The sequence below is a fragment of the Salinimicrobium oceani genome (genome assembly GCF_012037645.1).
Window position 1 is genome coordinate 736948 of record NZ_JAAVJR010000001.1, and the last position, 49356, is coordinate 786303.

Sequence of the window (49356 nt, forward strand, 5' to 3'; positions counted from 1 at the left end):
GCACCGGTCAATATACTTTCGTCATCGCTAAACTCAAAGCCTGTTGCAGTGTAAGCATATACAGGATCGGCAGCACCGTAAATCTTGCTCTGTCCAGCAGTTGCTACAACTTCAAGTGTTTTTGCAGTAATGGCAAAATCAGCCGAAGTGAAATCGATGGAGTAGTTTGTGCCAGCCGAAAGGTTTCCAACGCCAATAGCATAAGGACTTCCGGCAACGGTTTCTCCAGCTGCGCGGTCAAGCGCACCGGTCAATATACTTTCGTCATCGCTAAACTCAAAGCCTGTTGCAGTGTAAGCATATACAGGATCGGCAGCACCGTAAATCTTGCTCTGTCCAGCAGTTGCTACAACTTCAAGTGTTTTTGCAGTGATGGCAAAATCAGCTGAAACATACGTCACCGTATAGTTATCCTCCTTATTGGTAGCACCTTCCACAATGGTCAGCGTTCCTGTTTTAATCGCATAGTCACCTACTACTTCTCCTCCGTCTCTATCAAGTGCCCCATCAAAAGAATCATCTGGAGCCAGGCCGTCACCGCTAACTGTATAGGCAAACGCAGCCGGGTCATCTTCACCGTAAACTTTTGTTTGACCGGCATTGGCAGTGATGGTAATTGGTCGTTGATTAATAATTAAATCGCCACTCCCACTACTACCTGAATGAGTAGCATCCCCGGAAAAAGTCGCACTAATTCCACTAGCATAGGAAGCTGCATCTATTCCTGATAAGCTAACATTGCTCACAGTAGCTATTCCAGATCGATCAGTCACCGCAGTTCCCACTCCATTACCATTTAAGGAAAAAGAAATTGTTTTTCCAGAAACACCTGTACTATTAGAAGTTAATGTAGCCGAAAGATTAGTTGAACCTCCATAAGTACCTGTAGCAGGTGCTACAGAAAGACTAGCGGGACTTATAGTATTCACAACTACACTTACTGTACCCGCTTCACTGGTACATCCACCAACAGTAGCAGTTACTGAATAAGTACCTGCAGCAGCTGAAGAAACATTAGATATTGAGGGATTTTGATCGCTTGATAAAAATCCATTTGGACCCGTCCATGAATATGAAGCACCAGGTACAGTAGAAGCAAACAAATCTAATGTTTCACCAGCCAAAATTGGAGCATTACTGGATGCTTCTGGTGCTTCTGGTGACGGCAATACAAAAATCGACGCGGTCGACTGTTGTCTGATAGATCCGGGTGATGAACTAGTTGGACATGATCCATTTATCGTACTAGCTATTCCAGAAAGAGAATAAGTATTAGATTCTGACGGGGTAACATTGACAGAAAACCTTATTTCATCTTGATTTTTTGTACGATCAGGATTTAAAGAATTTAAACAAATGTCTTTACCGGAAAGAGAGATGACCCAGTTTCCTTGTTGAGTTGCATTCACAATTGCAGGATTGGAGAGAGAAAATGAGTTGGGAAAAGAAATTCTGTATGAATTATTATTTCCTCCACCGGAATTTACCTGTTTAACTAAAAATTGCAGATTTTTTGTCTGTCCAAGACATATTTCATGATTTATATTAATTATCCAAGAACCGTCCGTAAAAGTATGCTCCCCCTGATATTTAGACGTCAATCCATCAACAGTTACAGTAAAAGTCACCCCCAGGTGATCCTCAGTAATTGGATATTCAATTCTCCAAGTGCCGTCATCATTCACTCTAGTACCATGATAACCATGGTGATGGAGGTGTGTAGGTTCCTCTTCAATATGTATATCTACAATTGAATCCAAAGTCCAGCCGGTTCCGGAAATGATAGCAGTCTCTCCAGGGGAATAATCCTCCTTGTCAGAGGTTACAGTAGGATTTGGCATCCCTTCCTTAGCATAGCCCAAAGAATCGGCAACAAAATTCGTCTGCCCCACCACCGTTGTTGCCGGCAGCGTAAGCATCATCAGCAACAGCACAAACCGTGTTGCTCCGGTAAATTTGAGTAAAAATTCACGCATATCTATAAGTATTAAAAATGAACACAACTAATAAGATATCCAGGTAGGGAGGATGGATAGCCTGCAGGGGGAATAAAGCGGAAGCTTATTAAATGTTTAACATAAATGTTAAAAACTTATACTTCCGCAGAAGCTAAATAAGGTCATTAGCTGCAGTTGAAAAAGAAGATTCTGAAATAATCTTCCAAAATGAATATTAAGTCGATAAAGTACTCAATACTCTGAAAATAAATGCCTAGGATTTGAAACTTTAAGAAGTAAACTTACAAGAAAATCACTGTAAAAAGTACTTTTTCACACCTCTGAAATGCTAAAACCAGCAGCAGCAGCCGATGAGGATTTTATAATAGTTTTAGAATTCGCTTTCTTTATAGAATCAAGAGTCAAGAGTCAAGAGACAAGACTTTTTACAGTTGCCTGTTGACTTTTTCCTGCTTGCTCACCGAAGCTTTAGCGGAGGAGGGTTCCACTTGTCTGTTTTCCTGTTACGAGGTGCGGGTTTAAAATGTTGCAGGTTTCAGGTTGCAGGCAAGGTGAAGTTCCCTGATTAGTGTTGACAGATCACTAACCACTAATTTCTACTGACAACTAATGACTGTGCACTCCTTACTGAAGAGTTTTGCTCACTCATTTCAATTTATCACGCAAAGCGCGCCGAGGAAACGCAAATGGCGCAGAGAAATAATTTTACTGATCACCCATCACGGACCAATGACCACTACTTCTAACCTCATACTTCTAAAATCTACCTTCGCTAGTCGATCATCGACAGCTGTATCCGCTTCCTCGCCTCATCTACCTCCATCACGGTTACCTGTACGTGTTGATGTAATTTGACCACCGCATTCACATCGCTCACGAACTCGTTCTTTAGCTTTGAGATGTGAACAAGTCCGCTTTCCTTGATGCCAATGTCGACAAAACATCCGAAGTTGGTAATGTTGTTCACGATTCCGGGCAGCTTCATTCCGGCTTTCAGATCTTTAATGGAGGTTACTTTAGGATCGAACTCAAAAACTTTAGCCGACTTCCTGGGATCTACTCCTGGTTTTTTCAGCTCGTTCAAAATGTCCTTAATAGTAGGTAATCCTGTCCCTTCAAAAATGTAGTTTTCGGGAGTAATTTTGGAAATGAGCTCCTGGTTCCCCACCAGTTCCTTCAGCGGCACTTTTAGATCTTTGGCCATTCTTTCCACAAGGGAATAGCTTTCAGGATGGACGGCCGAGTTGTCCAGCGGATTTTCAGAAGCTGGTACTCGTAAGAATCCGGCAGCCTGCTCAAAGGCCTTGGCTCCCAGACGGGGCACCTTCAGCAGCTCCTTTCTTGAGCTGAATTCACCTTTCTCACTTCTGTAGCTAACAATATTTCCGGCTAAAGCAGGGCCAATACCCGACACATAGCTCAGCAATGCTGCACTGGCGGTATTAAGGTTCACTCCTATTCCATTCACACAGCTCTCCACCACCCTGTCCAGTTCGGCCTTAAGCTTTGATTGATCCACATCGTGCTGGTACTGGCCAACTCCGATGGATTTTGGATCGATCTTGACAAGCTCGGCTAATGGATCTGCTAGTCGGCGGCCAATAGAAACAGCGCCTCTAACCGTTACATCGTAATTCGGAAATTCTTCCCGCGCGATCTTCGAAGCCGAATAAACAGAAGCTCCCGCCTCGTTCACCACAAACACCTGCACATCCCTGTCAAAGCGGATATTCTTAATAAGGAATTCAGTTTCCCTGGAGGCTGTTCCATTGCCAATTGCAATGGCTTCAATATGATAAGCATTGACCAAAGATTTTACCTTTTTTGAGGCCATTGCGATCTCCTTTTGCGGCGGATGCGGATAGATCGTCTCATTGTGCTGCAAATCTCCTTTTTCATCGAGACACACCAGTTTGCAGCCCGAGCGGAAGCCGGGATCCAGAGCAAGGATCCTCTTGTTCCCCAGGGGAGGCGCAAGCAACAGTTGTTTGAGGTTATCGGCAAAAACCTGGATCGCACTTTCATCGGCTTTCTCTTTTGCGGCGGCGATGGCCTCGTTGGAAAGTGCGGGGAAAAGCAGTCTTTTATGAGCATCTTCAATGGCGGCCTCTATGTACGGTATACTGGAACTCTGCTCTTTCTTTATAATCACACCCGAAGTGAGTTCAAAAGCCTTTTCCTTATCAACTTCCACCTTGACCCTTACGAAACCTTCATTCTGGGCGCGCAGCATGGCCAGGAGGCGATGACTTGCAATATGCTGTAGTTTCTCTTCCCAGTCAAAATAGATCGTGTACTTCTGGGCAGCTTCCTCTTCGGCTGCTTTTTTCACTACGCTGGAGGTAACTACTGCCCGCAGTTTATAAAGCCGGCGCAGCTTAGTTCGCACCGCCTGGTTCTCATTGATCCATTCGGCAACAATGTCCTTTGCTCCTTCAAGCGCCCTTTCGGCAGTAGGCACTTCGGGAGTGGTAAATTTTTCTGCAGCCGATGTGATATTTGATGAATTCTGTGCCATCAGCATTTTTGCAAGCGGCTCCAGGCCCTGGTCTCTTGCAACATCGGCCTTTGTCTTTCTCTTTTTCTTGTATGGCAAGTAAAGATCCTCAAGCTTTACCAGGTCTTGAACAGCCGTGATCGCTGCCTGCAGCTGGGGCGTAAGCGCATCCTGGTCAGAAATCGCTTTAAGGATCGTCTGTTTTCGCTTCTCAAGTCCCTCATATTCTGCCTTGAATTTTACAATTGCAGCGATCTGTACCTCATCAAGATTTCCCGTTGCTTCTTTACGATATCTTGAAATAAAAGGAATAGTGGCATCTTCATTTAATAAAGAAAGGGTATTGGTGACGCTTTTTTGAGGCAGGCTGCTGCGAGAAGTAATGAAATCTAAAATTGCCATTTTTGAGACTGAAGTTAAACTTCCAAAGATAAACCTCTCAAAGCTTATTGCATAAAAAAAGCCTTCCGAAACCAGTTCGAAAGGCTATATATTAATTCCGAGTGATCTAATTATACCAGCACCACATCATCCACGCGGTTGTACTGGCCGTGCCCTGCCAGGATCTTTCCGTAAAACCTGAGGTCGGCATCACTGTTCCTGAAGGTTTTTCCTAATTTGGAAACCGCTTCTTCAAGGCTAAACTTGTGAACGGTAATTTGAGGATAAAGATCCCTGTTCTCTTGATCTTCAACACCTACTTCTATAGTATTGGTGTTCTTGTCATAGCAAACAAAAGTGGCCTGAAAATTATGCTTGATCAAATCTCCCAAAGCCTTTGGCAATTCATCACAATTTCTGCATTCTTCGATCTGGTACGGTAACAGCCTCTTAAGCTGAGTCTGAATTTGATTTCTACTTTGATATGAGGTCATAACTTTCTGTTTTTCAATTTTTGTTTAAAAATAAACAGGTTCATCATGTGACAAATACACTTTAATTTAGGTTTAACTTAAATAACTGCAATTTTCTAAGCTGCTGTTAATTTTCTAAAAGAAAATTCTGACTTCTGAAAATAAGAAATCCGATGAATTGTAAGAGAACAGCTTTCTTTTTCCTTTTGTACTGCTTCTGAAGTTTGTACCTTGAAAACAAAAATTTCCAAATGCCATCGCTTACCAAGAAGCAGTTCAAAAACGACTTTGTCAATACCTTTGATGGAGACGACAGTGGAGATCGCACTCCTCGTCAAACTCCCGGAATGTTGTACAGTAAAGCGACGCCTACCCCGGTAGCAGCACCACAGCTGCTCGCGTGGTCACAGGAACTGGGGCAGGATCTTGAACTTGAAACGCCTTCCCGGGAGGATGTAAAAGTACTTGCAGGAAATCTGGTTACTCCAGGCATGGAACCTTATGCTGCCTGTTATGCAGGGCATCAGTTCGGGAACTGGGCGGGGCAGTTGGGCGATGGCCGCGCTATAACGCTGGGAGAACTGAGCTCCAAAAATGGCATTTTTGAGCTGCAGTTAAAAGGTGCCGGTCCTACTGCCTATTCAAGACATGCCGATGGGCGTGCCGTTCTGCGATCTTCTGTGCGGGAATATTTGATGAGCGAGGCAATGCATCATCTGGGCGTTCCTACCACCCGGGCGCTGGCCCTTGTTTCTACCGGCGATAAGGTACTTCGGGATATGTTCTACAATGGCAATCCAGGGTATGAACCCGGTGCCATCGTTACGCGTGTAGCTCCTACTTTTCTTCGCTTCGGAAATTTTGAACTTCTTGCTGCCCAACGGGAAAAGGACAAATTACAACAGCTTATCTCCTGGACCATTGATCGATATTACCCGCATCTTAATGGAGAAGATCGTATCCTGGACTGGTTCAGGGAAGTGGTGTCAAAAACCGCATTTTTGATGAGCGAGTGGCAGCGCGTAGGTTTTGTACATGGAGTTATGAATACAGATAATATGTCCATTCTTGGCCTTAGCATTGATTACGGCCCCTTTTCCTTTCTTGATAATTATGACTATAAGTTCACTCCTAATACTACAGACCTTCCCGGCCGCAGGTACGCCTTTGGAAATCAACCCTCCATAGGCTACTGGAACCTGGGGCGGCTCGCCAATGCCATTTCTTTGCTTTTCGAGGATACAAGTCCGTTGGAAACTGCTCTGGAATCTTATGAAAAAACGTTTTGGGACTATTACTACGGAATGATGGGTGGAAAACTCGGCCTTGATACAGTAGGAAAAGAAGAAAAGGAACTTATCTCTCGTTTTGAAAAAGTGCTTTCTGAACTACAGCCAGATATGACGCTCTTCTATCGATCTTTAGCCGATCTTCCTGCTGAAGTTACTTCGGAAGAGATCATGGATCATTTTCAGGATGTGTTTTATAAAAAAATGGATGCCAGCGCCTCTGAAGCTTTTATCAGCCTGATCTCTGACTATTCAAAAATGAGAAAAAACAGCAGTCTTTCCAGCGATGCCGCCAGGGAGATGATGAACAGGCATAATCCCAGGATCATTCTTAGAAACTACCTTTTACACGAGGCCATAGAACAACTGGAAAACGGCAATGACAGTCATTTCAGGAAACTTCAGGAGGCGCTGAAGCAGCCATATGCGGCAACAGGATTTGAAGAGCTGGTTCAGAAGAGACCAGACTGGGCAGAAACAAAGGCAGGTTGCTCCATGCTTTCCTGCAGTTCCTAAATCTTAAAGTTTTTAACCAGAGAAATTCAGGGCGCCACGGGCATCCTCTTTCCTTTCAGACTAAATTTCAGAGTTTTAACAGCCGGATCTTTGTAGGAATTCAGAAAATTTTTAAATTGAATAAAATTTCAGTTGTATAAAAATTGGCAAAACTTTATTGGCAACCCTTAAAAGAAAGTAAAGATGAGCACCGAGAAAAGAAATTCTTCAAAAAAGGAAAAAGCTACCGATTTCGAGATCTGGTCAGACCACTTTATGGTGGTGGCATTTTTTATATTCATGGTATCATTGAGCCTCATGCTTAGCTAAAAATAAAGCTGCAGCTTCTCTGCTGCCATTAAAGCCTGCTTCCCTTCCTTTTCGAACAGCATCATTTTTCGCTGTCACCTCTTATTTGTATTCAGTCATGAGGTGCGTCTGCATTGTGCTGATTTTGAAGCATGGACGTGAAAATTTCCTCCCAATCGACTTTTTACCAAATTTCAAACTCTGAAATCGACTCTTAATTCGGATAAAACCATCCGCTTTCTGACTTTTACGTCAAAACTACTGTTAAACTTACCCGGCGCTCCTGTTGGGTGTTTTCAGACGAAAGACCTCTAAAAATGGATGAATGGCAGGTTTTGGCTCCTTCTCCTCGAAATGCAGCAAATAATTGATTCTCAGTTTTATAAATAAAAATTAAAACAGGGCCTTCTCCCGTTAAAACTTCGCCAATAGGGGTTTTCCCCCATTTACATCACTGTATTTAGCCTCTATTTTTGTTCCTGTTGTTCTTGATCTTTTGATCAAAACTTCACTGCAGATAAACACATCTGCTTTTCCCTGATCAGGATCGTATTTATTAACCATTCATTTTAATTAAAAACAAACATTATGAAGAATTTCAAAACTCTGATGGGCACCTTTGTCCTCTTCGCATTTTTATTCACCTCCTGTAGTAAGGAAGAAAACGTCCCCGCAAACGACACAGAAAAAGCAACATTATCATTTGGAGCTATAGTAAATGATCTTGTAAACAACAGTAACAAGAGCAGCAATAAAGACCATCTGGGCGATTTCCCGGTATGTTCTGATGCTCAGCCTGCTTACGTAATGATCGCACTTTCCCAGGATGGAAATGATGTAGTGGGTAGTATGGAAGCTCCTTTTAGAGTAGATCTTGTACAAGGGCAGATCTTTACCGAAGAAACTCCCGAACTCGAATTAGAACCAGGAGATTATTCTCTTGATCACTTTATGGTCTATGATGCTGCCGGTAATGTGATCTGGATCGCACCAACAGGTGGACCCATGGCAGAATATGTTGACAATCCGCTGCCAATGGACATTAGCCTGGGCGCAGGGGTGAAGAAATATGTTGATGTTTCTGTTCTTTGCTTTGACGACCGCGATGTAAACGAATATGGATACCTGTTCTTTGATATTGACACTAATGAAGCTATTGAGTTCTGTATCTTCGGAAACTTCTGTGACGAAACCGGAAGACACTATACCGCAGAATACAGTGTTGATGTTTGGACTTACTCAAACGGTACTGCAGGAGAGCAGTTGTATAATAACGTAATGAACAGCGTAGAGATGGATGCCAATGGTGATCTTGCCTCTGCTCCAGTGTGTTTTGCACTTCCCGATACAGAAGGTATGGATGAATACTATTTCGAGATCACACTACTTGACGGAGAAGGATACAATGCTTCTGAAAGAATTGTACGCGCCGGAGTTATTACTGATGAAGAAGTAAGAATGTTCTTTGACGGGGATGATAACTTAGATTACTACCACTTTAGAACTGGATGTGATAATGACGATAACGTACCGGTATTCCAGGATCCTGAAGAAGATGCAAATTTCTATAAGGCAGTGATCACTGAGCTTAATGATTCTAATGCAAAAGGACTTGCTTACTTAAAACTTGAAGACAACAGACTATATACTACTGTATTGGCTTCAGGTACAGAAGCAAATATGGTTCACCCGCAACATATCCACGGATTTGAAGACGACAGAAATTCAGTTTGTCCTCCTGCCGATGCAGATACAGATGGGGATGGCCTGATCTCTCTTGAAGAAGGCGGACCATTCTATGGCGGAGTATTACTTTCTTTAGTTGAAGAAGATGGAGACTTCCCTACTGCAAATACCTGGGGTGTTTATACCTATAGCCAGAGCTTTATGTTAGGCGAAGGAGACCTAGTTACTGCAGAAGAAATTGATCCTCTTCAAAACCGCGCAATAGTATTGCATGGAATGACGGTTGATGGTTCTTATGTTGCCACTTTGCCAATCGCATGTGGACAAGTTCAAATGATCGAACCTTTTACCTGGTAAGAGATGAGTTCTACTGCTTCTGAAGTAAAGCTTCAGAGGAAGTTTAAGAAGAAGAGAGGTTGCTTATTAAGCAGCCTCTCTTTTTTATTGGTATTGAAAATCCTTGTTATTTGGAAACCTGGCTGAATTAAGCTGATCTAAAAAAGAAGCCTTACAACTTCAATTTTTCTCTATAATTGGACGAGATATGAATGGCGAAAAAGTCTTTCTCCGGTTAAAACTTTTTATGTAAATTGCGCCACTTTAAAGGCCGCGTAGTTCAACTGGATAGAATATCAGATTTCGGCTCTGAGGGTTGGGGGTTCGAATCCTCCCGCGGTCACTTAAAGCATAAGATCCACACGTGAGTGTGGATTTTTGTGTTTTACGGAAAAGCTGAGCTGGCTCAAGGCTTTGAAGAATTCAAAATTTGAGATCCAAAATTCAAAATTTTCTTACCTCGGGAATTTTGAATATTAAATTTTGAATCCTAAGGGGCGGACTTTCTATTTGCAGGAGTAAATTAGGTGAGGAACACCGCAGGTAATCCTCCCGCGGTCACTTAAAGCAGAAGATCCACACGTGAGTGTGGATTTTTGTGTTTTACGGAAAAGCCGAGCTGGCTCGAAGCTTTGGAGGGGAATGAAAAAGCGCAACGGCGATAGCCGGGGCGGACTTTCTATTTGCAGGAGTAAATTCGGTGAGGAACTCCGAAGGTAATCCTCCCGCGGTCACTTAAAGCAGAAGATCCACACGTGAGTGTGGATTTTTGTGTTTTACGGAAAAGCCGAGCTTGCTCAAGGCTTTGAAGAATTCAAAATTTGAGATCCAAAATTCAAAATTTTCTTACTTCTAGGAATCTTGAATTTTAAATTTTGAATCCTAAGGGGCGGACTTTCTATTTGCAGGAGTAAATTCGGTGAGGAACATCGCAGGGTAATCCTCCCGCGGTCACTTAAAGCAGGAAACCCTTTTTTTTTGAGAAGCCATCCTTCGTCAGGCTGAACTTGTTTCAGCTTCCTTTTTTTAAAATTCCATGGGTTAGGATCCTGAAATAAATTCAGGATGACGGGTTACCGGATTTTGATCCTGAAATAAATTCAGGATGACGAGTTACCTTTTTTGATCCTGAAATGAATTCAAGGATGACGAGTTACGGGACTATGATCCTGAAATAAATTCAGGATGACGGGTTCGGGGTTTTATCCTGAAATGAATTCAGGATGAGGGGTTACCTTTTTTGATCCTGAAATGAATTCAGGATGACGGATTCCAGGTTTGATCTTGATATGAATTCAAGATGACGGGTGACGGGGTTTGATCCTGAAATGAATTCAGGATGACGGGTTACGGGGTTTGATCCTGAAATAAATTCAGGATGACGAATTACGGGTTTGATCCTGAAATAAATTCAGGATGACGGGTTACGGGTTTGATCCTGAAATGAATTCAGGATGACCTGTTGCCAATTCTGATCCTGAAATAAATTCAGGATGACGGGTGACGGGGTTTGATCCTGAAATGAATTCAGGATGACGGGTTACGGGCTGTTATATTTTCCATCAAATATTTCTATCTTGTTACACATTTTAATCAATTTAATTAAAAAATTATGGGCTCTACCAAAACCTCTGCTATTACCAGGAATAACGTGCGAATACTAGGAAAAGGAACTCAGCCCATTCTCTTTTCTCATGGTTATGGTTGTGACCAAACCATGTGGAGACATGTCTACCCTGCTTTCCTTGAAGATTATAAGGTTGTCTTATTCGACCATACCGGGGCAGGAAAATCTGATGAGTCTGAATACAGCTACGACAAGTATAATGTCCTGGATGGTTATGCTGAAGATATGCTGGAAATTTGCGCAGAATTAGGTCTGCAAAATGTCATTATTGTGGCACATTCCGTGAGCTCAATGATTGCCGCCCTGGCTACTATCAAAAAACCGGAAATATTTTCTGCACTAATTATGGTTGGACCCTCCCCAAGATATATTGATGATAAAGATTACAGAGGTGGGTTCAATGAAAAGGATATTGAAGAGCTTATGGAGGCATTAGAAAGTAATTATCTAGGCTGGGCAGCCAGTATAGCTCCGCAGATCATGGGGAATCCTGAAAATCCTGAATTAGGAGAAGAATTGACCAATAGCTTTTGCCAGTCAAATCCTGAAATTGCTAAGCATTTTGCGCGGGTGACTTTTCTTTCAGACAATCGCAAGGATCTACCCGCTGTTAAAGTTCCTACTTTGATCATGCAATGTTCTCAAGATATTATTGCGCCAATAGAAGTTGGGAAATATGTGCACAGGCAAATTCCCGGCAGTACCATGAAGATCTTAGAAGCCACCGGCCATTGTCCTAACCTGAGTGCCCCGGAAGAAACCATTGAGGTAATTAAAGATTATCTTCGCGAAATTCTATAACCATAAAAGAAGCAGAAGTATTGGATTTTCCGGAAGAGTCGGCTGAAGATTTATATAATAACGCCCCGTTTGGGTATGTTTCCTTTCTTCCTGATGGTCAAATAGTGAAGGTGAACAGAACATTTCTGGAGTGGTTCGGACTTTCGGAAGAGGAGGTGGTTTTTAAAAGAAGCATACAAAGCTTCTTTAAGATAGGCGGAAAAATCTACTTCGAAACTCATTTCTTTCCCTTACTCAAAATGCAGGGTTATATCAAGGAGGTTCAATTTGATCTGGTTCAGGATCAAGGTAAAATCCTGCCTGCCCTCATCACCGTCAATAAGCTTGAAAGAGCCAGTTCGAAGACCGTAGTGTACCGGGCCTCTATTGTCGATATTTCTGATAGGAAAAAGTACGAGCAGGTTTTGATAGAACAAAGGAAAAAAGCAGAACAGAATGCCCGTGCAAAAGCTGAATTTCTTTCCACCATCAGCCACGAAATAAGAACTCCTTTGAATGCCATAGTTGGAGTAGGAAATTTGCTGCAGAGCACCCCTTTAGATGAAAAACAAAAGGAATATGCAAGACTGCTGCAATTATCTTCCCACAGTCTCCTGGAATTAGTAAATAATCTGCTTGACCTGAGTAAACTTGAATCAAACAAGACCAGTGTTCAAAGCAAGGAGTTCAATATAAAGGAGCTTCTGGAAGTTTTGTACAACACCTATGCGGTAAAGGCAAAAGAGAAGAGTATTCAACTCGAGACGGCCTTTCCGGAAGAATTACCTGCCTATTTAAACGGTGATCCCATAAAACTGAAACAGGTGCTTACCAATCTCATTGGAAATGCCATCAAATTCACGCGACAAGGGAAGGTGCTTTTAAAGATCAAGGTAAAAAACAGAGATGAAAATTCAATCGTTCTGGATTTTGAAGTGGAGGACACCGGGATTGGAATACCTTCAGATAACCTGGAGAAGATCTTTCAGGAATTTTCCCAGGCGAGCTATGAGGTGAACCTGGAGTTTGGAGGCACCGGATTAGGACTAACCATAAGTCAAAAGCTTCTTCAACTTCAGGGCAGTGAACTTAAGGTAGCAAGTGAAGAGGGAAAAGGTTCCAGGTTTAGTTTTGAGCTTGGATTTGAGATCCCTGCGGTACAACAAAAAAGCTCCAGCCCTTCCACCTTGAAAAAAGACCTTAAGGAATTATCTGGCAAGGTACTGGTGGTAGATGATAATAAAACAAACCTTTACATTATTTCCAAATATCTGGAAGACTGGAAGATTCCGTTTAGTACAGCAAGTTCGGGAGCTAAGGCAATAGCTAAGGCAGAAGAAGAATTCTTTGATGTCATTCTTATGGACCTGCATATGCCACAGATCAACGGATATGAGACATCTGAAGAAATTCTGGCACAAAAAAAAGACAAAACCCCTACCATTATTGCGCTTTCGGCTTCAGGAAGAGGAGATCTGGATGTAAAGTTGAAAAGAGCTGGAATGAGTGCCTATGTTTCCAAACCCTTTCATCCATTGGAACTACAGGAAACCCTGTTGAAATTTCTTCCGAAGAGCTCAAATGGAATAGCCGAGACGGTAACAGAAATTGACGAGCCTGAAGCAGCATTTACATCAGCTAGTGATAGTGAGCGCTCATTTGATCTGTCACGTTTAAACAAGGTAGCAAAGAACAATGCAGAGATATTGAATAAATTGCTTGGCAGCTTCACTAAAAGCATGGAACTATACAAAGACGAATTCTCCATTGCTGCAGAAAAACGTGACGCTGAAAAAATTGCCGATCTTATCCATAAAAATAAAACCACCGTTCATTACCTGCAAGCCGAAAAATTATCTGCTCACATCGATGCATTTCAGGAACAACTCACTAAACCGACTGCTCAAAGGGAGGCTTTAGAACAAAAGAGAAAAACGATCTCAAAAGAATTTGAAACGATCCTTGCAGGATTAAGAGATTCAAAATAGATCTTCCTGTTGTGTCAAAAATGTATTTCTAGACGAGCTTTCATCCTTGTCACGAACTGGAGCAACAATTACTGCTTCAGGAAAAGGCATATCGCAAAATTCATCAGCATTCCATAGAAATAGAAAAGGCCACCTTACGGCAGCCTCTTCCTCCAATTTTCACTGGGGCACTTTACTCTTTTACAAATCTTCCGTCATAAACAGCGCCATCTGCTGTATGAAGTTTCAGAACATAAACCCCGTTGATAAGACCATCTACAGAGATCTGCTCCTCATGTCCTCCTGCAGGGTAGCTGCTCATTTTTAGAAGTTTTCCATTGTAGTTATAGATCGCCAGTTTCCTGATGAGCTTATCTGCAATGTGAACGTTAAGCACGCTTACAACAGGATTAGGAAACATCTCAAATGCTGCAGTCGAATTGTCCTGTGTACCTGTTTCCTGTTGCAGGGTAACCTGCTCCTGTGTATTTGCAGCGGTACCCGTTACAGTAACTTCTTCAAAGCTGGCGACTGTCGAAGTTCCTGTGGTGGCTGAAGTTGCGGCGATTCCCACGTACAGCGTTTCTGAAAGGTTCATTTTCGAACTACCCACTAGTCTCCAGTTGCCGTTCCCGCCGGAAACATAGGAGGAAACATCTTTTCCTTTTCTCACGATCCTGATGTATTCAGGAATGGCGGCCGAGTTTCCACTAGTCATACTAGCCCTGGCGCCCGTGGTTTTCCTATATCTGAAGGTGGAAGTATGGCCAGAAAGCAAACTTCCTGCATTAATACTGGTAAGCGCGAATTCAGCATCTGGATCCAGGCTTTCCCTTATCATTACAGCCGCCTGTGCATTGACGTTGGTGTTTTCCAATCCTGTAACCCTGGCAATAACTTCTGTGTCTCCTGAAATTTTTTGATAGGTAAAATAAAAGTTATCTCCTCTTCCGGAAAGGTCATTTCCCTGGGCAGTAAGTTCAAAATTACCTTCGGAATAGCACAAGGTTCCCGGAATGTTCACTGTGCCAACATCTACAGTCTTCCATGGTTCTGGAACGGCCTCACAGTATTCAAAGTCGGTAACCACACTTAAACTTCCGGAGCCACTGAAGGTTCCGGTATAGGCATGGTATTTATCTTCTGCATTTACATCGGTAAGCACGCCGTTAAGCTGGAAATTCCCCAGATTTTCGTTGGCATCATCGATATTGCTGCTATTCACTTTGATGGGGACCAGATCTGTAGGAACAGCAAATGCTGAAAGCTCTTCATCTGTAAAATAGAGCGTAAGATCATAGGTAGCATCTGCATTAGAGGTGGTAATATTAAAGACTTTTGAAGGCCTTTCTGAAGCAATTCCGGAGAAAGTAACAGCAGCTGTACCGGCTTCAGTAACAGAAAGCGTCACACAACCCAGGTCGGCTGAAGCATTTTCGATTTTCCCTATAAGAGCTTTGTCTGTGTTGCTTAAGAAATAAACTGTGTTCCCAACATTCACTGCAGCTGTTGCCTGCTCATTTGCCTGGGTCTCAATTCCCGCAGGTAATGCGGTTACCTTAACATTGTCTATGGCAAAACTGAACTGGCTACCGGCATTGGTATCGTTGAACCATCTCCAGCCAAGGTAAAAGGACTTTCCATCTAAGGCTTCAAAAATGGCATTATAGCTACCGCTTGCAGTCTCAGTTCCCAATACACCTCCGCCTACAAATTTTTCTACAGGAGTGTAAGTTGTACCATCCAGGGAATAGATGAATTCGCCATAATCAAAGATCACTGCAGGGTCAACGGCATCTGTTTCTCCTCCTGCTTCCCAGTCAAAACTTACCGTTACCTGTGTGGCACCAGCAGCATTGAGAAGTGGAGATCTGAGAATGGTATGAGAGGGAGAGTTTTGATCATAGAAGGGTGTTTCCAAAAGACCATCTGTGATATAAGCTCTTCCGGCCGCAGAAAGATTTCCATTGGCACGCCATTCGTTCACCCCGTCTGCAAGAGAGACCGTAGTCCAGCCAGGAGAAAATCCGGTGCTGGAAAAATCTTCAGCTAATAGTTCAAAAGGTTCAGAACCTGTGCGCGGCACAAAATCATCATCAGCAATGGCATATTCCTGTTTTATCAATTCCCCATTATAGATAAAGGACAGCACGATGGTCTCACTTCCTTCTATCACGGCATCATCATAAACACTCAGGGTGAGTATTTTTGATTCAGTTCCCGTAAAAGTAAATTGGGTTGCAGAAAGTTCAAAATCCTCTCCGTACGTCGCGGTACTTCCTGCTGTACTAATGGAAATACTTGCAGCAGGATCTATTTCCACTCCTTCTATAAGGAGACTATATGTATTTAGGTCTTCACAGCCCGTAACCTCATTGTTCTCTTCGAACAGCTGAACATTTTTGGCGCTAAAGCTTATGGTATTTGGATCTCCTGTCTTGTATGCCTCGCCTACATCAACCGCATGCCAGGCATTGGTCGTCGCCTGCTCTTCGCGCGATGAGATCCCGTAAAGGGTCTGCGCCACAAGAATAGATGCCGCTCTCATTTCTGCAAATTTCGCGTTTGGAGACAGCATGGTTTCAGCCAGGTAAGCGATCTGGGAAGCTTTTTCAAAACCAATTCCTTCTACAGAATAGCTGTTGCCGGCATCTGTGACCTGGTCATCGGCCGATTGCTTCTGAAATCCGGGAGAAAAAGCTTGTCCGCTTCCGCTTACAAGAAAGTAGTACCATTTGTTCAATACGCCACTGTTCGTATGAACCCCGCACTGGTCGTTTGCCAAAGAAGGCGTATCACATTCGGGATCTTTCCAGTTCTCACCCCCATAGGAATCGGGAGCTCCTTCGGCCTTGGGATCATCCATCCAGCGAAGCGCCCGGGAATCTGCATGTCCTGCGGGCAAACCGCCATCGCTCTCATCTATTTGCTCTCCAATCCCCCAGGGATCGTATTCTAAGGAACCATCGATCTCGGTAAGTACATAATATTCGGCTGCAGCTGCCCAGATGTCTGAAAAACCTTCATTCATCGCGCCCGATTCCCGTGCATAAACCAGGTCTGCTGTAAATTCACATACCCCATGCCCTATTTCGTGGGCGCAGACATCCATTGACGTAAGCGGCGCAAAAGAGCCATTTGGATTTGTACCTCCCTGGTAGCTGCCATCACCATAGGTCATTGCAGTTCCATTCCAAAAGGCATTGTCATAGGCATCGCCGTAATGTACATAGTTGAAGATCTTTGTGCCTTTGTTGTCATAGCTTAAGCGGTTGTGCTTCTGCTTCCAGTAATCAAGTACAATCTCTGCCCCCCAGTGAGCATCAAGCGCCACATCATCATTATTCTTTTCGTTAGCTATGGGATAAAAGCTCAGGGTAGAGAATTCATCTTTCCTGTGTTCACTGGCGTTCCACACGTTATCACCAGTTTCAGGATTCAGAAGATCTCCGTCCCCGTCTATAATTGGGCTCGCTAAGGAAGCCAGGGCAGGAATGCTCAACGGCAGACCTCCAATTCCTTCATAGGAGAGCGTTTCATTTTCTACACCACTTGGAGTGACTCCTTTAAGTACATAGTTGCCATTAGCATCTTGCGAAGTGTCAAAACTGCGGGTACCGGCATACCTCGTATCTCCGGTTCCTCCAAGAAAAACAGGAGAAGAATTTGCCTTTTTTGAGACCGCTTCGGCGCTCTTCTTCGCAGTAGCAATGACCTCGCGGGAAGTATGTTTCCCACTGGCATGTTTTATTATGGCATCCTTGAGCAGGATCTCCCCGGTATTTGCATCTACATATACATCATCTCTGGAAAGAGGGGCTGCAGCATAGATGTTGAACTTATAGGCTAACCGAAGGTCAATCGCCTTTGTGGCATAATTGTCAACAAAGACCAGCTCCCCTTTGGGATATACTTCTTCAAGGGCTGCCGTTTTCTCGGGCGAATCCTGAAGCGATTCTACCAGCTCCCAGGCATAAGTTGTAGCGCCAATAAAATCTATGGCCTTTTGAAGCGCACCCGCTTCACTCAATCCTGCTGAAGAAGAGATCGAAGCAGGAAGCGCATAGTATTCGGCAGTTAAAGCCTGCACATTTCCGTTTTTACTTATAGCTTTAAAAACGCCATGCTCTACTTTTATTCCGTTTGTGTACTGCTGAAATTTGTAGACCTCCAGGCCATTTGTGGCAAGGGAGCTTTCATTTACAAAAGAGGTTTCCTGCCCGGTACCAAGGACTTCAGCGAGAAAGGCCGGAACTTCATTCACCTGCAGAGGATCCTTCTGATCAAGTTTTATCAGGGAAGGAGTACCCCTGGAGGCGTCCATGCTGAATTCGGCAACCTGTGAATTGCTGCTGAGATTTGCTGAAATGGTTTCGGGAGTTGTTTGTGAGTAGGTGACAGTTGCGCAGGTAAAAAAGACACCGAATGCGAAACTTCGAAGTAATAGTTTTTTCATAAATACTTTTTGATAGGGTTAAAGAATAAGGGCTAAATATTTTATGACTGCAGTAAAACCAACAGAAAACATAATTTTTCGCATGAAATACGAACGAATTTTATGATTTTACAAAGCAAAAGTCAAGATACCTGACTGTTTTATAAAAAAATCTAAAACTCAAGTGAAAGCTTCGTTAATTTTTTTTGTACCCTGCTCATTCTGTAGATCGTAGCATGTAAAATGTATACTGTAAAATGTATAGTGTATAGTGTAGACTGTATAGTGTAGAAGGGGCTGTTAATGGTTAATGGTTAATCGTTAATCGTTAATGGTTAATGGTTAATGGTTTATTGTTAATGGTTAATGGTTAATGGTTAATGGTTAATGGTTAATCGTTAATGCTTAATTGTTAATTGTTAATTGTTAATTGTCAACTGAAAACTGCCAACTGCTAACTGCATACTGCAACTTCAAAATGATAATTGGTTATTGTTTATTGTTTATTGAAAACTGCCAACTGCCAACTGCACACTGCCAACTTCAAATGATAATTGTTAATTGCTAATTGCTAATTGTATTTACTAATTGTTTAGTCTTAAATAAAAAAATTCCTACATTTAAGAACTTGTTAACGAGTTAAGGATCGAAGCAACTCCCTACCGGCTTTCATCCCATTTAAAACTAATGCTGTTTTCTGAATGCAAACCAACTCCCCCACCACCCTAGGGAATTACAACATACTTAAACCTCGAAAGGCGCTCAATAAGGCTTTTTTAAAGGTCAAACCCAATCGCTCGCAGATTGAGCAGTTCAAGCAGCATCTTATTCAGTTGCTCGATCGCACCAACGAGACCGAAAGCGAGGAGTTCCACAAGAACCTGGTGACCGAATTCCTGAAGAAGACTTATTACGATCCCAACCATTTTATCAATACCAAAGGCCGCACAGACCTGGTGATCCATAACGGCAACAAGGCCAAAACCAGCGTTGGCGTGATCATTGAAGCCAAAAAGCCTACGAACCGGGCCGAGATGATCAATAAGGAGAAGATCAACTGCAAGGCTTTTCAGGAGCTGGTGCTGTACTATTTAAGGGAGCGCATCACGCACAAGAACCTGGAGGTGAAATATCTTATCGCCACCAATATCAACGAGTGGTTCATCTTTGACGCCAACCTCTTTGAAAAGCAGTTTGCGCAAAACAAGAAATTCGTCGCCCGGTTTACCGATTTTGAAGCGGGCAGACTCGCCGGAAAAACGACCGACTTCTTTTACCGGGAAATAGCCGAACCCTTTATTGCTGAAATGCAGCAGGAAGTGGAGTTCACGTACTTCGACATCCGGAATTATGAAAAACCCCTGCGAAATAACGATCCGAAAGACGATAATAAGCTTATCGCGCTCTTTAAACTGCTTTCTCCGGAACACCTGCTGAAATTGCCCTTTTTGAATGACAGTAACAGCCTGGATAAACGTTTCTATGGCGAACTGCTTCATATCATTGGTTTAACCGAAACCAAACAGGGCGGCAAGAAGATCATCGAACGCCAGAAGGCCGGGCAACGAAATACCGGTTCCTTCCTCGAGAACGCGATCATTCAGCTGGACTCGATGGATAAGATCGGAAGGTTGGAGAATCCGGCGCAGTTTGGGGAGACGCATGAGGAACGGCTTTTTTCCGTAGGCCTGGAGCTCAGCATCACCTGGCTTAACAGGATCTTGTTTCTGAAGCTGCTCGAAGCCCAGTTACTTACCTATCAAAAAGGGGATAAATCCTATGAATTTCTGAACCTGGACAGGATCCACAACTACGACGATCTGAACTCCTTGTTCTTCCAGGTACTGGCGCGGCAACCTTCCGAAAGAAATGAGGACGTAAAAGCCCTTTTTGAGAAGGTACCTTATTTGAACTCTTCGCTTTTTGAGCCTACAGATATTGAGCATGCCACGCTGTTCATAAGCAACCTGCGCGATGACAAGACGCTGCCCATCTACAGCGCCACCGTGCTTAAGGATAAAAAAGGCAAGAAACGCAGTGGCGAACTCAACGCGCTCGAATACCTGTTCGAGTTCCTCAACGCCTACGACTTTAGCAGTGAAGGCGGCGAGACCATACAGGAAGACAACAAGACGCTCATCAACGCCAGCGTGCTGGGGCTTATTTTTGAGAAGATCAACGGCTATAAGGACGGCTCTTTCTTTACGCCCGGCTTTATCACCATGTACATGTGCCGCGAGACCATCAGGAAAGCCGTGGTGCAAAAGTTCAATGAGACCAAAGGCTGGAACTGCAAAGACCTGGACGCGCTCTATGATAAAATAGAAGACCGGCAGGAGGCGAATGAAATGATTAACAGCCTGAAAATCTGTGATCCCGCGGTGGGCAGCGGACATTTCCTGGTTTCGGCGCTTAATGAGATGATCGCCATCAAGAATGATCTCAACATCCTGCAGGATCGCCACGGAAGAAGGCTCAAAGAATATCACGTGGAAGTGGTCAACGACGAACTCATTGTGACCGATGAAGACGGGGAACTTTTTGAATACCATCCCACCCGAAAGGAAAGTCAGCGGGTGCAGGAGGCGCTTTTCCACGAGAAACAGAACATCATCGAAAATTGCCTTTTTGGAGTAGACATCAACCCGAACTCAGTCAAGATCTGTCGCCTGCGGCTGTGGATAGAACTGCTGAAAAACGCATATTATGTATGGCCGAATGGCACCTCCCCCTTCAAAGACTCCGTCAGTTCGAGCCACGCCGTCAGTTCGAGTGTTCCGCCTTCAGGCGGGATGTATCGAGAACAAGGCGGGGCAAGAGAACAAGGTGCCCACCCCGCTCTGGAGACCCTCCCCAACATCGATATCAACATCAAATGTGGCAACTCCCTCATTTCCCGCTTTGACCTGGATGCCGACTTAAGCAAGGCGCTTAAGGACAGCAAATGGAGCATTGACAGCTACCGTGTGGCGGTGGACACTTACCGCAATGCCAACAACAAGGAGCAGAAGCGGGAGATGGAAAAGATCATCCACGACATCAAGAACGATTTTAGGAGCGAGATCTCTCATAATGACCCCAAGGTAAAAAGGCTGGAAAAGATAAAAGGCGAGATCTTTTTAATGGCTAACCAAACCCAGCTGTTTGAGCAGTCAAAAAAGGAAAAAGCCGCCTGGAACAAAAAGCTGGACAAACTCACCAACGAGAGCAAAAAACTGGAAGCCCAGATCCAGGAGATCAAAGACAACAAGATCTATGAAAATGCTTTTGAGTGGCGCTTTGAATTCCCGGAAGTGCTGGATGACAATGGGGATTATGTGGGCTTTGATGTAGTGATTGGGAATCCGCCTTATGTACAAATGAATGACAGTTGCTTTTCCAAGTATGAAACTTCAGGATGCGGAGACCTTTACGCATATTTCTTTGAAAAAGGAGTGCAGATTTTAAAAAAGAGAGGATTTCATGCTTTTATTACCCCAAGCCTTTTCATTAAAGGAATGAGATATGAAACCTTGAGAAATTTTCTTTTAAATAATGTCGATATAATGGAAATAGTCGACAAGGGAGACAACATTTTTGATGGTGTCCAAATGCCTACTGCCATTACAATTTTATGGAAAAGCATCAATTTAAACCAAAGTTGGCAAAATTTTATACCGGGCGGAAAAGTCCTGAAAAAAATTAGCACGGATTCAATTCTACTTGAAGATGTTGCCCAACTAATACGAGGACTAGAAATTGGAAAGGATAAGATTTCAAAAGAGAACGGTGATATTGAATTTCTTACCGGTGAAGATGTCATGCGCTACGGAGTAAAACGCAAAAGTTTTATTTCAAAAGAAATATTCGAAGAATATAAAAAAGATGATTTCTTTTTCACTGGAGAACGAGTTCTAATAAGAGAAACAGGTAGTCGAATAACAACTCTTTTCCTAAGTGATAATAAAACTCACCAGAATAGAAGCTTGTACTCCATCAAAATCGAAGATAAGGTTGGAATCCATCCTTTATTTCTTCTAGGAATTCTAAATTCTAAGGTCATTCAATTTTACTATTCAAATACTTTTGCAGCTAATACGGACGTCTTCCCTAAAATTAGAATTGGACAAGTCAAAAAACTCCCGTTAAAACAAATTCTTCCAGCCGAGCAAGAAGGAGTAAAAATACGAGTGGAAGAAATTGTGAGACTTAAAAAAGAAAACCCCGCCGCCGACACCTCTTCTTTGGAAGCAGAAATTGATAAGTTAGTTTATGAACTTTATGGGTTGACGGAGGAGGAGATTGGGATTATTGAAAACTCTATTAAGTAACGAGATGGAGGGAGATTCGCGAATTTCAAAAGGGAATAGAATAGAGGAGCAAACCGATCGGCTGGTTTATGAGTTGTATGGGTTGAAGGAGGAGGAGATTGGGATTGTTGAAAACTCAATTAAGTAATAGGATGGAGGGAGATTTGTCAGACAGCACCGAATCGGTGTCCACTAAGGAAAGGTAATTTATTAATAAAATTTATAATTAATAATGAGTAATTTTTATCATATTGGAAATCCTAAATCCATAAAGGATTTAGATGTTCCTTCACTTAAACTGAAAAGCATTGATCGGATAAATATTCCAATTTTAGTTATTGATGACAATGAATTTGAATACTTACAACATTTAAGAAATCACCGGTTTGATATCACCTATTTTCCTGATATTCCTTCTATTGAAAGCACTAAGGAGTACGAGATAATTCTTTGTGATATTAATGGTGTTGGGAAAAAATTAAATAGTAAATACGAGGGTGCTCATGTCATCTCTGAAATCCACAAGAAGTATCCTTTTAAGACTATAATTGCCTATACGGGTCATACTCACGATCCATCTTATAATAGATTTTTCCGCTTAGCCGACTACACGTACAAAAAAGACATCGACGGAGATGAATGGGTAGATAAATTAGACCAAGCGATTGACTTGACCACGAACCCTCAAAAAAAATGGACCAAGTTGCGTGATTTTCTCATCAAAAATAATGTAACACTTTTTGAAATTGTAAAGTTAGAGAATGAATATGTAAAGGAGATTCTAAAGGGGAATGACCTTTCGAATTTTCCAAGTAAAAAATTAAGTAATGAAATTAATCCTGATGTAAGAGCTGTAATTCAGTCTTTTACTGGAAGTATAGTTTTTAAATTAATTTTTGGATGATAAGAATAAATAGTCTTCCTCAAATCGAAAAATTAGATAAGAAACCGATAGATGGGGTTTATGAAAAAAAGTTTGACTTCTGTGAAAAAAATTACAATCACAAGTGTATGGGTCACTATAAATCAATTAGCAAACAAAATGGATTTCACGTTTGTCCCTACGGCTTCACAAGTTTTGTCACCGAAATAAATGGAAAATCAACAACTTATACTTCCATTGGGGTTAAGGGTAATTTCGAGAGAAAACTTTTACGAAAAAATAAAAATAAAAAGGACGATAAAAGACTTTTTTCGGAAGGGGAAGTCCGAAAAATTATTGACTGGGAATCCAATGTAGATGCTAATTTTAATGCCAAAACAAACATTCTACGAGATTATGATAAAAGCGTCAAAGTAGTTTCTCAGAAAAAGGAGGTATTGGATGATACACTACATGAACTCCGAAAATTAAATAACATTCTTAAAAAACAGGCTTTTTCATTAAAGACAGAACTGGAAAAGGAAAATTTCGAATTTCCGGAAATATTGATGAGGAGCAAGAACATTTCTTCCACAACGCAACTTGTCTCTGCTCGGCTAAACGCATATGACTTTACTTTAAATCCTGAAATAGTAGAAACCAATCCTCCTTCAAGAATAAGTTTATATCGAAAATTTGAAAAAGCCAGATATTGTTTAGAGGTTGTGACGAAAGAATTAGGTATAAATATAACCTTTCAAGGTACGTCCCGTGCTTTGAATAACTGTTATGAAATAATTGATGTTCTACCGTTTATACTTTTTGAGAATGCAATAAAATTCAGTTATAAGAAGAGTCAAATTTTTTGTGAATTTACAGAGTCTGATGGCAAGCTTGAAAAAATAATTGTAAAAAATAGGGCTCTAATACCTAAAGAAAGAGACTTAAAAGAGCTAAAAAAGAAACATATTAGAAGCAAAAATATTGAAGATATTGCTGGGAGTGGTAAGGGTCTTTACATAGCTTCCTTAATTTGTGACTATCACAATATTGATTTAGAAATAAAAACAGAATTTACGGGAACTGTAGAAGGCAAAGATTTGGGAAATTTCATAGTAATCTTGAATGTTTCGGAAGCAACTATAGATTAACCCGGCTTATGGCATTAGGAAACGAAGAAAGGAAACTACTCTCAAGCTTCTGGGAAAAAAATCAGAAGTTAATTTTGGCCTCACTCTATGCCATTAGCTCAGATCCGGAACAAGAAAAAGATACCAGAGATAGTATTCGTGAAGCTTTAGACAGTTTATCATCTGATAAAGATCGAAGTACTTTCAATATCAAATACAACGGGGAGGTTTTTAGCCGAAATTTCAAGAAATCTGATATCGGTCTCCAGACGATCAATTTACTAGAGGAAAAGAATCTAATCAATGATGATATTATTGAATTTCTAATAGAAGACAGGAGCTGTAGTTTTTTTCTGTTGAAGAAAAAAGAAGACTTTACAGAAACAGAAATTAAGTATAGAAAATACAGGACAAATGATGCGCCTGAACTTATCTACAAGGGAGAAGAATTTTACGTTGCAGGAAATTGGGAATTAGGAAATATTCACAGACTCATAAATAAATTCACAGAGAAGTTTCCAGGCCTTGAATATGAAACCAACTAAAGTAGCTGTAACTTAAATAATTAAACATTTATGAACTCACCACGAATGGTTACCCACGCCGGTTTAACACTTAATCTGTCACAAATTAAATGCTTCAAACTTAACGGCTTTTCCACAATTGGAAAGCAAAACACGCTGGTTGTAGAATTCAAAACCCGCTATGGGTATATTGAAAATCCCCAAACAGGAAAATTTGAAAAGCAAGAGTACACAGAACATACAGAGATGGAATTTCCTGATTATGAAACTGCTGTAGTATTTAGAAATGAATGGGAAGAGATCTGGCAGGAATATTTGGATGAGCAGTCATGAAAAGGAATCCAGAATTAAAATCAGGATTCGGCATTAAATGACTGCCAACTGATACTGCGCACTGCATACTTCCTTAAATGCCTCTCAAAAATGACATTTTTGACACCTCTTTAAAAACCTGTTTCTAACAGATTAAACAATTCAGAAAACCTGCTTTATGAGAAAACTGAAACTCCCGTTGCTCCTCCTTTTGATGATCTTCCTTAGCGCCTGCGAACAGCAAAGTCCGGAACAATACAACACATTAGTAGCCGAAGCACGAAGTTTATACGCAGCAGGGGAATATCAGGAAGCTGGAACAACCTATTCCAGGGCTTTCAAGGGTTTAAAAGAAGAGGACAGTATTGCCCACAGGTATGAGGCAGCTTGTGCCCTGGCACGTGCAAACCAACAGGAGAAGGCTTTTGAACAATTGATCTTCATCTCAAAAAAAGGAAATTTCGCTGACCTGGGGCAGATCTCTACCGACCATGCATTCAGTTCCCTTCGCACAGATGAAAGATGGATTAGCATCCTGAATAGCGTAAGCGACAACAAAAAAGAAGCTGAAGCCGGGCTGGAGGAAGTAGCTTTACTTCTGGAAACCGTGTATTCCGATGATCAAAAATATCGGGTTGAAGCAGGAGAAATTCAGGAGAAGTACGGCCGGGATTCAGAAGAAGTAAAGGAGCACTGGGAACTCATTAACAAACAGGATTCTGTCAACCTCATTAAAGTGGAGCAGGTCTTGACGAAATACGGCTGGTTGGGAGCAGATCTCATTGGCCGAAATGCGAATTCCGCCTTTTTCCTCGTCATCCAGCATGCCGACCTTGAGACCCAGGAAAAATATTTACCCATGTTGCGGGAGGCAGTACAGAAAGGAGCTGCAAGTCCGCCAGATCTTGCCCTGCTTGAAGACCGGGTAGCGCTTAGACAGGGCAAAGAACAGATCTATGGCAGCCAGATAGGAAGGAATCAGGAAACGGGAGAATATTATGTCTCGCCACTCATGGATCCGGAAAATGTAAATCAAAGAAGAGCTGAAGTAGGATTAGGTCCTATAGAAGACTACATCTCCAATTGGGATCTCACCTGGGATGCAGAGGCTTTCAAAAATGGCAAAACCAGAGAATAAGACGAAACCCTTCCTGCGTCAGGGTGACAAAGGGTACTTGTTTGTCATTCCTACGAAGGAGGAATCCCATCCTGTTATTCGGTTGCTTTCATTGCTTACTCTGATGAGACCCTTCCTGCGTCAGGGTGACAAAAGTAATTGTTTGTCCCCTCCTGCGTCAGGGTGATAAAAGGGATTGTTTGTCATTCCGACGAAGGAGGAATCCCATCTTGTTATTCAGAATTTCCATTGTTTACTCAGATGAGACCCATCCTGCGTCAGGGTGACAAAGGGTACTTGTTTGTCATTCCGACGCAGGAGGAATCTCACCCCGTTATTCGGTGCTTCCATTGCTTACTCAGAGGAGACACAAGGGATTGTTTGTCATTCCGACGCAGGAGGAATCCCATCCTGTTGTTCAGTACTTCCATTGCTTACTCAGATGAGACACAAGGGATTGTTTGTCATTCCGACGAAGGAGGAATCTCATCTTGTTATTCAGTGCTTCCGTTCCTTACTCAGATGAGACCCTTCCTGCGTCAGGGTGACACAAGGGATGGTTTGTCATTCCGACGAAGGAGGAATCTCATCCTTTCATTCGGTGCTTCCATTGCTTACTCAAATGAGACCCTTCCTGCGTCAGGGTGACAAAGGGTACTTGTTTGTCATTCCGACGAAGGAGGAATCTCACCCCGTTATTCAGGGCTTCCATTGCTTTCTCAGATGAGAGCCTTCCTGCGTTAGGGTGATACAAGTGATCTTTTGTCATTCCGACGAAGGAGGAATCTCATCCTGTTGTTCAGAATTTCCATTGCTTACTCAGATGAGACCCTTCCTGCGTCAGGGTGACAAAGGGTACTTGTTTGTCATTCCGACGAAGGAGGAATCCCATCCTGTTATTCGGTGCTTCCATTGCTTACTCAGATGAGACACAAGGGATGCTTTGTCATTCCGACGAAGGAGGAATCCCATCCTGTTACTCAGGCTTCCATTGCTTACTCAGACGAGACCCTTCCTGCGTCAGGGTGACAAAATTGATGGTTTATCCCCTTCCTGCGTCAGGGTGACAAAGGGTACTTGTTTGTCATTCCGACGAAGGAGGAATCTCATCCTGTTGTTCTGCGTCAGGGTGACACAAGGGATGCTTTGTCATTCCGACGAAGGAGGAATCTCATCCTGTTGTTCTGCGTCAGGGTGACACAAGTGATTACTAAACAGAATCTATCCACTTTTCGAGCTCCTGGACCAACACGGGAACGGCTGGATAAAGCCGGGCCGGCAACACCTCTCTATTCTTCTCATCTGCGAAAGTTTTTTCTTACAACCCATATTTTCCAGGCATTATCAGCTAGTTGAAAGACATATTTTCACCGCTGAAAAGCCTTTTTCGAAGTTAAATTCTTATTAAAATTTTTCTGATTTTAGAATAGCATCTAAAATTTGCCGTTTTAAATCAACTAACAGCACTATAATGTGCGCTAAAATTAAAACAATGTCTTTCTTAAAAAATCTAAGACCAACTTTGTATTTCGTGATGTTCAGTGCCCTACTTTCCTGTTCAACAGATGATGACAATGTTGATACTGAAGGATCAGAGACTTATTCCACAGACATCTACTTGACCGATTCTCCAATAGACAATGCAGAGGTCACAGGAGTATTTGTAACCATTGCTGATGTAAAGGTGAATGGAACTTCAATTGATGGATTTTCCAAAACCACTATTGATGTTAGTACCCTAACAGAAGGCAGCACCCAGCTTTTGGGAAATATTGACCTGGAAGCGGGAACAACATCTAATGTTGTGCTGGTTCTCGACAATGAAACAGATGCCTCGGGAAATGCACCCGGCAGTTATGTCCTTACCAGCAGTGGAGACAAAAAAGCCTTGCTGACAGGTGAAAGCCAAATCAATATTAATGACAATGCTGAAATTTTTTCTTCCGGTGAGAATGAACTGGTCATTGATTTTGACCTGAGAAAAAGTATTCAGCAAAACGCAGAAAGCAATTACAGCTTTGTGAGCAATAGCCGACTTTCCAACAGCTTGCGTGTGGTCAACACCATTGAAGCCGGTACTATTACGGGAACAGTTTCGAATTCTACTTCCACAGGTGCCGATGCCGTAGTTGTATATGCTTACCGTGCGAACTCCTATAGTGAAAGTGAAATGCAAACCGATAACAATGGCGTAGCCTTTACAAATGCTGTAAGCAGTACCGCAGTTAGCAATTCTAATGGCGAATTCTCCCTACATTTTCTGGAAGAGGGCAATTATGAGCTGGTGTTTGCTTCCTATGAAGACACCGATAATGACGGGCGGTTAGAGCTGCAGGGAGAGTTACAAATGAATTTGACCGGGGATCTAAGCCTGAATGATATTCAGGTATCATCTAACTCTACAGTCAATTTAAACCTTGCTGTTGAAGGTTTACTTGACCTCTAGAAATTAAATAATATCGCAAGAAAGGCCGCTTTAAGGTTTACACTTTAAGCGGCCTTTTCTTTTTGGTATATATGAAGATTTTCCTCTGCTTTTGCCAAAGTTTTGACTAAAGACGCTTTAGGAAAAACATTGTCATATTTCCTCATTTTTGGAAGGAATTGATTGAGCCGGTTCAGGAATTTTGTAACAAATTATAGAAATTCCCTACTAAATAGTAAGAGCTCTTGAATAATTTCAAAAATCCATTCCGTGTTCAAAAACTATTTTCTGCCGCTCCTCCTTTCAGCAACTGTATTTCTTACTTCCTGCGAAAAAGAAGACAATGTTCCACAACCAGATTACTCCATTGGTTCTACTTCGCACTTCGAGCTGCTGGATCAACATGGGAACGGCTGGATAAAGCAGGGCAGGTATCAGCTTTCGGGAGCTCCTACCGCGGAGTTCCAATATTATGAGAACGGGTATATAAGAACGGCTAAGGTCTACGCCAGTTATCCGCAGCAGCACCTGTATATGGAAGTCAGCCGCAGTGAAGATAACAAGCCGCTCTGGTCCAAATACTATCATCCCGACGGCGCATTATGGTTCGAGACCGAATACAAGAACGGGCTTCCCTCGATCAAGAAGGTATATAGCGAGGCAGGTACTGCAATTCACACCTATACCGACGGGGAATTGAACAAGGTTGAATTTACAGCGGCCGATGGCAGCAGCAGCGTCACCACCACTTATAACCAGACCGGGGAAAACCGCAATGTGACAATTACCAGGAACGGGGAAACTGTTCTAGATGAAAATTACGCTTACCGGGAGCAGGTTGGCGCAGGAATTCACACAGCTAGTCATGTTCCCGCAGCGAATCCTTTTGGCGCAGCTGAACCCTCCTACTTCAGCCTTAATCAGTCGTTTTCCCAAAGTCCGTCCTGGGAAAACGCCGCCGACCCGATAGGATACATGTTTCCGTATCGTCTCTTCCATGAATTTTATTATCCGGGCAACTATTTCGCCACCAGGTTTGCTGTGAGCACAGAATTATACCAGTCGGTCATTGAACAGTACCCGGTAACCGAAAGAGGCGTATTGATAGGTGGTGGCAAATACGAGGACGGGTACGAAGCCTTTTCCAACAATTGGGCGGTACGGGATTCCCTGGCCAAAGTCTATGAAGCAGACCCGGAGCTGTACAAGCTGAAATACGGAAATGAATATATCGAAAAAGTAGGTTACGGGAAGATCTTCTTTGTAATTGGCGCCCTAAGAAACCTGCCTACCAACAGCGATGTCGCTGAGGACATTAAGACTATTGCCCGCAAAAAAATGGCGGCAATGATTGGCGGCAGCAGTGGAATCACCCGGGAGGAACAGGAAAAACTCGACCAGGTGTGGTTTGAAATAAAATTCTTCTCCACCCTAAAAGCACACAGAAATGGAGTGGTAATCACAGCTCCTGATGACTACGCCAACGCCCTTGAAGAAGTGAACACCGGGGAGCTATCGGTAATTCAGTTGAAATATACTTCGGTTGAAAATTTGTGATTGGTTAATGGTTAATGGTTATTGGTTAATGGTTATTGGTTAATGGTTAATGGTTAATTGTTAATTGTTATTTGTTATTAGTTAATTGTAAACTGCTAACTGCATATATTTAGTCCATTGATCATAGATCATTGTTTATTGATTTGATCATTGTAGACTGCCTACTGCTAACTGCTAACTGCCTCTTATTACTTCATTGTTTTATGATAATTGTTTATTGCTAATTGATCATTGGAATTTGGCGCTTGGAATTTGGAATTTAGACTTTCGTAAAACAAAAAAGCAGACTACCACCTAGCCTGCTTCTGAATATACGATCAATTATTTTCTTAGATCTTAAGCCAGTTTCCTTTTCACTACGCTGGAAATAGTTTTGCCATCGGCTCTGCCTGCGAGTTCCTTTGAGGCGGCGCCCATCACTTTTCCCATGTCCTGCATGCCGCTGGCACCGGTTTGTGCGATGATCTTTTCTACCTCGGCCTCAATTTCTGCTTCGCTCATTTGCTCCGGAAGGAAATTCTCTATCACAGCAGCCTGATCTAGTTCGGGTTGTGCCAGGTCTTCCCTGCCCTGCTCCTTGTAGATCGCGGCGCTCTCCTTGCGCTGTTTCACAAGCCGCTGCAAAAGCTTTAGTTCTTCATCTTCGCTTAAACCCTCCTTGCCCGAGGCATCTGTACGTGCCAGCAAGATCGCACTTTTCACTGCTCTAAGGGCTTCCAGTTTATTGCTGTCTTTAGCGCGCATGGCCTCCTTCATTTCTGCCATTACTTTGTCCTGTAAACTCATCTTAATTGGAATTTTGTTAGTACTGCGAAGATAACGAAATAGGCGGGAGCGGGAAGTACAAACATAAAAAAACCCGAAACCGGGGGGCTGGCTTCGGGCTTGTATAAAAGGGGACAAAAATTAATCTACATTGTCATGCAAAAAGGAATTGTTGGTCCTGAATCTCAGCTCATCATCCTCTCCTGTACCTAAAGTTGTGCGAGAGAGCTTTTCCTCTCCCGGTCTCGAGCTGTCAAGATCAATTCCCTGTCTCTTATAGGCGGGCTGTCTCTCGTACTCGTCAACCTTTGATAAATTATTCCTGAACTTGTAATTGAACTCTTTCATCTTCGCCTTTCTTTCGGCTGCTCTTTGCACCAGGCTTTCACTGATAGGGATGTTGAAAGGATCTACCTCTTCATCCTGTACCGGTTTTGCAACCTCAGGTTTTGGCGGTGTATTGTTCACCGGGGGCTGCGGCTGTACCGGCGCCTTTCTTAGTTCTGGCTCAACGGCAGGCTTCGGCTTTTCTACCGGCTTTGAGCTCTTAAGCATCTCCTCTACCTGCATATAGTCATCCAGCGAATAACGGGTGATCCCGTTATGGCTGTTCTTTGCCTGGGCAGAAAGTTCTTTTTTCTTTGCTTCGGCCTTGTCATCCATTTCTTCGGAAAGTGTGTGGACAATTCGCTCTTCTCTTGCCGGTTGCGGCTGCTCTTCTGCCCGTGGCTGCGCCTGCTCCTTTTGTTCAGAAGCTGTGTGCTTTGGCATGTCAAAAGTGAACATGAATTGCTGTTCCTGGGGTTCGGGCTTTACAACTTCCGGTTCCTGCACTTCCATTTCCCTTACGCTTTCAGTAATAATGAAATCGGGTTCCGGTTCTGGCTTTACTTCTTCATAAACAACATTCATTTCCTTTACCGCTGCAGAAGGCTGATTACTCTCCGGCTCTTCGTCAAGTTCTTCCTCTTCCAGGGAAAGCGTATGTACTATCTTTTTCTCTGGCGCAGCTGCAGGAGCCGGCCCGTCATATGCCGAAGAGGTCTTTTTAGGGGAGAGCTCATGCTCTGCCCTTTGTTCTTCCTCGAGCGTATGAATGATCTTTTTTGCTTCGGTATTTACGATCTCATTTTGCTGTTCCACATCAAAACCAGTTGCAATGATGGTCACAGAAATGGCGTCGTCAAGGCTTTCATCCTCGCCCACACCCATAATGATGTTGGCACTGTGCCCGGCTTCGGCCTGGATGTGGTCACTTATCTCTCCAATCTCGTCAATAGTGATTTCCTCAGATCCAGAAATGATAAGCAGCAACACATTTTTGGCTCCGGTGATCTTATTGTCATTCAGCAGGGGAGAATCAAGCGCCTTGGAAATGGCATCCTGAGCACGGTTTCCGCCAGATGCCTGTGCAGATCCCATTATAGCAGTACCACTGTTGCTAAGCACTGTCTTGGCGTCGCGCAAGTCAATGTTCTGCGTATAGTGATGGGTAATTACTTCGGCAATTCCGCGGGAGGCTGTAGCCAGTACTTCATCTGCCTTAGAGAATCCTGCCTTGAAACCAAGGTTGCCATACACCTCGCGTAATTTGTTATTATTGATCACAATTAGGGAATCCACATGCTTCCGCAGGTTTTCAACTCCCAGTTGTGCCTGTTCATTTCTAGTCTTGCCCTCAAACTGGAAAGGGATCGTAACGATTCCTACCGTTAGAATTCCCATATCCTTTGCCTGTTTGGCTATGATAGGTGCGGCTCCTGTTCCTGTACCTCCGCCCATCCCGGCAGTGATGAACACCATTTTTGTGTTGGTATCCAGAAGAGCGCGAATCTCATCAAAACTTTCCTCGGCGGCCTTGCGTCCCACTTCGGGATCTGCCCCTGCTCCCAATCCTTCTGTCTCTCTTACTCCAAGCTGAATCTTGTTAGGAACCGAACTATTTTCAAGTGCCTGGGCATCGGTGTTACAAATAACGAAATCTACCCCTTTTATTCCCTGCTGGAACATGTGGTTGATCGCATTGCTTCCACCTCCACCTACACCAATAACTTTAATAACGTTCGATTGATTCTTGGGGAGATCGAATGTAATGTTTCCGAATTCTGTGCTGCTCATAAATTCTGTTTTACTGGTTTTGTACTTCTATTATCTTTCTTTTTCATTCATATATTTTGCTGCCGATGGTCTTACTCGGCGTTGTCTAAAAAATCCTTGAATTTTTCAAACCATTTTTCAAATATTGTGCGTCGCGGCTGACTTATCGTAGTGGGTTCCTCCCGCTCTTCATCTTCGCCTGAAGGAACTGCAGTAGGCGTAGTGCCTGCAGCCGCAGCTTCCTCTACTTCTGCTTCCTCCTCCTCGGCGTAAGGATGCTTGCTGTTGATCTCCAGGCTGTTCAATACCAGTCCAACCGCCGTTGCGAACACAGGACTGGTAGTCTCTGCATCGCTGTCACCCGCCAAATGTTCGTTTGGATAACCTATCCTGGTATCCATGCCGGTAATGTATTCCACCAGCTGCTTGATATGCTTAAGCTGGGCGCCACCTCCTGTTAGGACGATACCCGCTATTAATTTCTTCTTTTGCTCCTCGTGCCCGTAATTCTTGATCTCCAGGAATACCTGGTCAATGATCTCCACTACCCTGGCATGAATGATCTTGGAGAGATTCTTTAAAGTGATCTCCTTTGGCTCCCTGCCACGTAATCCCGGGATCGAAACGATCTCGTTCTCCTTATTTTCTCCGGGCCAGGCCGATCCAAATTTTACTTTTAAAAGCTCTGCCTGTTTTTCAATGATCGAACAGCCTTCCTTGATATCTTCGGTGATCACTCCACCTCCAAACGGGATCACGGCGGTATGCCTGATGATGCCATCCTTAAAGATCGCAAGATCTGTCGTACCCCCGCCTATATCCACAAGCGCTACCCCGGCTTCCTTTTCTTCCTGGCTAAGCACCGCATTTGCCGATGCCAGCGGCTCAAGGGTCACTGCCGATAGCTCAAGGCCCGAGCTCTTCACACACCGGCCCACATTTCTTATCGAAGATACCTGCCCAACTACGACGTGAAAGTTTGCTTCCAAACGCCCACCGTACATTCCAATGGGTTCCTTGATCTCTGCCTGCCCGTCAACCTTGAATTCCTGCGGCAGCACGTGAATGATCTCCTCTCCCGGAAGCATTACCAGCTTATGTACCTGGTTGCAAAGCGTCTCAATGTCCGATGCATCGATGACCTCATCGGGATTGGGTCGGGTGATGTAGTCACTGTGCTGTAAGCTGCGAATGTGCTGCCCGGCAATTCCAACCACCACATCCTTTATCTTCATTCCGCTGTCTGCCTCTGCCTCCTGTATTGCCTGTTGTATGGACTGTATGGTTTGGGTAATGTTGTTCACTACCCCACGATGTACTCCTAAACTCTTTGCCTTTCCAATTCCAATAATCTCCATCTTACCGTAATCGTTCTTACGGCCAATCATGGCTACGATCTTAGTAGTTCCAATATCTAATCCTACTGCGATGTCGTTCTGTTCCATACTTTACTTTTTAGTGCATACAACCTGGTCTCCAAATTGTAAATCCACTTTTTCATATGCGTCAAGCTTCTTATCCTTCAATGCCTTTTGATAAAAAGCTTTAAAATTTTTAAACTTCAGTTCAATGTCCTTTACCTCGCCAAAAACCACGATGAAATCCAGCTTTCTCAGGTAGAGCTCATACTTTCCATCTTCCCTGCGCCGCAACTGGGTGATGTGGCGGGTAAGAAAATCATCTTTTGCAATAAAGTCCATCAGCGGGTAAACCTCCCGGAGATGGGCTTCCCCAACTCCTGTTAGCAATGGCACCCTGGCAGAATGGAATTCTGAAAGGGGCATTTTATCTCCCTGTCTGTCAATATAAAAGGGCGCACCTGCCATTACCCTGCCCAGGGGTTTTCTCTGTGTGATCGCCGCACCCATTTTTCCGTCAATACTTAGAAAAACCTCAGCGTTTTCAACCATGGGATGAGATTCCAGAAGGGTCTCCACCCTATTCAAATCTAAAGTTTCTTTACCTATACTTTTAACCCTTACCTCATTTTGTATTAACAATTTATTAACCGCTTCTTCAGTGAGATAGAGGTTTTCACTGTTGGTGAATTCAAGGTTTATTTCAGAAAGAACCCGCGTGTTATTGCGATTTTTAGCGAATGCAAATAAAAAGAACACCACGCCAATCACCAAGCCAGTTTTTATGTAATTCCAGTTAATTTTCACCTTGCAGTTCTTTTCTTATTTTTTCTACTTCGTCTCCAATATCTCCGGCGCCCATAAGCACCACAACCTCAGCATTTCTGCTCTTTATTGCTTCGGAAAGCTCCTCCTTTTGAACAAGCTGTTTTTTGTCATTTTTGACTAGCTGCAACAGCCATTCTGAAGTGATCCCTTCAATTGGCTTCTCTCTCGCCGGATAAATATCCAGCAACAGGAGGTCATCAAATTTTCCCAGGCTTTCAGCAAAAGCTTCAGCAAAATCTCTGGTACGGCTGAAGAGGTGCGGCTGAAAAACTGCGAGTACCCGCTTCCCCGGATGCATTTCACGCACTGCCTGGTGCACCGCAGCGATCTCGGCCGGGTGATGCGCATAATCATCTATCAGTACAAGATCTTCCCGCTTAATACGATAGGAGAACCTGCGCTGTACGCCTTTAAAAGAAGCTATGGCATTGGCAAGAAGCCCGGGGGGGGCACCGAACTCTATTGCCATTGCCAAAGCTGTGACTGCATTTTGTAAATTATGTTTTCCCGGCAGGCTTAGTTCAAAGCCCCCGTAAGTGTTTTCTTTTGTCCTGAGATCGAAGTGATAACTGCCATTTTTGACACTTATATTCACTGCGGCGATCTGGGCATCGTCATCTACGCCCACAGAGGTGCCAATTAAAGGCAGGCCGTTGGCATAGAACACTTTTCCGTCTTCGGGCACCAGGGCTGCGAAGGCTTTAAAGGATTCCTTGATCTGGGCGTCTTCCCCGTAAATGTCGAGGTGATCTGCATCCATGGAAGTGATTGCCGCCAGGTTAGGAGAAAGCTGCAAAAAAGAACGATCAAACTCATCGGCCTCTACCACCATTACCTCACTGCCGTCCATGATGAGATTGGAATGATAATTCTCTGCTATCCCTCCCAAAAATGCGGTGATTTGATATCCTGTTTCCTTGAGCAGATGTGCCAGCATGCTGCTGGTGGTGGTCTTCCCGTGGGTGCCGGCTACGGCCAGCGTAAAATGCCCTCGGGTAAGATTTCCCAGTACTGCGGCCCGCTTTTCCATAGTATAGCTGTCGGCTGTAAAATGCAGGTACTGCGCATGATCCTGCGGAATGGCAGGCGTATAAACGATCAATGCCTGCCGGTCTTGCAGAACTGCTGCTGGCAGGTCTTCTACGGCGCTTGAAGTAATAACTTCAATGCCTTCATGCTGCAGCTCACGCGTGAGCTGGGTATGGGCACGGTCATAACCCGAAACATGCTTTCCTTCCTTATGGAAATAGCGGGCAAGGGCACTCATGCCTATGCCTCCAATTCCAATGAAGTATATGTTCTGTATGTTATCGTAATGCCCCATTTATCTTCTTGTCTTCAATAGTTTTTCTACCTCATTCACGATATTGGCAGTAGCAAAAGGTTTTTCCAGCTGCTTGATGTTTTTCCCCAGGCTCTTCATCTTTTCTTCTGAAGCCAGCAACGGGAAAAATATGGACCTGAAGCCCTGTTCCAAATGGCTTTCTGAAAGGATCACTGCCGCATCTTTTTCGGCCACCGCCATGGCATTCTTGGTTTGATGATCTTCGGCCACGTTTGGCGACGGAATGAATACCACCGGCTTCCCAACTATGCACAATTCTGATACCGTACCTGCGCCGGCCCGTGAAATAATTATATCGGCTGCAGCATAGGCCAGATCCATTCTCTTCAAAAATGCGAAGATCTGCAGGTTTTCTTTTTCAGCATATTTGCTGTATTCTTCGTAATACAGGCTTCCGGTTTGCCAAAGCACCTGCACGTTCTCTCTCTCGAATTCCTTCAGGTTGTCTTCAATGAGCTGATTGATCTTCCTGGCTCCAAGGCTTCCGCCTAATACCAGTACTGTTTTCTTTTCGGGATCAATTCCGAAGAACTGCTGCGCCTCCCCGCGTTTTGAGGTAACGTCAAGCAGGTCCTGCCTTACCGGGTTTCCGGTCAATACAATTTTTTCCGCAGGAAAAAAGCGCTCCATGCCGGGATAGGCTGTACAGATACAGTTTGCTCCTTTGGCAAGTAATTTGTTTGTGATGCCGGGATAAGAATTCTGCTCCTGGATCAAGGTGGGAATATGTTCCCGGTTTGCCATTTGCAGTAAAGGTCCGCTGGCAAAACCACCGGTACCTATGACCACGTCTGGCTGAAATTTCTTGATAATGTCACGGGCTTTCCACAAGCTTTTTACAAGCTTGACCGGAAATAACAGGTTCTTTGCAGTTAACCGCCGCTGAATGCCACTAATCCACAGGCCTTCGATCTTGTAACCGGCCTCGGGAACTTTTTGCATTTCCATGCGGTCTTCGGCCCCTACAAAGAGGATCTCGCAGGTGGGATAGCGCAGTTTTAGTTCATTGGCAATGGAAATTGCCGGAAAGATATGTCCTCCCGTACCGCCACCCGAAATGATTACCCGTAACTGATTTGTCATATTGCCTCGCTTAAAATTTCCAGCGGATTATCCTCATCTGCCGGGGATTCTACTTTTTCCTGTTGTAGCTCCTCTTCCCGCTTTGCACTTACACTAAGCACCATGCCCAGGGCAAGACAGGTCATCCAGATGGATGATCCTCCACTGCTTATAAGCGGCAGGTTCTGGCCGGTAACGGGAAACAACTCTACAGCCACCGCCATGTTCACCAGCGCCTGGAAAACTATGGGCAGGCCTACGCCTATCACCAGCAATTTTCCGAAGATGGTATTGGCCTTGGTAGCCACAATAATGATCCTGAAAAATAACATGAGGTACGCGAGCATCACTCCTATCCCTCCTATTAGCCCCATCTCCTCAACAATGATCGCATAAATAAAATCTGATGACGACTGCGGAAGAAAATTTCGCTGTACACTCTTGCCAATGCCCTGCCCTGCAACACCTCCGCTGGCAATGGCGATCTTCGCATATTCTATCTGGTAATCTCCTTCAGTAACATCATCATTAGAAAAATTCTCCACCCTGCTAATCCAGGTGTCCACCCTGTTGGGAAACAGTCCGGGAAAAGCCTTGGCGGTGAGCATGAAGATCGAGAGGAAAATGATTCCCGCTCCTAAGATCGCACCTATGTACTTCAGCGGATATCCGCCAATGAATACTACCAGCAGAACCATCGCAAACAGGATGGCTGTGGTTGAAAAGTTTGCAGGCAATATAAGCCCTAACACCAGGGCAACAGGGACCCATAAAGGTAAAACGGACTGTTTGAAAGTGAAGGTTCTGTCTTTCATTTTTGCCATATATCGCGCTACATAAGTAAGCAGTACTACAGAGGCAAGCGTGGAAGTTTGAAAGGTCTTATTCAGAAAGGGAATTGTTACCCATCTACTGGCATTGGCCCCGTCTATCACCATTCCCTGGGATACGGTAAAGGCCAGCAGCAAAATGAGGATAGGCAGCACCAGGATGGAAAGGCCTACAAAATAATGATACGGCACCTTATGAACAAAGAACATGATGACAAAACCAAGGAAGAGATAGATAAAGTGATTTACCAGGTAAGGAAAAGTATTTCCGTCCCCATAAAGGTAAGCGAGATTACTACTGGCACTGTATACCGGCAAAAATGAGAATATCGCCAGTAATCCAGCCGAAGCCCAGATCGTTTTATCACCTTTTATCCTTGAAAAAAATCCTGTCATTTATTCCCTTTTTTGACACCTGTGTTTTACAGCTTTCTTACTGCTTCTTTAAATTGTCTCCCCCTGTCTTCATAGTTCTGGAACAGGTCAAAGCTCGCACATGCGGGCGACAGCAATACTGCATCGCCTCTTTCGGCCAGTTTGTATGCCTGCTTTACCGCGTCTTCCATTGACTGGGTTTCGAAAATGAGATCCACACAATTTCCAAATGCTTCAATGATCGGCTGGTTATTCACGCCCAGGCAAACTATGGCTTTCACCTTTTCGTTCACCAGTGGTAAAAGCTCTGCGTACTCATTGCCTTTATCTACACCTCCAACTATCCATACAGTTTCGGTATCCATGCTCTCTAAAGCATAGTAGGTGGCGTTTACATTTGTAGCCTTGGAATCATTGATGTACTGTACATTGTTGATCTTAAGCACCTTTTCAAGGCGATGTTCCACCCCTTGAAAACTTTCCATGCTCTGTCTTATAGTCTCTTTTCTAATGCGTAATAATTGTGCAACTGTAGCTGCTGCCATTGCATTCTTGGCATTGTGTTTTCCTTCTAAGGTTAAATTGGATGTTGGCATGGTCAATTCTGAATTATCTGTGCGAATAATAAGTTGTTTGTCTTTTATAAAAGCTCCCTGTTCTAACTCCTCCCGAAGGGAAAAGGGCAATTTCTGTGATTGAATGGGATTCTCCTGCAGCCATTTCATGATCACAGGATCATCTGCATCATATATGAAATAGTCTTTTTCTGTCTGGTTTTTTACGATCCTGAACTTACTGGCGATATACTGGTTGAAGTCATGCCTGTATCTGTCCAGATGATCTGGGGTTATATTGGTTAATACTGCAATATGTGGCCGGAATTCTTCTATCCCGTCCAGCTGAAAGCTGCTAAGCTCCAGCACAAAATGATCTGCATTGGTCTGGGCTACCTGCTTGGCGAAGCTCTGCCCTACATTTCCTGCCATCCCTACGTTAAGTCCGCCGTCCTTTAGCAGGTGATGTGTAAGCATGGTTGTAGTGGTTTTGCCGTTGCTCCCCGTGATCCCTACAAGCACTGCATTTGTAAAGCTGTATGCAAATTCGATTTCCGAGATCACTGGAATTCCTTTGCCTCTTAACCGGCTAACCAGCGGTGCATCATCGGGTATTCCCGGACTTTTCATAACCAGGTCGGCCTGCATGATCTTTTCTTCGGAATGCTGTCCATCTTCCCAGGCTATTCCATGCTCTTCCAGTTGTATCCTGAATTTCTCTGCAATCTTGCCCCGGTCTGAAACAAACACGCGGAAGCCTTCCTTTTTACCCAGGATGGCTGTACCCACGCCGCTTTCCCCTCCGCCAAGAATGACGAGGAAATTGCGCTCTGTATTTTTTGTGCCTTGAAACATTATCTTATCTTCAGGGTTACTATAGTTACAATGGCCAGAAAAATTCCAATGATCCAGAATCTCACCACGATCTTGCTCTCGTGAAATCCTGCCTTTTGAAAATGGTGATGTAAAGGCGACATCAGGAAGATCCTTCTGCCTTCACCATACCTTTTTCGGGTGTATTTGAACCAGCCTACCTGCATTACCACAGAAAGGTTTTCAATAAGAAATACACCACACAGAATGGGGATCAATAATTCTTTTCTCGTTGCCAGAGCCAGTACAGCTATGATTCCGCCAATGGTAAGACTTCCCGTATCTCCCATAAATACCTGGGCAGGAAAGGTGTTGTACCACAGGAATCCAACCAGCGCTCCCGCAAATGCCGAAATATAAATGGTCATTTCTCCCGTTCGGGGGATGTACATTACATTCAGGTAATCTGAGAATACGATGTTCCCCGATACCCACGCAAAGATCCCGAGCGTAAGCACAATGATCGTTGATGTACCCGCAGCAAGTCCGTCAATACCATCGGTGAGATTGGCCCCGTTAGAGACCGCGGTCACGATGAAGATGACTATAGGTATAAAGATCAACCACGCGTACTGCGCATATCCCGGATTGATCCAGGAAATAAGGCTCGCATAGTCGAATTCGTTGTTCTTTACAAAAGGAATGGTTGTCTTGGTCGACTTTTCTTCCGCAGAAGTCACCACAGGATTTGCTGCCGAAGAGATCATCTCTACCGACTGCCCCGAGCCCGGCAACTGCGGATTCTCATTAATAGTAATATCGGGGTGAAAGTAAATTGTGGCGCCCACAATGATCCCAAGGCCTACCTGTCCTACCACCTTAAAAATGCCTTTTAGACCTTCCTTGTCTTTTCTAAAGGTCTTGATATAATCATCCAGAAACCCGATAGCGCCCATCCACAGCGTGGTGACGATCAACAGGATCACATAGACGTTGTTGAGCTTTGCGAGCAAAAGAACCGGAATAAGCGTAGCCAGGATGATAATGACTCCTCCCATGGTTGGCGTTCCTGCTTTTTGCGTTTGTCCTTCCAGGCCCAGGTCTCTCACGCTCTCTCCAATCTGTTTCTTCTGAAGGTAATTGATGATCCTTTTTCCATAAATGGTCGAAATTCCCAAAGACAGGATAATTGCCATGGCCGACCTAAAGGAGATGTATTGATAAAGTCTCTCCCCCGGAAAGGTGTAGGCGTCTTCTAAATATTCGAACAGATGGTATAACATATGCTTAGGCTTCTTCTCCTGGAGAAATTATTTTTTTAGTTCTTTTAGATATTCACTCACAATCCTGAAATCATCGAAATCCTTCCTCACGCCATTGATCTCCTGGTAGGTCTCATGGCCTTTCCCGGCTATCAAAATGATATCGTTCTTGTTGGCGAGCTGGCAGGCCGTCTTAATTGCCTGGAGCCTGCTGGTAATTGACATTACTTTTTTGAAATTCTGCGGCTCCACCCCTGCTTCTACTTCTTCTATAATTTTGTCTGGATCTTCTGTTCTTGGGTTATCACTGGTAAACACCACTTTAGTGCTCAAAGCCGAGGCAATGTGTCCCATTTTTGGCCTTTTTGAGCGGTCACGGTCTCCTCCACATCCTACAACTGTGATCAATTCCTCATTTTTGGTCCTGATGCTGTTAATGGTTTCCAGCACATTCTGCAAAGCATCGGGGGTATGTGCGTAATCTACTATGGCCGTGATCTTGCCTTCAGAAATGTAGTACTGGAACCTTCCGCTTACTGCATTGAGTTCGCTGATGTGCTTCAGGCTTTCCAGCGTTCCCAGTCCAAGCAGATCTGAAGCTGCATAAATTGCGAGCACGTTATAGGCGTTGAAGTTACCTATGAGCTTGGTCCACACTTCCTGCTCATTGATCTTCAGCAGCATTCCGCCGAAACCATTTTCCAGGATCTGCGCCTTATAATCGGCAACCGATTTAAGAGCATAGGTGTATTTCTTTGCTTTTGTATTCTGAAGCATCACGCTTCCATTCTTATCATCACCATTGGTCAAGGCAAAAGCTGAAGCAGGAAGCTGGTCAAAAAAGGCTTTTTTGACATCCCTGTATTCAGCGAAACTATTGTGGTAATCCAGGTGCTCGTGCGTGAGATTTGTAAAGATCCCACCGGCAAATTTCAATCCAGTAGTACGATGCTGGGCAATGCCGTGAGAGCTCACTTCCATAAAGCAGTATTCCACGCCTGCCTCGTTCATTTTCTTTAAATAAGCATTGATGGTTAGGGAATCTGGAGTGGTGTGCGTGGCAGGAAATTTCTCTTCGGCCACCAGCACCTGTACGGTAGAAAGCAATCCAACTTTAAAGCCGGCTTTGGTGAAGAGCTGGTAAAGCAGAGAAGCCACTGTAGTTTTGCCGTTTGTGCCTGTAACCCCTACCAGCTTCAGGTTTGCTGAAGGATTTTCGTAGTAATTATCGGCCATAAAAGCCAGGGCCTGCTGCGCATTCTTCACCTTCACATAGGTTATACCATTAACAGTGTTCTTTGGCATCTCCTCACAAATGATCGCAAGCGCCCCCTGTTCCACAGCTTTATCTATAAATACATGCCCATCTGCCTGTGTTCCCTTAATAGCTACAAATACATCATTGAAGCCAACCTTGCGAGAGTCAAAATGGATCTCATTAATGGCAATGTTGGTATTTCCAACCACGGCTTCCAACGAAACTCTGTATAATATGTCTTTTAAATAATTCAACTCAGTTTCAATTTGATCACTAAATTATCTGCCACCTCAGTTCCCGGTGCCACAGACTGCTGACTCACCTCTCCATCGCCGGAGAGTTCATATTTTACCCCCAGGTTTTCCAGCAGGGAAACAGCATCCATGGCAGGCATACCTGTAAGATCTGGCACCACCTCCTTGAGGTTACGGGCAGCAGCGTAATATTTTTCGTAGTTTTTCTCGATAATAGGATTCGTAGTCTCCAGGCTCTCGAACTCGTCAAGCACCGGTGTATCTGTAAAGATCTTTTGCGCAATTCTTTTGAACACAGGTCCGCTAACATCTGCGCCGTAATAACCCACTTTGTTATTTGGTTTATGAATGACTACGATGCAGGAGTACTTCGGATTTTCGACAGGAAAGAAACCAACGAAAGAAGAGATGTACTGTCGATTCTGAGCCCAACCTTCTTTCCAGTATTCAGTTTGTGCAGTTCCGGTCTTTCCCGCCATTGAAAAATTTTCTTCGTAGAGGCTTTTCCCTGTTCCACGTTCCACGACATGCTTCAGCATATCTGTAACTTTCGCTACAGTTTCGGGACTGCAGATCTGTGGGTCTATGACCTTCTTTTCAAATTTCTCTATCGTTTTGTCCCACTCCTTTACCTCTTTGATGAATCTTGGCTTGACCATTTCCCCGCCATTGGCTATAGCATTATAAAAGGTAAGGGTTTGTAAAGGAGTGATCTGTATACTTCCATACCCATAAGCCATCCACGGAAGAGACAATCCAGACCAGGTCTTGTCACCCGGAGTGGGGATATAGGGTGTACCTTCGCCTTTTATAGCTAGCCCCAGGCTCTCGTCAAGATGCATGCGGGTGAGCCCGTCCACAAATTTCTTCGGTTGATCCTTATAGTTGTCATAGATCAATTTCACGATCCCCACATTTGAAGAAACCTCAAAAGCTTCGGCCGCAGATATCTTTCCGTAGCCACCACGTTTGGAATCCCTTACTTTTCTTCTGTGGATCACCATTTCTCCATTTTCTGTATCTACAACCGTACTGGTATCGATCACCTTGTCTTCAAGGGCAACCACCATGGCCATAAGTTTAAAGGTAGATCCCGGTTCATGAGCCTCGCCTACTGCGTAGTTGAGCTTTTCGAAATAAGTACCCTTGGAGGTCCGCCCTAGATTGGAGATTGCCTTCACTTCGCCTGTGGCAGTTTCCATTACGACTACAGAGCCATGATCTGCCTCATATTTTTCCAGTTGCTGCAGCAGGGCATGATGCGCAATGTCCTGGATCTTTACATCTATGGTGGAGATAAGGTCGTATCCGTCTTTTGGCTCCACTTCATTGTTGTCGCTGATAGGCTTCCACTGGCCTTTCGCAATTCTTTGCTTTAAACGCTTGCCTTCCTTTCCTCTCAGATAAGGACCAAAAGCTCCTTCCAGGCCAACCCGGGTGTAATAACCGCTGTCGTCCTGCCGCTCATAACCCACGGTACGTTCTGCCATAGACCCCAGCGGATGTTCCCTAACGGTACGTTGTTCCACGATGATCCCGCCGCGATTCGAACCCAGCTTGAACATAGGGAAGTTCTTTACCCTGATGTACTGAGAATAACCAAGATTCCTGGCGATCAATAAATATCTGTGCTTGTTTGCCCTGGCGGTGCGAAGTTTCTGCACCCAGTGCGAAGAGGAATTGCCAAACATCTTTGACAACTCATCGGCCAGCGGCCTTACATTTTCGTTGAAATTCTTATCTGAAACCGTTACTGCATCAAACCTGATATCGTACTTTGGAATGGAGGTCGCCAGCAGGTTACCGTTCGCGTCATAAAGATTGCCACGGTTCGCCGGAATAACAAAGTTGCGATAAGTACGCTGCTCGGCTATTTCCTGGTATTTTTCACCCTCTACGATCTGGATATTGAGCAACTTTCCGCCAACTGCAATTGCGAACAAGAACATGCAGACTGCCACAAAGTAGATGCGGTACAATATGTGCTTTTCGGTCGTTGCCATTTGGCCTTATTGATTTTCTTTAACTACAATTTTCGTGGGAGGCACATCTGAAGGTTTTATCCCCCGCTCAACCATCCTCCTGGTAATGGTCGATTCCATTTTCAGCTTCATAAGATTCGACCTGCCATCAAGGAATTGAGTTCTCAATTCCAGGACCTCGTCATTAAGCTTTGCAATTTCATGCACCTTTTGCTCTGCACTGTGAGAACTGCCAATCATAAAGATCGCCAGCAGGGTACAGAAAAGGATAAAACGCCAGTTGTTAAAGGCGTCGTTGCTTATTAAAAATTTTCCTTTGAGTATGTCGTAAAAGCTCTCTTTCATTCTTCAGTTCTTTCAGCTATACGCAGTCTCGCGCTACGGGCGCGGTTATTTCTTTTTATCTCTTCAGAAGATGGCACGATCATCTTTCCGACCTTCTTGAAGGGCACAGAAATATTTCCGTAGAAATCCTTTTCGGGCTCCCCTTCAAACATGCCACTTCTTATGTACCTTTTTACCAACCTGTCTTCAAGCGAATGGTAGGAAATAAGGCTTAGCCTGCCCCCCGCATTCAAAAGACCTTCGGTTTGCAGCAAGAACTCCTTTAGAGCCTCGATCTCCTGATTCACCTCGATCCTGATAGCCTGGTAGATTTGCGCGAGGATCTTATGCTCTCTTCCCATGGGAAGAAATGGCTGCAGAATTTCCTTGAGCCGCTCGCTTGTTTCGATCTCTCCTTCCTTGCGTGCAGAGATGATGGTGCGTGCGATCTTTGGAGCACTTCTTAATTCGCCATAATTGAAGAGTACAGCCCTTAGCTGCTTCTCTTCATAATTATTGATAACCTCAAAAGCACTTAAAGAACTTTGCTGATTCATTCTCATGTCCAGCCTGGATTCGAATCTTGTGGAGAAACCGCGTTCTGCCACATCAAACTGGTGGGAAGAAACTCCGAAATCTCCTAAAATACCATCAACTTTTCTCACTCCGTAAAACCTCAGGAAGCGTTTGATGAACCTGAAGTTCTCATTGATGAGCGTAAACCGCCCATCATCGATCTTGTTCGCCAGAGCATCCTTGTCCTGGTCAAAAGCAAAGAGCTTCCCATTGGGGCCCAGCCGATTGAGAATTTCACGGGAATGACCTCCCCCTCCAAAAGTGACATCTACATAAACCCCCGCCGGCTGAATATTAAGGCCGTCGACAGTTTCATCTAGCAACACCGGATTATGGTAGCTCATTTATTCCGTTTTTATTTCCCATTACACGTTCGGCTAAGGCAGCAAATTCTTCGGGCGGAGTATCTATGGATTTCTCATAAAGCTCCTTATCCCAAATTTCCACCTTGTCTATTGCAGAGTTGATCACCACCTCTTTCTCTATCTTCGCCACTCTTACAAGATCTTTAGGGATCAACAATCTCCCGTTGGTGTCTACCTCGACAATTTTAACACCAGCTGTGAACATTCTTATAAAATCCACATTCTCCTTTACAAACCGGTTAAGGGCCCCGATCTTCTCCATTTCCTTATTCCATTGCTCCATGGGATACAACTCCAAACAAGGATTAAAAACAGACCTCTTGAGCACAAAACCATCCTGCAGAATTGGTACGAGCTGCTTCTTCATAGGCGCAGGAACCATGAGCCGGCCCTTAGCGTCTACCTTACATTCATATGTACCAATGAGATTTACCACTGCTGTAGTTTAAGATTCAAATATATTGAAATTTAAACCACATTTTACCACTTTTTACCACATTGTTGATAAATTTTCCACATTTACACCATGGAGCGCCTATAAAACCAACTGCTTGAAGCACTTTTAGTTGTGAGAGAAATTTGTTAAGAAAATTTCCGGAATCTGTTCGGCGTGATGAGCAGAAATGTGAAAATTCGAAGCGCAAAAATTATGGCAGCTTCTGTAAAATCTATATACTTGTAGGGAAATCACTATATTTGCGAAGCTAACAGCAAAGGCATCAATGGAAAACAATTTAAGGGAAGAAGGCAAATTCAAGTATGTGGAGGCGGGTGAAGGAACACCTATTATTATTCTTCATGGATTGATGGGGGGATTGAGCAATTTTGAAGGCGTTTCAACCTTTTTCCCAGCAAACGGATATAAGGTGGTTTTATTGAAATTACCTCTTTATGAGCTTTCTCTTTTAAAGACAAGTGTCGCCACTTTCGCAAAATTTCTTAAAGAATTTATTGATCACAAGAAGTACGAGAAGGTGATCCTTCTTGGTAATTCTCTTGGCGGACATATTGCCCTGCTCTGCACCAAGCTTTATCCTGAATCTGTTAAGGCCCTGGTGATCACCGGTAGCTCTGGGTTGTACGAAAGTGCAATGGGAGAAAGCTATCCAAAAAGAGGAGATTACGACTATATTCGGAAAAAGGCCGAAAATGTTTTTTACGACCCTAAGATCGCTACCAAAGAAATTGTTGATGATGTTTTTGAAACGGTCAACGATCGCAATAAGCTCATCAAGACCCTGGCCATTGCAAAGAGCGCCATTAGGCACAACATGTCCAAGGACCTTCCTAAGATGCTCACTCCCACCTGTATCATCTGGGGGCGCAATGACAACGTAACACCTCCCGAGGTAGCCGAAGATTTTCACAGGCTCCTGCCCGATTCTGACCTGTACTGGATAGAAAAATGCGGACACGCTGCCATGATGGAACATCCCGAGCCTTTTAATGAAATTCTCTTCCGCTGGTTAACTGCCAGGAAGCTATAAGACCACCATGAAAATCAAGTCGGCCGAATTTGTTATCAGCAATTCTGACGTTTCCAAATGTCCGGATTCGAAGTTGCCTGAATATGCCTTTATTGGTCGCAGTAATGTGGGGAAATCTTCTTTGATCAACGCCCTTACCAATCGCAAGGATCTTGCAAAAACTTCTGGTCGCCCCGGAAAAACGCAGCTCATCAATCATTTCCTTATCAACCAGAGCTGGTTTCTTGTGGATCTTCCGGGATATGGTTACGCCCGGGTCTCTAAAACAGCGAAAAAGACCTTTCAGAAGTTCATCACCCAGTATTTTGAAAAAAGAGAACAGATGATCTGTGCTTTTGTCCTTATTGACAGCCGACACAAACCTCAGCCTGTGGATCTGGAATTCATGACCTGGCTGGGAGAACATCAGGTTCCGTTCTGCATCATCTTTACAAAAGCCGACAAGATGAAACCCAAGGCTTTAGAAAGGAACATCAATGATTACCAGGCCGAAATGCTCCAGACCTGGACAGAGATGCCACAGTATTTCGTCACCTCCTCGGCAAACGGAACAGGTCGCGAAGAAGTACTCGCTTATATTCAAAGCATCAACGAAAACCTTCTCTTAGAACAATAGTTTAAACTGAACTTCCCTGATTAGTGTTGACCGGTTTTATCCATTAATTTTCATTATCAAAAATAGTAACTACTGGTCTTTCTTCTGGTTTGAGTGTTGACCAATAATTAATAAACTCTTCAGGGTTTCTTTTTTCTAAGTGATTGTGTGATCTTTTATTATTATAGTTTTTCACTGCCTTGTTCACTTGGTTCTTAAGCTGACTAAAAGATTGTGGCTTCCAGTGATCCAGATATTCTTCTTTTATTGTTCTGTTAATTCTTTCGGCATAAGCATTATCCTGTGCACTTAAAGCCATACTAATAGTAGTTGTATTAGCTTTTAAAAGATCAACATAAGATTTATAAGTATACTGGCTTCCTCGATCTGAGTGGTGGATCTTTGGAGCTTTATTGTCTTTTAAAGCCATTTTTAAAGCCTTTATGTTAGCTGTTCCTCTCATATTATCAGAGACCTCATAGCCAATTATTTTCTTGGTATAGACATCTATAATAAAGACTGCATAATAAAATTTATCTCCTACTTTGTAATAAGTAATATCACTTTGCCACACCACCGAAGGTGCATTGATCTCTATACCTTTAATTTTATTTGGGTAGTAGATCTTGCCGGCAATAGTGGTTCGTCTATAATTCTTTTTTCTTTTGAGACGGAAACCTAACTGCATAAAAGTCTCTACAAAACGATCTCTCCCAATAAAATCAGGCTTTAGAGTATGGTACATTTTCTCCACCCCACAACCTGGATGGTCTCTAC

General features: G+C 43.6%; 35 protein-coding genes and 1 tRNA gene. 16 read left to right on the plus strand and 20 right to left on the minus strand.

The window, feature by feature from the left end:
• The 3 genes from HC175_RS03330 to HC175_RS03340 form a co-directional block, all read right to left on the minus strand.
• The coding region (locus tag HC175_RS03330; RefSeq protein WP_317172072.1) for an MBG domain-containing protein at positions 1-1976 on the minus strand (1976 nt) is incomplete at its 3' end.
• Between the two features lie 754 nt (positions 1977-2730).
• Positions 2731-4857, minus strand: coding sequence for a Tex family protein (locus HC175_RS03335; RefSeq protein WP_168137066.1), 2127 nt, complete (start codon positions 4855-4857; stop codon positions 2731-2733).
• Positions 4858-4967: 110 nt separating this feature from the next.
• Positions 4968-5330 carry a hypothetical protein gene (locus HC175_RS03340; RefSeq protein WP_168137067.1) on the minus strand — a complete coding sequence of 121 codons (363 nt, stop codon included), beginning with the start codon at positions 5328-5330 and terminating at the stop codon, positions 4968-4970.
• A 230-nt stretch (positions 5331-5560) separates the two neighbouring features.
• Between HC175_RS03340 and HC175_RS03345 the strand changes: the two genes are divergently transcribed.
• Both HC175_RS03345 and HC175_RS24595 read left to right on the plus strand, forming a co-directional pair.
• Positions 5561-7114: a protein adenylyltransferase SelO gene (locus tag HC175_RS03345; RefSeq protein WP_168137068.1), complete on the plus strand. Its 1554-nt coding sequence runs from the start codon at positions 5561-5563 to the stop codon at positions 7112-7114.
• Positions 7115-7297: 183 nt separating this feature from the next.
• The gene (locus tag HC175_RS24595) at positions 7298-7423 is read left to right on the plus strand and encodes a hypothetical protein (protein WP_262887214.1); all 126 of its coding nucleotides are present in this window, start codon (positions 7298-7300) and stop codon (positions 7421-7423) included.
• Between the two features lie 393 nt (positions 7424-7816).
• On the opposite strand, the gene HC175_RS03355 is transcribed toward HC175_RS24595, so the two are convergent.
• Entirely contained in the window at positions 7817-7966 is a 150-nt protein-coding gene (locus HC175_RS03355) for a hypothetical protein (protein WP_168137070.1), read from the minus strand.
• Between the two features lie 24 nt (positions 7967-7990).
• Here HC175_RS03355 and HC175_RS03360 point away from each other — a divergent pair, with 24 nt between their 5' ends.
• The 4 genes from HC175_RS03360 to HC175_RS03375 all read left to right on the plus strand — a co-directional run bounded on the left by HC175_RS03360 (position 7991) and on the right by HC175_RS03375 (position 13819).
• Positions 7991-9445 carry a hypothetical protein gene (locus tag HC175_RS03360; RefSeq protein ID WP_168137071.1) on the plus strand — a complete coding sequence of 485 codons (1455 nt, stop codon included), beginning with the start codon at positions 7991-7993 and terminating at the stop codon, positions 9443-9445.
• Between the two features lie 248 nt (positions 9446-9693).
• Positions 9694-9767 (plus strand) — tRNA-Arg (locus tag HC175_RS03365).
• 1269 nt (positions 9768-11036) lie between these two features.
• Entirely contained in the window at positions 11037-11852 is an 816-nt protein-coding gene (locus HC175_RS03370; protein WP_168137072.1) for an alpha/beta fold hydrolase, read from the plus strand.
• A gap of 20 nt (positions 11853-11872) precedes the next feature.
• Positions 11873-13819, plus strand: a complete 1947-nt coding sequence (locus tag HC175_RS03375; RefSeq protein WP_168137073.1) for a PAS domain-containing hybrid sensor histidine kinase/response regulator — start codon at positions 11873-11875, stop codon at positions 13817-13819.
• 172 nt (positions 13820-13991) lie between these two features.
• Here the strand turns inward: HC175_RS03375 and HC175_RS03380 are convergent, their stop codons facing one another.
• Positions 13992-18254 (minus strand): M4 family metallopeptidase, encoded by a 4263-nt coding sequence (locus HC175_RS03380; protein WP_168137074.1) that lies wholly within the window; start codon positions 18252-18254, stop codon positions 13992-13994.
• A gap of 680 nt (positions 18255-18934) precedes the next feature.
• Between HC175_RS03380 and HC175_RS03385 the strand changes: the two genes are divergently transcribed.
• The 8 genes from HC175_RS03385 (at position 18935) to HC175_RS03420 (ending at position 30449) form a co-directional block, all read left to right on the plus strand.
• Positions 18935-22543, plus strand: coding sequence for a DUF7149 domain-containing protein (locus HC175_RS03385; RefSeq protein WP_168137075.1), 3609 nt, complete (start codon positions 18935-18937; stop codon positions 22541-22543).
• Positions 22544-22754: 211 nt separating this feature from the next.
• A complete protein-coding gene (locus HC175_RS03390) occupies positions 22755-23426 on the plus strand; it encodes a DNA-binding transcriptional response regulator (RefSeq protein ID WP_168137076.1) in 672 nt (223 codons plus the stop codon).
• Positions 23423-24535, plus strand: coding sequence for an ATP-binding protein (locus HC175_RS03395; RefSeq protein ID WP_168137077.1), 1113 nt, complete (start codon positions 23423-23425; stop codon positions 24533-24535). The genes HC175_RS03390 and HC175_RS03395 overlap by 4 nt, the downstream gene beginning before the upstream one ends.
• 74 nt (positions 24536-24609) lie before the next feature.
• Complete coding sequence (locus tag HC175_RS03400) at positions 24610-25059, plus strand: hypothetical protein (RefSeq protein WP_168137078.1); 450 nt, start codon at positions 24610-24612, stop codon at positions 25057-25059.
• A gap of 30 nt (positions 25060-25089) precedes the next feature.
• Entirely contained in the window at positions 25090-25371 is a 282-nt protein-coding gene (locus HC175_RS03405) for a hypothetical protein (protein ID WP_168137079.1), read from the plus strand.
• Between the two features lie 157 nt (positions 25372-25528).
• Complete coding sequence (locus HC175_RS03410; RefSeq protein ID WP_168137080.1) at positions 25529-26488, plus strand: DUF6624 domain-containing protein; 960 nt, start codon at positions 25529-25531, stop codon at positions 26486-26488.
• Between the two features lie 1471 nt (positions 26489-27959).
• Positions 27960-28913 (plus strand): DUF4382 domain-containing protein, encoded by a 954-nt coding sequence (locus HC175_RS03415; RefSeq protein ID WP_168137081.1) that lies wholly within the window; start codon positions 27960-27962, stop codon positions 28911-28913.
• A gap of 249 nt (positions 28914-29162) precedes the next feature.
• Complete coding sequence (locus tag HC175_RS03420) at positions 29163-30449, plus strand: hypothetical protein (RefSeq protein ID WP_168137082.1); 1287 nt, start codon at positions 29163-29165, stop codon at positions 30447-30449.
• A 336-nt stretch (positions 30450-30785) separates the two neighbouring features.
• Here the strand turns inward: HC175_RS03420 and HC175_RS03425 are convergent, their stop codons facing one another.
• The 14 genes from HC175_RS03425 to mraZ all read right to left on the minus strand — a co-directional run bounded on the left by HC175_RS03425 (position 30786) and on the right by mraZ (position 46933).
• Positions 30786-31235, minus strand: coding sequence for a GatB/YqeY domain-containing protein (locus tag HC175_RS03425; RefSeq protein ID WP_168137083.1), 450 nt, complete (start codon positions 31233-31235; stop codon positions 30786-30788).
• A gap of 120 nt (positions 31236-31355) precedes the next feature.
• Positions 31356-33332: a cell division protein FtsZ gene (gene ftsZ / locus HC175_RS03430; protein WP_168137084.1), complete on the minus strand. Its 1977-nt coding sequence runs from the start codon at positions 33330-33332 to the stop codon at positions 31356-31358.
• A gap of 71 nt (positions 33333-33403) precedes the next feature.
• Positions 33404-34756: a cell division protein FtsA gene (gene ftsA / locus HC175_RS03435; protein ID WP_168137085.1), complete on the minus strand. Its 1353-nt coding sequence runs from the start codon at positions 34754-34756 to the stop codon at positions 33404-33406.
• A gap of 3 nt (positions 34757-34759) precedes the next feature.
• A complete protein-coding gene (locus HC175_RS03440; RefSeq protein ID WP_168137086.1) occupies positions 34760-35476 on the minus strand; it encodes a cell division protein FtsQ/DivIB in 717 nt (238 codons plus the stop codon).
• On the minus strand, positions 35466-36821 hold the full coding sequence (murC, locus tag HC175_RS03445; RefSeq protein WP_168137087.1) for a UDP-N-acetylmuramate--L-alanine ligase: 1356 nt from the start codon (positions 36819-36821) through the stop codon (positions 35466-35468). Before murC ends, HC175_RS03440 begins: the two co-directional genes overlap by 11 nt.
• The gene (murG, locus tag HC175_RS03450) at positions 36822-37925 is read right to left on the minus strand and encodes an undecaprenyldiphospho-muramoylpentapeptide beta-N-acetylglucosaminyltransferase (RefSeq protein WP_168137088.1); all 1104 of its coding nucleotides are present in this window, start codon (positions 37923-37925) and stop codon (positions 36822-36824) included.
• Entirely contained in the window at positions 37922-39130 is a 1209-nt protein-coding gene (locus tag HC175_RS03455; RefSeq protein ID WP_168137089.1) for an FtsW/RodA/SpoVE family cell cycle protein, read from the minus strand. Before HC175_RS03455 ends, murG begins: the two co-directional genes overlap by 4 nt.
• A 26-nt stretch (positions 39131-39156) precedes the next feature.
• Entirely contained in the window at positions 39157-40518 is a 1362-nt protein-coding gene (gene murD / locus HC175_RS03460) for a UDP-N-acetylmuramoyl-L-alanine--D-glutamate ligase (RefSeq protein WP_168137090.1), read from the minus strand.
• Positions 40518-41759, minus strand: a complete 1242-nt coding sequence (mraY, locus tag HC175_RS03465) for a phospho-N-acetylmuramoyl-pentapeptide-transferase (RefSeq protein ID WP_168137091.1) — start codon at positions 41757-41759, stop codon at positions 40518-40520. The genes murD and mraY overlap by 1 nt, the downstream gene beginning before the upstream one ends.
• Positions 41760-41786: 27 nt before the next feature.
• Positions 41787-43250, minus strand: a complete 1464-nt coding sequence (locus HC175_RS03470; RefSeq protein WP_168137092.1) for a UDP-N-acetylmuramoyl-L-alanyl-D-glutamate--2,6-diaminopimelate ligase — start codon at positions 43248-43250, stop codon at positions 41787-41789.
• Entirely contained in the window at positions 43247-45253 is a 2007-nt protein-coding gene (locus HC175_RS03475; protein ID WP_168137093.1) for a penicillin-binding protein, read from the minus strand. The genes HC175_RS03470 and HC175_RS03475 overlap by 4 nt, the downstream gene beginning before the upstream one ends.
• A 6-nt stretch (positions 45254-45259) precedes the next feature.
• Positions 45260-45577: an FtsL-like putative cell division protein gene (locus HC175_RS03480; RefSeq protein ID WP_168137094.1), complete on the minus strand. Its 318-nt coding sequence runs from the start codon at positions 45575-45577 to the stop codon at positions 45260-45262.
• Entirely contained in the window at positions 45574-46476 is a 903-nt protein-coding gene (gene rsmH / locus HC175_RS03485; RefSeq protein WP_168137095.1) for a 16S rRNA (cytosine(1402)-N(4))-methyltransferase RsmH, read from the minus strand. The genes HC175_RS03480 and rsmH overlap by 4 nt, the downstream gene beginning before the upstream one ends.
• A complete protein-coding gene (mraZ, locus tag HC175_RS03490) occupies positions 46463-46933 on the minus strand; it encodes a division/cell wall cluster transcriptional repressor MraZ (protein WP_168137096.1) in 471 nt (156 codons plus the stop codon). Before mraZ ends, rsmH begins: the two co-directional genes overlap by 14 nt.
• Positions 46934-47219: 286 nt before the next feature.
• Here mraZ and HC175_RS03495 point away from each other — a divergent pair, with 286 nt between their 5' ends.
• A complete protein-coding gene (locus tag HC175_RS03495) occupies positions 47220-47984 on the plus strand; it encodes an alpha/beta fold hydrolase (protein ID WP_168137097.1) in 765 nt (254 codons plus the stop codon).
• 7 nt (positions 47985-47991) lie between these two features.
• Positions 47992-48600: a ribosome biogenesis GTP-binding protein YihA/YsxC gene (yihA, locus tag HC175_RS03500; protein WP_168137098.1), complete on the plus strand. Its 609-nt coding sequence runs from the start codon at positions 47992-47994 to the stop codon at positions 48598-48600.
• A gap of 43 nt (positions 48601-48643) precedes the next feature.
• Here the strand turns inward: yihA and HC175_RS03505 are convergent.
• On the minus strand, positions 48644-49356 hold a 713-nt coding region (locus tag HC175_RS03505), incomplete at its 5' end, for an IS3 family transposase (protein ID WP_168137099.1).

Excerpts from the sequence above, each read along its gene's own strand:
- HC175_RS03425 (WP_168137083.1), bottom strand. The coding sequence starts at position 31,235 with ATGAGTTTACAGGACAAAGTAATGGCAGAAATGAAGGAGGCCATGCGC.
- murC (WP_168137087.1), bottom strand. The coding sequence starts at position 36,821 with ATGGGGCATTACGATAACATACAGAACATATACTTCATTGGAATTGGA.
- HC175_RS03410 (WP_168137080.1), top strand. The coding sequence starts at position 25,529 with ATGAGAAAACTGAAACTCCCGTTGCTCCTCCTTTTGATGATCTTCCTT.
- HC175_RS03340 (WP_168137067.1), bottom strand. The coding sequence starts at position 5,330 with ATGACCTCATATCAAAGTAGAAATCAAATTCAGACTCAGCTTAAGAGG.
- HC175_RS03475 (WP_168137093.1), bottom strand. The coding sequence starts at position 45,253 with ATGGCAACGACCGAAAAGCACATATTGTACCGCATCTACTTTGTGGCA.
- HC175_RS03495 (WP_168137097.1), top strand. The coding sequence starts at position 47,220 with ATGGAAAACAATTTAAGGGAAGAAGGCAAATTCAAGTATGTGGAGGCG.
- HC175_RS03355 (WP_168137070.1), bottom strand. The coding sequence starts at position 7,966 with ATGGTTAATAAATACGATCCTGATCAGGGAAAAGCAGATGTGTTTATC.
- mraY (WP_168137091.1), bottom strand. The coding sequence starts at position 41,759 with ATGTTATACCATCTGTTCGAATATTTAGAAGACGCCTACACCTTTCCG.
- ftsZ (WP_168137084.1), bottom strand. The coding sequence starts at position 33,332 with ATGAGCAGCACAGAATTCGGAAACATTACATTCGATCTCCCCAAGAAT.
- murD (WP_168137090.1), bottom strand. The coding sequence starts at position 40,518 with ATGTTTCAAGGCACAAAAAATACAGAGCGCAATTTCCTCGTCATTCTT.
- HC175_RS03395 (WP_168137077.1), top strand. The coding sequence starts at position 23,423 with ATGATAAGAATAAATAGTCTTCCTCAAATCGAAAAATTAGATAAGAAA.
- HC175_RS03385 (WP_168137075.1), top strand. The coding sequence starts at position 18,935 with ATGCAAACCAACTCCCCCACCACCCTAGGGAATTACAACATACTTAAA.
- HC175_RS03360 (WP_168137071.1), top strand. The coding sequence starts at position 7,991 with ATGAAGAATTTCAAAACTCTGATGGGCACCTTTGTCCTCTTCGCATTT.
- HC175_RS03335 (WP_168137066.1), bottom strand. The coding sequence starts at position 4,857 with ATGGCAATTTTAGATTTCATTACTTCTCGCAGCAGCCTGCCTCAAAAA.
- rsmH (WP_168137095.1), bottom strand. The coding sequence starts at position 46,476 with ATGAGCTACCATAATCCGGTGTTGCTAGATGAAACTGTCGACGGCCTT.
- HC175_RS03455 (WP_168137089.1), bottom strand. The coding sequence starts at position 39,130 with ATGACAGGATTTTTTTCAAGGATAAAAGGTGATAAAACGATCTGGGCT.
- HC175_RS03480 (WP_168137094.1), bottom strand. The coding sequence starts at position 45,577 with ATGAAAGAGAGCTTTTACGACATACTCAAAGGAAAATTTTTAATAAGC.
- HC175_RS03405 (WP_168137079.1), top strand. The coding sequence starts at position 25,090 with ATGAACTCACCACGAATGGTTACCCACGCCGGTTTAACACTTAATCTG.
- HC175_RS03390 (WP_168137076.1), top strand. The coding sequence starts at position 22,755 with ATGAGTAATTTTTATCATATTGGAAATCCTAAATCCATAAAGGATTTA.
- yihA (WP_168137098.1), top strand. The coding sequence starts at position 47,992 with ATGAAAATCAAGTCGGCCGAATTTGTTATCAGCAATTCTGACGTTTCC.
- HC175_RS03380 (WP_168137074.1), bottom strand. The coding sequence starts at position 18,254 with ATGAAAAAACTATTACTTCGAAGTTTCGCATTCGGTGTCTTTTTTACC.
- HC175_RS24595 (WP_262887214.1), top strand. The coding sequence starts at position 7,298 with ATGAGCACCGAGAAAAGAAATTCTTCAAAAAAGGAAAAAGCTACCGAT.
- ftsA (WP_168137085.1), bottom strand. The coding sequence starts at position 34,756 with ATGGAACAGAACGACATCGCAGTAGGATTAGATATTGGAACTACTAAG.
- HC175_RS03370 (WP_168137072.1), top strand. The coding sequence starts at position 11,037 with ATGGGCTCTACCAAAACCTCTGCTATTACCAGGAATAACGTGCGAATA.
- HC175_RS03415 (WP_168137081.1), top strand. The coding sequence starts at position 27,960 with ATGTCTTTCTTAAAAAATCTAAGACCAACTTTGTATTTCGTGATGTTC.
- HC175_RS03345 (WP_168137068.1), top strand. The coding sequence starts at position 5,561 with ATGCCATCGCTTACCAAGAAGCAGTTCAAAAACGACTTTGTCAATACC.
- murG (WP_168137088.1), bottom strand. The coding sequence starts at position 37,925 with ATGACAAATCAGTTACGGGTAATCATTTCGGGTGGCGGTACGGGAGGA.